The following is a 57,671-nucleotide window of genomic DNA, read 5'->3' on the forward strand; positions in this document are numbered from 1 at the left end:
CACCAGGGCCCAGCGGCCTCCACCCGGGGAACCACGCCCACCCTGCTTCTCCGCGGAACCGGAGCGGAGGCTGGAGGACGTGGTGGTTCGAGCCCCTCCCGCCGCCGCGCGGGGATTGCTCCGGGGCTCCGTGCCCAGCGAAGGCGCCGCGCCAGTCACGCCCGGCGCGGCGCGCGGGCCCGAGCCATCCCGGGGCATCAGCTCCAGCAAGTCCGCGCCACCCTCATCCGGCGACGAGAGCGGGGGCAGGAAGTCCACATTCCCGGGCGCGGTGACGGGAACCGGGGCTTCCGCCTTGGGCGCGGGTCCGCCCGCGGGCTCGCGCTGACGACAGTCGTCGCAGATGCCGAGCGCCTGGTCGAACGCATCCGTCAGCGGCTTGTCGCAGTTGCGGCAGCCCATGGTCGCGGGCTTGGGCGCGGCGACCACGGCGGGCGCCGGTGCGGGCGCGGGAGCCGTGCGCGGCGGAGCCGCCGGAGTCGGAGGCTTCACGGAGACCGGCACCGCGCCGGGCTCCGAGGAGATGCGCGCGACGGGAGCGGGCGGCGCCGCGGGCGCGGGGCCGAGGAAGTCGAGCAGCGGATCTCCTCCCGCCGAGGGAGGCCCTGGCGGCGGCCCCAGCTCCGCGAATGGATCCACCGGGGGCGCCGTGGCGGGAGTCGGCGACGGCAGCGCGCCGAAGTCCGCGAACAGGTCCGCTTCCGGCGCCGCGGCTTTCGCGGGCCGGGCCTGTGGGGCGGGAGGTTGTTCCGCGGGCGGATTGCCGAAGTCGCCGAACAGGTCATCCGCCGGAGGTGGCGCTGACGACGCGGGGGTGGGCGCCGAGGGACGCGGCGGTGCGGCCGGAGCGTCCCCAGAGGGCACGGCCGAAGGATCGCGCCGGACGAGCTGCAAGTTCCGGCAACGAGGACATTGCGCGCGGACACCCTTTGCCGTGATCAGTCGATCATCGATGGCATAGGCGGCCGCGCATTTCTGGCAGACGATGCGCATGAGTCAGTGCCGGAAGTGTCGCACTCCGGTCACCACCATGGCCATCCCATGTTCGTCGGCGGCCGAAATGACCTCCGCATCCCGAACAGAGCCGCCAGGCTGGATGACACAGGTCGCACCCGCCCGGGCCGCCTCGTCCAGGCCGTCCCGGAAGGGGAAGAAGGCATCCGACGCCACGGCGGCCCCCTGGAGGGCCTGCCCGCCGCGCTGCATCGCGATTCGGACCGAATCCACTCGATTCGTCTGTCCGCCGCCCTGGGCCAGCAGCTGGCTCCCAGAGGCGAAGACGATGGCGTTGCTCTTGACGTGCTTGCACACCTTCCAGGCGAAGCGGAGGGCCCGCTCCTCGTCCGGTGTGGGTGCTCGTTTGGACACCACCTTCCAGCTCAGCTCCGGCTCCACCGCGTCCCGGTCCATCAGGAGCAGGCCTCCGGACACGCTCCGGCCATCGAGCTGGGCCCTCGGCCGGACGGTCGGCGAGGCCAGCGACGCCCCCGCCTCCAGGAGCCGCAGGTTCTTCTTCGCCGCGAGCACCTGGAGCGCCGCCTGCGAATACGACGGCGCGATGACCGCCTCCAGGAACGTCTCCGCCATGGCCTGGGCCGTGGCCTCGTCCACCTCGCGGTTGAACGCGACGATGCCCCCGAACGCGGACGTCTCATCCACCGCCCGCGCCGTGCGGTACGCCTTCACCAGCGCGTCATCCACCGCCACGCCACACGGCGTGTTGTGCTTGATGATGACGGCGGCGGGACGCTCGGGGAACTCGAGCACCAGGCCCAGCGCGGCATCCAGGTCCAGGATGTTGTTGTACGAAAGCTCCTTGCCCTGGAGCACCCGCGCGAAGCCCACCGTCGGCTCCGAGGGCGCCGAGTGCTCGCGATAGAAGGCGCCGCGCTGGTGCGGGTTCTCCCCGTAGCGCAGGTCCTGCGCCTTGCGGAACGACAGCGACAGCTCTCCGGGGAAGGGGTCGCCCGCCTCGGCGGACAGCCACGCGGAGATGGAGGCGTCATAGGCCGCCGTGTGCGCGAACGCCTTGCGCATCAGCTTGCGCCGGGTGGTCTCGCCCACCGCCTTGTGCTGCTCCAGCTCCGCGAGCACCGCGGGATAGTCGTCCGGGTCCACGACGACGGCCACGTGCCGGAAGTTCTTCGCGGAGGCGCGCACCATCGCCGGCCCGCCGATATCAATCTGCTCGATGACCTCCGCCTCTTCCGCGCCCGAGGCCACCGTCTGGCGGAATGGATAGAGATTCACGGCGACCAGCGAGATGGGCTCGATGCCGTGAGACTTCATCTCCTCGCGGTCCGCCTCCAGCTCCAGGCGACCGAGGATGCCGCCATGGATGCGCGGGTGGAGCGTCTTCACACGGCCGCCGAGAATCTCCGGACTGTGTGTGTGCTCGGACACCTGCGTGGCGGCGATGCCAGCGCCCTTGAGCGCCTCCAGCGTGCCACCCGTCGACAGCAGGCGGTAGCCCAGGCCAACCAGCCCCTGGGCGAAGGGAACCAGACCTCGCTTATCGGAAACGCTGAGGAGAGCCAGCACGTGTGCGCCTCGGTGTGCGGGAAGCGGCGGTAGTAGCAACCACCCCCTGGGGTGTCAACGCAACACGTCGGCGCTCCGTCGGCGGCGGCGAGCCGCCAGTCACATCGGCTTGCGGGCCGAAACAGGCGGCTCGGCCTCGGTGGCCTCGCGCAGCTTCATCAACCCGCGCGTCTCCACCTGGCGGATGCGCTCGCGGGTGAGGTTCATGATCTCCCCCACCTCCTCGAGCGTGATTCCACCCTTCTCCGCCACGTCCAGGGCGCAGGTGTGCTCGAGCTCCCAGATTTCCTTGTCCGGGAAGTTCAGCTTGATGGACCCCGTCTCCGGATTCACATCCAGATAGAGGTTGTGCTTGCAGGAGACGAACATGCACGGGCGAGGACCGTTGACGCAGTCGGCGCGGGTGCGCGGACGCGTGTCGTCCATCTGCTTGAGCAGGTCCGCCTCTTCCGGGTCCACCTGACCCGTGAGACGTCGACGGCGCAAATCACGCGCCATCTCCTTGCGCGACATCGTCTTGGACCGTCGGCGCTCCTGGCTCAGGTCCTCTTGCGCCTGGTCTCCGCCCTCCTCCACTTGCTTCACTTCCGACATGTCCCCTCCACGTGAGGCCAGTCTAACCGGGTCCACCGGCTCCAGGGCCGGCATCTTATTGCGAACTCATCGTTTCGTCTTCGCGTGCGGTGACTGCGCTGCCCAGCCGGGCCACGTCCCGGACCAGATCCTGCGCTCTTTGCCGCAGCGTTGCCAACTGTGCTTCGAGCGAACGTCGGTGCTCCCCCCCGAAGGCCCGCTCTCCCAACTCGTCCCGCAGCCCGTCGAATAGACCGCCGAGGTCCCGCTCCACCTGGTCGATGTGATTGCTGTGGAACACGAAGGACTTCTTGATGTCCTCGAGGGTGTGCCCCTCCGCCATCATCTTCTTGATGACGTTGATGCGGCGCACTGCCTCCACCGGGTAGAGCCCCAGGCTCCCCTGGTGCTTCCCCTTCCGCCCCACCCGGCGACTCCTCGGTAGCAACCCCGCCTGGACGTACTTGCGGAAGGTCGCCTCCGACAGACGCACGCCCCGCGGACGAAAGATTTCCAGAATGGCGCTCGCGGGGAGTCCTCCCGCGTTCTCGCGCTCAATCCGAGCAATCTCGTCGGGAGCCAGCAGGTCCATCGATTCCATTGAATATAAGCTACTCAGAGGAGGACACTGAGTGCCAGAAATGGGCCTTCGGTGTCAAGGAAGACCGCTACAGGTCCGTTGCGGTGTCGGCCGGTTCACGCTTCGAAAACGGGCGCGCGCGCCACGCGCCAGGCGGCACGGCGCGGCCTCACCACGGGGTGAAGGAAGACCCGGAGCGCTGGCGTGTGGTGGTGCCCGGGGTGTGATGGAACCCGGGTCCGCGCGCACGGCGGAGCCCCAGGGGGCGCCGCGCGGGTGTCAGCGCGGGAGTAGCAGTGAGACGGGGGATGCGCCGAGGTGGCGCGGGGTCAGCGGCCGCGCGGCGGGCGGAACTCGCGCGTCACCGTGGCGCCGGCGGTGATGGTGACGTCGTAGCGCTTCTCTCCCGAGGGATGCTGGAAGAGGAGCTTGTAGGTACCCGGAGCCAGCTTGTACGAGGCGCGGCCCGAGACTTCACCCAGGCGGCGGCCGTCCAGGAACACCGTCGCGTACGGGGTTGCCCGGAGCTGGAGCAGGCCTGTCGCGGCGGCGGCTCGCGGCGCGAGGTCCGATGGAGCGTCGACTGACTTCGGTGCCGTGCCGAGGACGGCCTCCCGCTTCAGCCCATCCACCTCCGCGTCCGAATCGGAGGGCTCCGGCTCGGGGTTCGCGGCGGAGGGAGTGCTGCCCGGGGAGACAGGGCGCGGCTCGGGCTGAGCGGGCGCCGTGTCTTTCGTCTCCTTCACGACACTTCCGACGGAGCCGGCGGCGGGTGCCGAAGGCCGGGCGGTGGCGGGAGCGTCAGTCGGCGTCGATGCGACGGTCGGCGGTGCGTGGGTGGGACTCGGCGTCTCCGCGGACTGGTCGGAGCGGAGCCCATTCATCACCCCGGCGCCCACGATGAGCAGGAATCCGAGGGCCATCGTCGCGCCTACCATGCGACGCGGCCTGAGCCATCCCGAGCGCTTCGGCTGTCCAGGCGAGGACTCGGTGACGGTGGGGACCTCGCTGCCCGAGAGTGACTGAGGGCCGCCCTCTCGCGCGCCGGGCACGTGCGGCCGCGCGCTCGCATCGCGGACATTGGAGGCCATCCCGGCGTCACGGTCCTCGGAGCCGCGCGTCGAGGCTGGAGCTTCCGACGCGGCGGTGAGCCGCATCGACCTGGCGCCGTCTACCGCCTCCACGTCAGGTGACGTTCCCTCTGAATGAGCCGAGGAGCCCACCACCGCGCCGCGCTGCGACGGTTCGTCAGCCCCCTGCCCCGGCTCCTCCCCATGACTCGAGGACCGCGACAACCCGGCAGCGCGCCCTTCCACTTCGGAGGCACCATGCGAGGCATCCGCCTCAGACATCGAGGACCGAGCCAACCCGGCAGCGCGCTCCTCCGCCTCGATGACATTACGCGCGGCATCCCCCCCTGGCATCGACGAGCGCTCGGACTCGGCCTCTCGAGGCGAAGCCCCGGCGGCGCCCTCCCTCGACACGGGCGCCAGGCCACTCGAACGGCTCGGCGTCTTCGTGGGCGCGGCGGGCGTGATGTCGGAACGCGGCCTCTCCTCCGGTGAAGCCACCGCGGGCGTCCCCTCCGGGCGGCTCGGCCGCACGGAGGCCATGGGCGCGGCCAGCGGCGGCAGCGGCGCATTCGCGCGCGGCACGGGGGACGAAGCCACCGCGGGCAACGGCATCATCGGCGTGGCCATGGGCGGCAGCGGCACGGACAGCGCCTCCACGTCCTCCCCCCGACGCGGGAGCACGAAGGTGGACGCATCCACGTCCTCATCCGGTGACGACGGCGGCGCCATCCCCGCGCGCCCCGCCCGCATCACCGCCGTGGGGTCCCTTCGCGGCGGAGGCACCAGGTCCTCTTCATCATCGTCATCGGGGACCGGTGCCCCGTCGACGACGTGCGTGCGCTCCTGCACCGCGGGCATCGCCTGCGTGAGGCTCCCGGGAAACAGGCGCCGCATGAAGGCACCCAGGTCCGTGTCATCCACCGACTTCGCGTGCTTCAGCACGCACTGGGCCAGCGCCCGCTCCAGCTCACCCGCCGTCTGGAACCGCGCGGCGGGGTCGCGCTCCAACGCGCGCATCACCACCGCGTCCAGCTCCGGGGGCACCTCCGGATTGAGCCGGGCCGGCGGCGGAATGACGCTGAACTGTACCGCGCGCAGCACCGCGACTTCGGAGTCCCCGTCGAACAACCGCCCGCCCGTCAGCATCTCCCACAGCACCACGCCCAGGGCGAAGAGGTCCGTGCGCGCGTCCACCGCCTCTCCGCGCGCCTGCTCCGGGGCCATGTACGCGAACTTGCCCTTGAGCACCCCGGGCTGCGTCAGCTTCTTGCCCGCCTTCGCGATGCCGAAGTCCGTCAGCTTCACCGCGCCGTCATACGACAGCAGCACGTTGTGCGGCGTGACGTCCCGGTGCACCAGGTCCAGCGGCTGCCCGTTCACCTTCAGGCGGTGCGCGTAGTGAAGCCCTCGGGCCACCTCCGCGCCCAGGTGCGCCACCAGCACCGGCGGCACCGGGTCCATCAGCTCCTTGGACTTGCGCCGCAGCTCCCACAAGGAGCAGCCACGCACGTACTCCATCGCCAGGTAGTACGTGTTCTCGTGCTTGTCGAAGTCGAAAATCTGCACCACGTTCTCGTGGTTCAGCCGCGAGGCCAGCCGCGCCTCCGCGATGAACATCTCCACGAACTCCGGGTCGCTCGCGAGGAAGGCACGCACCCGCTTGATGACGACTTCCTTCTCGAAACCCTCCACCCCGCGCGCGGTGCACAGGTAGATCTCCGCCATCCCGCCCTCCGCGAGCTTGCGGCGGACGACGTACTTGCCGATCTGCGCACCGGCGACGAGCGTCATGGGCTTCGGGAACATGCGCTATTCGAACTTCACGCTCACCACGTTGAGGTCGATGGCCTTCACCTCGATACGTCGACTGAGCGTCTTCTTGAGGTCGGGATTGAAGAATTTGCAGTCATAGGTCCCGACGCGCAGCTCCACCGCCTCGAAGGGCGTCTCCCCCAGCTTCTTGCCTCCGCACGTCACCTCCGCCCAGGGCCGCACCGCGAAGCGGACCTTCGCCGTGCGAGTCTCCGCGCGAGGCTCCGGCCTCGGAGGACGCGACGGCGGCGGCGTGGGAGCCACCACCCGAGCCTCCGGATTCAGCGTGAAGCGCTCCACCTGCTCCGGCCCCGAGCCCACCGTCACCGTGCGCTCGCTCGACTGGTGCTTCGCGGCCTCCACCCGGACGGCCAGCGCCACGCCCGGCTCGGCCTCCAGCATCACCGGCGCCGCGCCCTGCTGCCGCCCATCCACGAAGACGACGGCCTGCGCGGGCTGCGCCTCCACGCGCAACCGCACCTTCGCCACGGCCACCGGCTCCACGGGCACCTGGACCGGCGCCGTCTTCTCCACCGGAGCCTGCTGCGCCACCGGCACCAGCCGCAGCACGCCCAGCGGCACCGGCCCCGTCGCCTGGACCTCCAGCTCCGTCCTCAGCTCCTGGTAGCCCTCGTGCGACAACACCAGCGAATAGCGCCCCTCGGGCATCCCGGGCAGCGTCACCGGCGTGCGATCCGCCAGCTCCTGCCCGTCGAACATGACTCGCGCCCCGACGGGCACGGACTCCAACCGCGCCGGCGCCTGCACGGCGGACCCCGGCTTCAGCCAGCCCCACAGCAGCACCAGCACCACCAGGCCCAACCCCACCGTGGGAATCCACCACCCCAGTCGGGAAGCCGGGGGCGACGCCTCCGCCTGACGCCCGGCCGCGCCCTTCTTGCGGCCCGGTCGCGACATGCCCAGCGACAACGTGGGCGCGTCCTCCTCCTGCTCCTCCAGTTCCTCGGCTCCCCGAGGCAGGGGCAACGCCAGCCGTGACGGGCGCGGCAGGGGGCCCGCCATCTCCGGCATCGCCAGCGTCGGCGCGTCCTCTTCCACGTGGTGCGTGACGGCGGGCATCGGCCGCGTGACGGCGCGCCCCTCCGGGCCGTGCGACTCCTGCTCCCGCGCTTGCGGGTTCGCCACGCGCGAGGCGGCCCGTCCCTCGGCCGGCTTCGGCTCCGTGGCGATCTTCACGTCCGTCAGCGTCGCCCGTGAGGCGGCGCGGCCGTCCATCGTCGGCGCGTCCTCCTCCACCTGAGGCGGCGCCTGCACCGCGCCCAGTCCCGAGCGCGAGGAGCGCTCCGGCGGCGCCGGGTCCACCTGACGGCGCTGGCCCGTCAGCCGGCCGCTGGGGGACTCCAGTTCGATGCGGCCCGTCTTGCCCGTGCCGCGAGGCCGCAGCGCCGCCGTCTCCCCCTCCTGCGCCCCGGTGGAGCGCGGCAGCGCGGGCCGAAGCCCCGACCGCCGCGAGCTCGCATCCTGGCGCCCGGAGCCCGAAACAGGGTCCGAGTCCTCCGTCAGCAGCTCTCCCGAGCGCGCCTCCGACGCCAGCCGCTCCGCGTAGATCTCCTTCATGTACGCGCCGACGTGGGCCGTCGACGAGGGCAGCCGCCGCTCCGTCAGCCAGTCCTCCAGCGCGAGCTGAAGGTGGGCCGCCTCCTGGTAGCGGTCCGCCGGGTCCTTCGAGAGCGCCTTGAGGACGATGGCATCCAGGTCCTGCGGCACGCGCGGGGACGCCTGCGACGGCGGCACCACCTTGCACTCCGCCACCGCGGACAGCGTCTGGATGTCGCTGGGGCGCTTGAACAGGCGCGTGCTGGTGAGCAGCTCGTACAGCACCACGCCCAGGGCGAAGATGTCCGAGCGCCGGTCCACGCGCTGCCCCGCCGCCTGCTCCGGCGACATGTACGAATACTTCCCCTTCAACACGCCCGAGCGCGTGACGGTGGCCTGGTCCGCCGCCTTGGCGATACCGAAGTCCACCACCTTCACCCCGCCCTCGAACGTGACGAGGATGTTCTGCGGGGACACGTCGCGGTGGACGATGTCCAGCGGCTTGCCCGTCGTCGGGTCCGTGCGCTTGTGCGCGTAGTCCAGGCCCGAGCACGCCTCGATGAGGATGCGACACACCAGCGGCACGGGGATGGGCTGCCCCATGGCCTCCGACTGCTTCCACACCCGCCGCATGTCCTCGCCATGGATGTACTCCATGGCGATGAAGAACGAGTCGTCCTGCGCGCCCAGGTCGAAAATCTGCACGACGTTGGCGTGGTTGAGCCGCGCGGCGATGCGCGCCTCATCCAGGAACATCTTCACGAAGTCGTCGTTCTCCGCGAGGTGCGGAAGGATTCGCTTCACCACCACCAGCTTCTCGAAGCCCTCCGGACCTGGCTGGCGCGCGAGATACAACTGCGCCATCCCGCCCATGGCGAGTCGCTTCAGGAGCTGGTACCTGCCATACGTTTCAATGGTCACGGCGACCCGACCGCACCCCACCCACGGGGGAAAACCCACGGCCCGTGGCCTTCCGGAATCCGGGCGCGGCGAAGCCCCGAGCGTAAGCGCACACGACAGGGGGGTCAAACCCTTGTAGACACGGCGGAACCCGTGCCCCCCTCCGTGGTTACCGCCGGGCGGCGCGGACCTCGCGCGACTCCCGCATCAGCGCCTCCAGTTCGTCCAGGTGGCGCTTGAGCACCGGCATCAGCACCGGGGCCGCATCCACCCTGTCGAACAGGTCCAGGACCCGGTCCACCTTACGCTCGATTTCCTGGGCTCGGGCCGGCGTGATTCGCCGCAGGAGCATGTCCGCTCCCGCCTCCATCAACGCGCGGGCGACGGCATCCCGGGAAGCGAGCGGCTCTTGCTGTCGGCGGCCCTCGCCCTGAATCACCCGCAGGCCCGGGGCGCGCGCCGGGGAAGAGCGAGCCACGCTCGTCGTCTTCGTGTTTTCGGAGTCTGGGGACATCACCGGGTGCCTCCTCGGCGGGCGCGGGTACGACCTCAGGGTACACACCGTGAGGAGCCCTCCAATTTTCTGGTCATCCGCACAGGCGGAGCCAGACCTGTAGCACCCGGGACCGACATGAACGTCGAGGGCCGGATGACCGGCCCTTCGACTGGCGCACACGACGCGCCTGCTCCCCTGCTTCAGCCCGCGTCGCAGGAGCGACGGTAGGAGATGGCCACCTTGGCGCCTGGCGCGGGCACGTGGGTGAAGATGACGCTGTTGGTGGGGGCGTCGTAGCGCCAGCCCGTCGTCACCGGGGCGCCGTCCACCGTCACCGTCACGCTCCCCGGCTCCGGAGCGTCGCTGAGCGGGAAGCGGTCCTGCGCGGAGAAGGCCTTGTTGGCCACCGCGGCCAGGAGCGGCCCGTAGTTGGCCGCGCAGACGTTCATCACCTCGCCACCGGTGCGCGCCGTCGCCTCCGCGTAGCGCGTGCCGGTGCCGCCCGCCGTTCCGCACGCCGTCGCCGTGGGGGCAATGGCGTAGAACGTCGCGCGCTGGGGCTGGTTCTGCCCTTTGCGCTGCTGCGCCCACTGCACGTAGGTATCCACCGCGTCCGGCGAGTGGTCATCCTCGTCGCCCACGAACACGACGACCAGGGCCGCCGAGTCACGCAGGAAGCCCAGGTTGCCGTCCTGCGCCGCCGGCGTGCGGGGATCATCCGCGTTGTTCACCAGCGGCGGAGACAGCGCGCGGCGCATCGCCTCGAAGCCCTGCTCCACCTGGGCGCACTGCCCCACCTGCACGTTCTGCTGGAGCAGCGCCGTCAGGTTGGGCATGCCGTTGGTGAGGATGCGAGGCCGCGCGTTGTCCACGGGGAAGAAGCGCCCCGCCTCGCCGCCCTGCGCGCCGCCGGGGCACGTCGCCGCCACCTGGGTGATTCCCGTCGTGGTGACGGCCACGTGCATGTCCACCTGCTTGGCGCGCGCCGCGTCCACGAACGAGGGGATGGCGGACACCAGGCGCGGGTGCTCCTCCACCATGGACGCCGTGTTGTCCACGACGAAGAGGACGTCCACCTTGCTCACGTCCTGCTGGGTGAAGGTGTCCGTCTTGTCCGTGCGCTTGGAGGACTCGCCGATGAGCGGCACCAAGAGCGGCGCGGGCAAATCACTGGAGCTCACGTAGAGCGGCGACAGGTTCATGCCGTACACCTGCGCGGCGTAGTCCAGGTCCACCGTGAAGGCGTCGCCGGGCTGCAGCGTGAAGGGCATGGGCGCGGGCACTCCGCCCAGGGTGAACTCGCCGTCCGTCGTGCCCGGGCCAATCCACACGTTGGACACCGTCACCGGCATGGTGCACGCGTTGAGGTAGTTCACCTCGCGCGGCTCGGGCGGACAGTCGCGTCGCGCCACGCCCCAGTCCACGTACCAGGGCGACGCCATCAGACACGTCGCCTGCGAGTGGGCCAGGAGCGGCACCAAGATGACGGGATTGACGGGGTCCATCTGCTCCACCTGGAGCATGCCCGTGAAGTCTCCGCCGTCATGAGGCGCCTGGAAGGCCACCTGGAAGCTGAACCAGTCCCCCGGGTAGATGATGACGCCGAAGAGGTCCCCACCCGGCATGCGGAAGCTGCCGCCGCCGTTGTCGCGAAGTTGGATGTTCTTCACCGGGCACAGGTCCGTGCCCTTGTTCTCCAGCTTCACGCCCAGCACCGCGCCCCGGCCCGGAGGCACCGTGCCGAAGTCCAGCGCGAGCGGCGTCACCGTGAGGTCGCAGGGCGCGTGCTCCTGCGCGGTGCCCTGGAAGTCCAGCTCCACCGTGGCGGCCGAGTACGCGTTCGTCGTCAGCACCAGCACGCCCGTCGCCGCGCCCGGACGCATGGGCTCGTAGAAGACGGAGATGTTGACCTCCTGCCCCGGCTGCAGCGTGAGCGGCATGGCCAGCGGGGTGTTGTTGAACTGGAGCGCGCCCGAGGGGTCCGGCTGCCACGCCAGCGACTCCAGCGTGAGCGCCCCCGCGTTGGAGGAGCCACAGTTCTTCACGTTGACGATGACGCGCGTCTTCGAGCCCAGGGGCTGGGTGCCGAAGTCGTAGGTCATCGGCGACACGCACAGCTCCGACGCGCCGCCGAAGCCCCTGAGCTTCACGTCGGTGGTGGGGTGCCGCTTGCTCACCACGTGATAGCGGGCCATGTCGTCCGCGGGGCCCATGTGGCCGGGGCTGTAGCGGAACTGGAAGCCGCGCACCTCGCCGGGCTGGAGCACCAGCGGGAAGCCCGCGTTCGCCTGGGAGAAGGAGGCATCCAGCCCGTCGAGCGTGAGCCGCGTGACGGTCATCGGCTCGGTGCTGATGTTGTGGATGCGAGACTCGCGGAAGGCCTCTCGGTCCACCGGCACCGCCGCGAAGTCCAGCACGGGCGGCTCGGCGATGACGGCCTGCTCCAGCGCCTCCGCGGCCACCTGCACCGTCACATCCGCGCAGCCCCGGCACGGCGTCACCGCCAGCGCCACCTGCTTGCGGCCCACGCGCACGGGGTTGAACGTCAGGGGCAGCTCCGCGCTACCGCCCGGGGCCACGACGACGGGGCCCGCGACGAACTCCGCCCGGTCCGCGCCGACCAGGCGGGGCGTCACCTCCACGGGCAGCTCCGTGGGGTTCTCCAAGGTCAGCACCAGCGTCTTCGTCGAGTCCGCTTCAATCCGCCCGAAGTCGAGCATGCGGGGCGACACCCGAGCCCACGCGTCGATGCCCAGGCCCGCCAGGGGGATGCGCATCAGCGGCTCGATGCGCGTGTCCGAGCGCACGACGAGGAACGCATCCTGGCCGCCCGCCTTCATGGGCGCGAAGCGCACGCGCAGGGCGCACGCGCTGCCAGGCGCCAGGCTGTGTGGCCCCTCGTGCGTGAACTCCGCCCGGTAGGCCCCTTCCGGGCCCTCCACCCAGACCTCGTTCACATCGACAGGGGCCCGGCCCACGTTGCGCAGCGAGATTTCCGTCTCGCGCGCATCGAAGAGGGCGACCTTCTCGAAGTCCATCCCGCCCGGAGTCGCCGTCAGCCGACCGTCCGCGAGGGACGACCGTTCACGATCAGCACACCCCGCGGCAGCCACCAGCCCCAACACCGCGAGGGCCCAAATGCCCCAGCGCCCCGTCATGGCCTCCACCCCTTCCCCACGCCCATCGCCCGGTTCCGCCCCGCAAGCCTCGAACGAGGCACTGGAGCGGATCAGTTGGCCAAGCTAGGCACCCACCCGTGGGCGGGCAACCACCCACGAAGGGCAATCCCGGTGTCAGGGGGGGCCGCCCCGTTCACTTTCAAATCTTCGGGATTCGCAGCGTCTTGCTGATCATGGCACTGCCGCTGGCCGCATACAGCAGCACCAGGGGATGAAGCACCACCGGCCCCACGTCCCACGCCCCACCCAGCAGGGTGTCGCCAATGCGCCCCATCCACGTGGCCGCCGCCAGCACCATCACCAGCGCCAGGCTGGTGGGAATGGGCGTCCCCTCGAAGTACTTCACCTTCCCCGTCGCGTCCGCCAGCTCCGCCGACGTGACGTTGAAGCGCGCCAGCCGGCTGATGCCGCACGCGACGAAGTACAGGAGCACCGCCACGTCCAGCGCCCCCCGCATCCCCACCGCGAAGGCCAGCGCCGCGGGCGCCATGCCGAAGGAGATGACGTCCGCCAGGGAGTCCAGGTCGGCCCCCAGCGGCGACTTCTTGTAGCGCCACCGGGCGATTCTCCCGTCCAGGACATCCATCACCAGCGCCACCGGCATCAACGCGAAGGCCACCCACAGGAAGCCCACACGCCACGTGGCCAGGTACTGCATCGCGGCGAGGATGGTCCCCGCTCCCGCGAAGCCGTTGCCGAGCGTCACGAAGTCGGCGAGCACGAAGGTGCGAATCATCGAGAAGTGGCGGCGCGGGCGGCGGGCACGCGGCTGCTCGGTCGTCATATTCGCGCTCTCCTAGCACAGTGAATCCTCACTGCCCGTCCCTCACTGCGGCGTTTCGTGCCGCGGTGCGTCTGACTCCAGGCTCCCAGGAAAAGTCAAACCTCAGAAAACTTTTGACGTGCGGATCAGCCCCTTCCTACGCTCATTGTCATCCATGCCTCCAAACCATTCCGTGTCCTCTTCGCGGGGGGCGACCTGGAAGTCCGGGCGCTCCCGCTGGCACCTCCCCCTTCTCGCCGGACTGAGCCTCGTCTTCGCCACCGCATGTGGTGAGGATGATGACGGCGGCCCGGTGACGCCACCCGTGGAAGAAGGCCCTCCGAAGTACGAGGCCACCATCCGGCGCACGTCGCACGGAATCCCGCACATCATCGCCAACGACATGGGCAGCCTGTCGTACGGGCAAGGCTACGCGTTCGCGAAGGACCACGTCTGCATCCTGTCGGATCAGATCATCAAGGTCCGCGGTGAGCGCGCGCGCTACCTGGGGCCGGGCCCCGGCAACACCTACGCGGGCAGCGACTTCGGCTACCGCGTCCTCCAGCTCCAGGAGAAGGCCCAGGCGGCCTTCCCCACCCTGCCGGCCGACATCCAGGAGATGTTCAACGGCTACGCGGCGGGCTTCAACAAGTACCTGTCGGAGACGCCCGCGGCGCAGCTCCCCGCGCCCTGCACCAACGCCCCCTGGGTCAAGCCCATCCAGGGCGTGGACCTGCTCGCCTACGACATCAGCGTGGGCCTCGCGGCCAGCAGCTACCAGCTCATCCTCGCCATCGCCGCGGCCACCCCGCCCATCCCCGGCGCGGGCTCCGAGGGCCGCCCCGTCCCGGGCAGCTTCAAGATTGAGCGTCCGGACTTCAGCCAGGTCGGCAGCAACGGCTGGGCCATTGGCGCGGAGCGCTCCGCGTCCGGCCACGGCATGGTGGTGGCCAACCCGCACTTCCCCTGGGAAGGCGAGCTGAAGCTCTGGGAGAGCCAGCTCACCGTGCCCGGCCAGCTCAACGTGTACGGCGTGGGCCTCCTGGGCGTGCCCGCGGTGCTCATCGGCTTCAACGAGAACGTGGCGTGGACGCACACGTTCTCCTCCGGCCAGCGCATGACGCTCTACGGGCTGCAGCTCGTGCCCGGCAACCCCACCCGGTACAAGTACGGCACCGAGGAGCGGGCCATGAGCTCCCGCGACATCACCATCCTGGTGAAGCTGCCGGAGGGCTCGGTGACCAACATCACCCAGCGCTTCTACAGCAGCCACTACGGCCCCATCATCGTCATCCCCGGCACCGCCGAGTGGACCCAGCAGACGGTGCTCAGCTACCGCGACGCCAACCTGGACAACACCCAGCTCGTCACCCAGTTCGTCGGGATGAACCGGGCCAAGAACCTGGAGGAGTTCCAGAACGTCTACGCCAACATCCAGGGCATCCCCTGGGTCAACACCATGGCGGCGGACCGGGCCGGCAACGTCTGGTACACGGACGCGACGCCCACCCCCAACCTCACCCCCACCGCCATCGGCACGTGGCGCGCGGCCTCCGGCGGCCTGGACCCGACGACCACCGCCATCTGGCAGGGCATGGGCCTGGTGCTGCTCGACGGCAGCAACCCGGAGAACGAGTGGCGTGACGCCGCCGGTGCCCGCGGGCCCGGCCTGGTGCCCTTCAGCGGCGTTCCCAAGCTGGCCCGCCGCGACTTCGTCTTCAACGCGAACGACAGCTACTGGCTGGCCAACCCGAACGCGCCGCTCACCGGCTACTCGCCGCTGCATGGCCTGGAGGACGTGGGCCAGTCGCCGCGCACGCGCATGAACGCCGTGCTGCTGATGGAGCAGAACGGCGCGTCCGGCTCGGACAACAAGTTCACCACCGCGGAGCTGGAGAACGCCATCCTCGGCAACCGCGGCATGATGGCGGAGCTCTTGAGGGACCAGGTCGTCGCGCGCTGCACGGGCAAGACGACGGTGCTCTACAACACCACCGTGGTGGACATCCGCGCGGGCTGCGCGGCGCTGGCCGCCTGGGACATGCGCTACGACGTGGGCAGCAAGGGCGCGGCCCTGTGGCGCGAGTTCAGCGGCCACTTCAGCATGGCCGCCCTCTCCAACGGCCCCGGCTCCCCGTCCAGCACCGGCACGCCGTTCGCGGTGCCCTTCGACGTGGCGCAGCCCATCGCCACGCCGCACACGCTGGTCGCCGAGCCCCAGACGGGCTCGGACCCGTCGATGCTCGCCCTGGCCGCGGCGGTGTACCGCCTCCAGGTCGCCGGCATCCCCGTGGACGCGCCGCTGGGTGAGTCGCAGTACACCACCCGCGTGAACGGCCGGAAGATTCCCATCCACGGCGGCGGCGCCTACGACGGCACGGCGAACGTCGTCTCGTGGGGCACGCTCAAGTCCACCACGCCCGACTCCGACTTCAGCGCGGTGCGCGGCACGCCGCTCAACTCCCGCACCAACCTCACCAGCACCGGCTACAACGTCAACAACGGCAGCAGCTTCATCATGGCCATGGAGTTCACCCCCACGGGCATCAATGGCCGCGCGGTGCTGACCTACAGCGAGTCCAGCGACCCCGCGTCGCCGTACTTCTTCGACCAGACGGAGCTGTTCTCCAACAAGCAGTGGCGGCCCATCGTCTTCACCGAGGAGGCCATCGCGGCCACCCAGGTGGAGGAGAAGAAGATCTCCGGCAACTGACGTCCCGCGAGGCTCCTCTCCTCACTTGAGGGGAGCCTCGCCCAGTACCCCTAAAGCCCCTGCTCCGGCGGGGGCTTTTGCTTTGGCGCGGACAGTCGGTGACGCCTGGAGGGGAGGCCTCTGTCCGCCCGGCGATGCCCGCCCTTTGGGGAGGCTTCCGCCGTGACGCGGCGAACCCAGGATGCCCTGGCAGACCGCCCGGCACCGCATGGCAGCACGCGGTGAAACGGCCCCGGGGGCAACGGTCCTGCGAAGGAGCGGCAGTTCGCCATGACGTCACCCGTCTACAAGACCGCCATCATCGACAGGGTCTTCTTCCTGCGCTGGGAGTCCCCACCCAACCGGGAAGACCTCCACGCCGTCTTCCAGCAGATGCGCGAGACGCACGAGCGACTCAAACCGCCCCTGGTGCTGGTGGCGAGCCTGTCCTCGAAGTCCGCGGTGCCCAACAGCGAACAGCGCAACAACCTGTCCGCCTTCCAGACCGACGCGCGCCCGCTCTTCACCCAGATTCACGCCATCGTCGAGGGCAACGACCTGCAGTACAACCTCCAGCGCGTCATCATCGCCGGCATCAACATCGTCACGCGCACCCACGACGAGACGCTCCAGCGCGTGCACCAGCGCGCCGAGCAGGTCGCTCCGCTGCTCTCCGACAGCCTGGGCGTGGATGGCTCGAAGGTCATCGAGGAGGCGCGCAGGCGCGGCGTGGTGTGAGCCTGACAGGCGCGGCGCGTCGGCCCCGAGCCTGACTCACATGGGCTGACGCGCTGGCTGCTTCGTCGGACTGACGGCCGCTCGCACGTAGCGGTGGTCGAAAAGGTCCACGTACAGGTACTCCGGCCAGGACACCATCGCGCGCGCGCCGAGCATCACCCCGCGCATCAGCTCGCTCACCATCATCCCCGCGGCCGTCGTCGCTCCGACGACGCACGTGGGGGCGTGCCCTCGTCCCGCGAAGCACGCGTCCATGGCGTCCTGCAACAGATAACTCCCCAGGTGGGGAATGATGGCCGGCAGGTCCACGCGGCCATCCGGGAGGATGTAGAGCTGCTCGTACAGCGGCGCATCCGGTTGGAAGACATGCAGCGCGGCGCCAAACCCCAGCATCAGCCCCGTCATCGCCGGCACGCCGCGCTCACGACACGCGCGGTGGAGCGCCTGCTTCGCGCCCGCGCCCGCGATGTCGATGACCTCCACCACGAAGTCCACCGGTGGCAGGGCTTCGCCGCCCGCCAGCACGTCGTCCACGTTGGCCTCGGTGATGCCCGCCTCCACCCGCCGCAGCCGCAGCGCCGGGTGGATGTCCAGGCACATCCGCGCCACCACGTCCACCTTGGACTGGCCCAGCGTGCTCTCGAAGCAGCCCACCTGCCGGTTCATGTTGTGGCGCTCGTAGATGTCGAAGTCCGCCAGCGTCAGGCACCCCAGGCCCAGCCGCGCCAGGTCCACCGCGCACTGGCCTCCGGCGCCCCCCACCCCGGCGACGACGACGTGCGTGCGGGCCAGCCGCGCCATCACTTCCGAGCTGATGACGCCCAGGTTGCGCTCGAAACGGGGCTCCACCATGACGCCTCCACTTTCTGCCCGCGGGGCGTCGAGCGGCTCGTCGGACGCGCCGCCCACCGCCCGGCGGGGACACCTGGATGTGGACCCGGCGTTCCGTCCCCGGGAGGCCACCGCGACCCCGGGTGTTCAGCACTCTCCCCTCCCCCCAGGACGTTGTCCAAAGCACGGCACTCCCCACGTCCTCCAGCGCGTGACTCGGTTCGAACGGGCCCGCACCACCGCGCCAGGACCTCTGGCGGCACAGCCGTGATGCCCCTGCTTCAGTCGTGAAGCGGGGTCATCGGCGCCACACCTGGCAGGGCATGTCAGACGGGTGCTTCACAGTGGACAACAAGCGTGGAGTCCAGGGATAGACGACACTCCAAGGGATTCATGTGTTCAATGTCTGGCGCGGATTCTGCTCTGCGGGTGACACAGCGGGGCGGGTCCCAAGGCCAGTCAACACGCGCCTTCCTCCGAACCCTCTCTTCTTCGATTCGAGGTCCCTATGCGTTCGTGGTTCAGCCTGTTTGTTGGCCTGACATTGTTGTCGTTGGGTTGTGGAATTTCCGAGTCGCCTGAGGCCTCGGAGGACTTACGCGACAGCGCGACGGCGGCGCTGGTGTCGGGTGCCTCCGCGCTGGACGGGGTGGCCAGCACGGCCTCCACCCAGCAGGCTTCACGCCAGCATGTGTTTGGCGATGTGGCGCACTACCGCTTCGAGCTGAAGGTAGGTCCTGGGGTGCACGACACCATCACGGTGCACCGGGTGGTGAAGGAGCGCGCGCCGTGGGTGCCCGCCAGGGCGAGCCGGGCGGTGTTCATGGTGCATGGCGATGCGTGGGGCTTCGAGGCGGCGTTCCTCTCCAGCGTCGACTCCGCGTACGTGCCGGTGAACCAGTCCATCGCCGCGTACCTGGCCCAGGAGGGCGTGGACGTGTGGGGCATCGACATGCGGTGGGTCGGGGTGCCGGCGGGCACGACGGACTTCGGTTTCATGGCGGGGTGGAACCTGGGCACGCACGCGAAGGATGTGGGCACGGGCCTCTTGCTGGCGCGGACGCTGCGGCTCGCGGGCGGCAACCTGGGTTCGATGAACCTGCTCTCGTGGAGCCGGGGGACGATGGTGGCCTATGCCTATCTCAACTCGGAGGCGCGGCTGCCCAAGCTCTTGCGGCAGGTGGACGGCTTCATCCCCGTGGACATGGCGGTGCGCCATGCGCCCCAGTTCGCGCAGCAGCAGCAGTGGGCGTGTGAGCGTCACACGGCGCTGAAGGCCCGGCGCGACTCGGGCGTCACGGAGGGCGGCCTCCTGGGCTCCGCGCCCGGCATCACCCTCCAGTACATCGGAATGTTCGCCGCCACTGCGCCGGACGCGCCCTCCCCGCTGCTGCCGGATGACGTCTTCGGCCCGGGCACCGGCCGTCCCTCCAACCGGCGCGCCGCCATCGTCTCCGCGGCGGCCACCTACGCGCTGCTGGCGCCGCTCCAGCCGCTCACCCCGGGCTACCACCTGATGGCCGGCATCCCCGACGCGTCGGGCCTGCCGGGCAGCCTGAAGTACACGTCCGAGCCCTACCTCTATGAGTACGCCCAGCGCGCGGCGCCCTACCAGAGCCTCAACGAGGTGGTGGAGTCGGAGGCGTGGACGTGCGGGCTGAACGTGCCCTACGACGACCACCTCAAGAGCGTGAAGGTGCCGGTGCTGTACGTGGGCGCGGGCGGCGGCGTGGGTGAGTACGGCGTGCACTCCGCGACGCTCCTGGGCAGCACCGACGTCACGTCGCTCGTCGTGCGCGACCTGCCGACGTCGTCGCGCGCGCTCGACTTCGGGCACGCGGACCTGTTCCTGGCGAACACGGCCCGCCAGCGCGTGTGGCAGCCCATCCTCCAATGGGTGCGCGCCCACTAGGGATGGCGGGACTCAGTCCGCCTTCCACAACCCGTGGCGCCGGGCCCTGCGGCCCAGCGTCACGGGGTCCATGCCCAGCGCCACGGCCGCCCGGCGCAGCACGCCGCCGTGGCGCTCCAGGGCCTCGCGGATGAGCTCGCGCTCCACCCGCTCCAGGCGCGCTCGCAAGGAGCCGTCTCCCGCCATCTCGTTGCGCACCGGGGACACCGTCACCAGCGACGGGGGCAGCAGGCGACGCGACACCACCTCTCCCGGACGCGACAGCAGCACGGCTCGCTCCAGCACGTTGCGCAGCTCGCGCACGTTGCCCGGCCAGGGGTAGGCGCGCAGCAGGTCCTCCACGTCCTGGGACATGCCGCTGGCGGTGCGGCGAAGGCCCCGGTTGAACACCTGGAGGAAGTAGCGCGCCAGCTCCGGCACATCCTCGGGCCGCTCCCGCAGCGGGGGGATGTCGATGGTGAAGCTGTTGAGGCGATAGAAGAGGTCCGCGCGGAAGCGTCCGGCGCGCACCTCCTCCCCCAAATCCTTGTTGCTGGCGGCCAGGACGCGCACGTCCACGTGCCGCACCTGGGTGCCGCCCACCGGACGCACGTCGCCGGTCTCCAGGATGCGCAGCAGCTTCGCCTGGAGGTTGGGCGTCGTGTTCTCGATTTCGTCCAGGAAGATGGTGCCTCCGTTGGCCAGGACGAACAGGCCCGGGTGGTCCGCCACCGCGTTGGTGAAGGCGCCCTTCACGTGGCCGAACAGCTCGCTCTCCAGCAGCGTCTCCGTGAGCGCGCCGCAGTCCTGCACCACCAGCGGCAGCTCCTCCCGTCCGCTGTGCCGGTGGAGGATGCGCGCGAGCACCTCCTTGCCCGTGCCCGTCTCGCCCTGGAGCAGCACCGCCACGTGGTGAGGGGCCACCAGGCGCACCATCTCCATCACCCGCTGCATGGCCTCGCTGCGCAGCCCCACGTCCTCTTCGCCCCGCCCGCCCGGCTCCTGCGGCCGGGCCTGTGACAGCGCGCGCTCCCGCAGCAGGTTGCGCTCCAGCTCCAGCGTCATCCGCCACTGCTCGGTGCGCACCCCGCGCTCGCGCCCGGCCTGGAGCACCGCCTGCCGCACGGCCTCTCGCGAGGGCGACTCGCCGAGCGTCCGGAACACGAGGCCCGCGTTGAACAGCGCCACCAGTCGCTCCGGGGCAGCGGGCGCGCAGTAGATGATTCGCGAAGCCAGGTCCGAGGGAGGCACCGCGCCGGACAGCTCCACGTCCGCGCTCGCGGTGGCCAGCCCCTCCACCAGCGCCAGCGCCCGAGCCTCCTCGCGTCCGCAGACCAGGAGCGCGGACGCGTCACCGCGCGCCAGCAGCGCATGGGCCTCCTCCGCGCTGGCCGCGAAGTGCGGCACCGCCTGCCCCTCCAGCGCCGCGCGGATGTCCCTCGCCTCCTCGTCACTGGCGAACGCCACCACCACCTGGAGGCGTGCCATCGACAGGTAGCGCGCCAGCTTCACCCCGTCGGAGCCCTCGAACGAGTGGAAGAAGACGCCGAGCGCCGTCACCGCGCCGCCCGACTCGTGGCGCCAGCGCACGTCCCCTCGCGCGCGGATGTGCTCGTTCGAGTCCGGCAGGGAGAACGACATCTCCACCGACTCGCCCTCGCGCGGCCCTTCCTGCGGGCCCCGCGGCGTGGCGATGAGGCCAATACCCGTCTCGCTGATGTTGACGGCCCAGCACCCCGGAAGGGCGGGCTGCGTCACCACCTTCACGTACAACGGCTTGCGCTCGCTTCGAGGGGCGTAGGCGGACACAGGCCGCGTCATGACTCCGGCACTCTACTGCAGGGATGAAGCCTTGCTGGGAAATTGCGGCGCCAGAAGATTCGCCACCGACCATTCCGGCGCCAGGCACAGGAGAGCACCGGCCCGGAAGCGAGCAAGCGGGTTGAAGTCGACTCAGGCCTCCGGCGCGTCGAGCAGCAGGCCCATGAGGATGCCATCGACATAGGTGCCTTCGTCGACGCGCAGGTGCTCCCGTTGGGTGCCCTCGGTGACGAAGCCCAGGGAGCGATAGAGCGCGAGGGCCTTGGCGTTGTCGGCCCGGACGTGGAGTTCCACGCGGGTGACGGCGCCCCCATCCGGGTCTCGGTGGGTGCGCACCCAGGTGAGCAGGTGGTCCATCAAGGCCCGGCCGACCCCCAGTCCCTGGGCCGAGGGATGCACGCCGATTCCCAGCACGCCCGAGTGGCGCAGCATCTGGAAGCCCTGACGGAGGATGGAGGCCTCGCCCAGGAGCGCGCCGTGCGCGTCCGTCACGACGAGGGGGAACGCGTGGCCGTCCAGCCGGTGCAGCCCCGCGGCCTCCCGCTGGGCCAGGAAGGCCTCCGCGTCCTCGGGCAATTCGTCCAGGCGCTTCACGACGCCGTGCCGGGCCAGGACCTGGGCGCGCTCCAGCGCGAGCAGCGCGGCCCCGTCCTCTCGCGTCGCCTCCCGGACGAGGGCGGAGCGACCGTCACGAAGCAGCAGCGGGACTGGCTGGAAACGCATGGACAGGACCTTCGAGTACGACGGCCGGGCGACCGGGCATGGGGCCTTCACCGTACCTGACTCGCTTCAGCGCCCGGGGCATGATGTGGACACGCCGATGAGGGGGCCGATGCCTTTGACGATGACCGCGACCGCTCGAAGCACCCGGAGCGAGGAGCACGAGCTCGCGCTGCTCTTGAGCGGGCGCTGTCGCCGGTGCGCCGAGCGGATTCCAGGCGGCACCGCGCTGCGCGGTCGGCCGTGTCCCCGGTGCGCCGAGCAGACGCTGCCAAACCCCACGGACCGCGAGGTCATCCACCAGCTCGCCTCCGAGCGGGCCACGGTGAGGTTGGGCATCGCCGTGGCGTTTGTCGCGCTCGCCGCGTTGGTCGCCAGTTGGGTGCCCCTGCTCACGTCGCTGCTGCTGGTGGCCGCGTTGGTGTGGCTGCGCGTGACGCTGGTGACGCCCGCGCTCCAGCTCCTCACGCCCCAGCGGCGGCTGGTCTCCCGGTGGACGTTGCGCCTGGCCGCGGGCTGCTTCGTGGCGCTGTCCGTCCTCGTGCTCGAATTGCTGACGCTGATTCCGGCCTTCGGCGCGCTGGCCAAGGTCGCCATCAGCGCGGGCCAGGTCGCGCTCGCCGGCCTCTTCGCGCGTCGCTACCTCGCGTGGCAGACCGAGCGCGAGGCGCGCGGTGTCTCCGTCGCCTTCTGGGAGATGGGCCTCCTGGTGGGGTGGATGCTGATGCTGCTGACCTTCACCGCCGCGTCGGTGCTGCTGGTGCTGTACGTGCTCCAGTCGCTGGGACTCGCGCAGGGCTTCCTCGCCGCGCCCATGGGAGGGCGCTGAACCATGCTCACGTTCGCCCTCGCCTCCCAGGTCATCGGCCTGAGCGGCGCGTCCGGCACCCGGGCGGGAGGCAGCCTGCTGCTGCTCGCGCTCGCCGCGCACTACCACTACCTGTCGCTGCCACCGGAGCTGATGTGGCTCGCGACGCCCCAGGCGCTCGGGGCCTTCGTCGCGTTGCTCGCGTTCGAGATGTACACCCAGCGCGACAGCGACTTGCGCATGGTGCTGGGCCTGGCGCAGTTCGCGCTGAGCGCGGGCAGCGGCGCCACGGTGGCGCTCGCCTCGCTCGGCGTGGGGACGGAGCAGCTTCCTCCGTGGGCCGTGGGCGCGGTGGGTGCGTTCGTCGCCGTGTCCACGCTGTCGGTGCGGCAGTGGCTTCACACGCGCGTGGACCAGCTCGAGACAGAGGTGCTGCATCCCCGGCGCTGGCTCCTGCGCACCGAGGACTTCGTCGGCCTGGGGCTGGCGGCGGTGGCCATCCTCTGGGCTCCTCTGTCGCTGGCGCTCGTGCTGCTTTTCACCCTCGCATGCGGCGTGGCGGGGCTCGCGGCGTACCGGCTGGAAGCGCGCTCGAGACGCGCGTGTCCCGCCGGGTGTGGTGCGAAGATTCGCGAGGAGGCCTCGCGCTGTCCCAAGTGCCGTGCGGACGTTCCGGTGGCCAGGGCGTTGGACTTGCGACTCGGCGGACGGATGAGGGACTCGCTTCGCGGGGTGCTCGGGTCCGGGAACTCCAGCGCTCCACGCATGGAACCAGGCATCCAGCGCGACGGCGGCAAGGTCCCTTCCCGGCTGGGATGATGGGCGGTACCCGCCGTTCCTGGCATGCTGCGGACGGCTCCCATGTCTTCGACCGCGGACGCGTCTTCTCCTGGCCCGGTGCTCCGGGTCGCCCAGCAGGTTCCTCGCACCGAGGCGGAAGGGCCGGGGCGCCGCTTCGCGCTCTGGCTCCAGGGGTGTCCGCTGCGCTGTCCCGGGTGCTGCAACCCGGAGATGTTCGCGATGGAGCGTGGCACCGTCGTGACGGTGGAAGCCCTCGCGGCCCGGGTGCTCGCGACGCCCGGAATCGAGGGCTTCTCGCTGCTGGGAGGCGAGCCCTTCTCCCAGCCCGGCCCCGCCGCGGACCTCTGTGAGCACCTGCGCGCGGGGGGGCTGAGCACCATGGTCTTCAGCGGCTACACGCTCGCGGAGCTGAGGGCCCAGTCGAACCCGGACGTCGAGCGGTTGCTCGCCAGCCTGGACCTGTTGGTGGATGGGCGTTACGAGAAGGACCTGCCGGAGACGCGCCGGCGGTGGATTGGCTCCAGCAACCAGGTCATGCACTTCCTCACCCCGCGCTACTCGCCCGAGGACCCGACGTTCACCGCGCCAAACACGGCGGAGATGCACCTCGTCGAGGGCCGGCTCATCGTCAACGGCTGGCCCGACCTCGCGGACCGACTCCGTCCATGACGCGCGTCTCGCCCTCCGAGCGCCGGCTGCTCACGCTCGCGCGCGCCGTCATGGGCCTGGGCCAGTACGCGCCCGTGGAGGACCTGCTGCGCGAGCGCCACACCATCGCCGCGCGCTTGAGCCCCGGCGCCCTCGCCTCGCTGCGCGACACGCTGGCCCGGGGCACCGTCCTGGCGTTGGCCCGCTGCGGAGGGGCGCACCGGCGACGTCACCTGTCCTCCGACTCCGGCGAGCCTGGAGAGTCGGGCCCCTCACGGCTCTGGGAGCGACACCGTGCCCCCGAGCTGCGCTTCTCCGCGCTGTGCTTTCACACGTTGCGCTGGCTCGTGGAGCAGCCGCTCGTGGTGCCCGGCCACCGGCCCCTGGACGTGGACGCACCGCCGACGCTCGCCGACGAGCTGTTCCTCTTCCTGTGCTGCCGGCTGGTGGCGGGCACGGCCTGCGCTCCGGCGATTTCCCTTCAGCCCCAGTTCCAGCGCTCCATCCTCTGCAGGCTGGCGTTCCCCGACCTGTTCGTCGCCGCGCCCGGCACCCTCGACGCGGAGCACTTCGCGCCGCTGCTCGCGGGGGGCGGGTGGTTGCTGGAGGCGCTCCAGGATGAGCTGGCGCTCCGGTGGCGACGGTTGGAGGAAGCCAAGGGACGGCTCATCGAGCCCAAGCAACTGGTCGACCTGGGCACCGCGCAGGAGCGAGTGCTGGACGCGTTCCTCGATGCCGTGGATGGCGCGGGCCGCAGGGACCTCGCGGGCTTCGTGCTGGACGCGCTGCGCCCCCTGGTGGACCAGCCCGCGTCGCGGTGGGTGTCGAGCCTGTCTCCTCGCGCGTCGCTGAGTGTGAAGGCCGAGGCACGCCGGGCGGCGGGCGCGAGCCTGCGCGCGCTCGGACGGCTGGCGCGCTGGGACGCCGAGCACCGCGCGGTGCGCTTCTTCGACGACGGCTACGAGGGCGCGCAGTTGCTGCTCTCCGCGTGGGCGTCCTTCGGTGAGCCCGGCTTCCGCCTCGCATCGGACCGCGAGCGGGAGCTGACCACGGACCTGGCGACGCCCGTCGAAACGATTCCGGATACCCTCCCCCTCCCTTCCGCCGAGAGCGCCCCATGAGCCGCGCCTATCGAGTCTCCGTCTCCGAGTCCCTCAACCGCATCGTCCAGGCGGAAGACGGCGTGTGCTCCAAGCTGGAGCTGTTGCCCTTGCTGTCTCGCGAGGAGACGGCGGGCCTGCTCGCCGCGGAATTGGCGAACCGTGGCTTCAAGCAGGAAGGTGACGTGGCGGTGCGCCTCGAGGCCGACGGCGTGCGCGTGGCCGTGGACGTCACGACTGGCGAGGTCAGCGTCACGCTGTCGGACGCGGAGGAGGTGGAGCTGAGAGCGACGGGCGAGGTCCTCTCCCACACCCCGGACGGCTCCGATGCGACGAAGAAGCTGGCGCGAGAGAAGGCCCGCGCGAAGCTGGAGGACCGGACCCAGGACGCCACCGAGTCGCTCCGCGAGGACATCACCCGCAGGCTGGAAGGGCGCTTGAGGGACCTCAAGTCGGAGCTGGACTCCATCGCCAACAAGGTGACGGGCGAGGCCCTCAAGGTGCGCGCGTCGCAGTTGGGCACGGTGGAGGAGATCCACGAGGACGCGGCGACAGGCTCGCTCACCATCAAGGTGCGCGTATGAGCCAGCGCATCCCCGAGGAGTCCCTGCCCACGGAGCTGACGCCCTTCGCGGCGGTGGAGGCCGCCTATCCCGCGGAGCTGGGCCGTTTGTGCGAGGCGCTGCTGCGGGGCCTGCCCGTCATGGTGGAGGCGGACAAGGAGCTGACGCCGTACTTCTACAAGTGCCTGCGAGACAGGCTGAAGAAGGACGGCAAGCAGTTCCTCTACCTGGACGGCCGCGCCGCCGCGGAGCCGCCCCCTGGAATGCCCGCGCCCAGCATGATGGCCACGCTCATCGGCCAGCTCCGCGACGCGGTGCGAGGCGCGGTGCGTGAGCGCATCGTCGTGCTGCCCCACCTCGACCTGCTCACCACCAGCAGCGGTGGCCTCACCTCCGAGGCGCGCGAGGTGATTCCGCTGCTGTATGAAAACCCGGAGATGCTCTGGGTGGGCTTCAAGGACCCGTCCTTCCCCCTGCCGCGCGTCATCGAGAACCTGTTCCCCCACAAGGAGAGCATCCTCGGCGTGAGTCGCGAGCGGCTGCGCTACCTCGTCACCCAGCGCGAGTGCCGCAAGTTCGGCCGGGGCCTCCAGCCGTACTCGCTCTACAAGCACGTGTCCGGAGTGAATGCCGTGAGGCTGCGACGGCTGCTCGGGGCCATCACCGGCGAGGACTATCCCAGCGACGCGCGCCCCGCCTTCGCGCAGCTCCGCTCGGCCACGCTGAGCGGCTCGCTCAATGTGCCGGAGATTGACCTGCACACGGAGATTGGCGGCTACGCGAAGGTGAAGGAGCGACTCCAGCGCGAGATTCTCGACGTGCTCGCGCACAAGGAGACGCTGACGGACGCGGAGGCGGTGAAGCGCGTGGAGGGCCTTCTGCCCCGGGGAATGATCTTCTGGGGCCCACCGGGCACCGGCAAGACGCTGTTCGCCAAGGCGATGGCGTCGTCACTGGGCGCGGCCGTGATTGTGGTGAGCGGCCCGGAGCTGAAGAGCCGCTGGGTGGGCGAGAGCGAGGAGAACCTCCGCCAGATTTTCGTGCGGGCCCGACAGGCCGCGCCCAGCATCATCATCTTCGACGAGCTGGACTCCTTCGCGGCGGCGCGCGGCACGTACACTGGCTCCGGCGTGGAGCACTCCATGGTGAACCAGCTCCTCACGGAGATGGACGGCTTCCGCAAGGAGGAGCTCGTCTTCGTGGTGGGCACCACCAACTTCGTGGAGTCGCTGGACGCCGCGCTGCTGCGCCCGGGCCGTTTCGAGTTCCAGCTCTGCATCCCCTACCCCAACAGCGCGGACCGCCGGGCCATCCTGTCCATCTACAACCAGAAGCTGGCCCTGGGCATGACGGAGCGCGCGCTCGACTACGCAGTGAAGCGCACCGGAGACCGCGTCGAGGGCACGGGCACGCGCTTCTCCGGCGACCACATCCAGGCGCTGTGTCGGGCCCTGGCGCGACGCAGGCTGCGCGAGGGAACGCAGGCGCCCACCGAGGCGGTGGACGTGGAGAAGGCCCTCACGGACTTCCTGGACCGGCCGGAGCTCACCTCCGCCGAGGAGAAGGTCGTGGCCACGCACGAGGCCGGCCACGCCGTGTGCGCGCTGTTCTGTCCCAGCGCTCCCGCCATCGACCGCATCAGCATTCGCGGAGACCTGGCGGGGATGCTCGGCTTCGTGCAGTACGCGGACCCGGCGCATCGCTACGTCGTCACGCGGAGCCAGTTGCTTGACAGCATCTGCATGCTCTTCGGCGGACGCGAGGCGGAGGCGTTGCTCCTGAACGACCTGTCCATCGGCAGCGCGCACGACCTGGAGCGCGCCACGGAGATTGCTCGCGAGCTGGTGGAGATGCTTGGCATGGGCGGCGATGGAATGCCCGTGCGGCGCTTCGACGCCCCCGGACGGGACTCTGAGCGGCATGCGCTCTCCGATGGCATGCGCACAGCGATGGAGGTCGCGGTGCATACGCTGCTGGAGGAACAGCGTGCGCGGGCTCGCGACATCCTCCAACGCGAGAAGGCCCGCCTGGTCGCGTTGCGGGACTTGCTGCTGGAGCGCAAGGTGCTGGACCGCGAGGCATTCGTCCACCTGGCGCCCACGGTGGCGCCGCAGAAGGAGCCGGCCCATGGCTAGTCTCATCCTCCGCCTCCTGGTGAATCCCCAGACGGGTCGCAAGGACGTCGTCATCCAGTATGAGAGCGACTCCGACGCGCTGCCCATGGAGCACGAGGAGGAGCACCGCCGCCTCGTGGATCAGCTCATCGCCGGGGGCGCGCTCAAGGCCTCGGAGGTGGGCCGCATCATCGTCCAGCGCGACACCCCGTCCGGCCAGGTCGCCGAGCCCGAGTCCACGTCCGAGAGCACCGCCGAGAAGGTGAGCCAGAAGGCCTGATGTCCACGCTCGTGTTTCCCACCGAGGAAGCGCTCCACCTCGCGCTGACCTCCCGCCTCGTCCCTCCGGAAGTCCAGGCCACGCCGGCCCGCTACCGTCGGTCCGCCGAAGGTGTGCTCCACGTCACCTCCCAGGCCCCCTTGTCGAAGGCCGTGCTCGCGGAGCTGGCCACGTTCGGCATCAAGACCGATGCGAAGGCGCCTCGCCCGGAGGACTCCGTGTCGTGCTGGGCGGAGCTGCTGACCTCGCGCCGGGTGCCCGTCGAGAACGCGCCCCAGGGGCCAGTGTTGTTCATGCCCGTGGATGGTGACGGGCTGCTGTCGCTCGCGGGTGAGCTGCTGCGCCTGGGGTGTGACCGGCAGGAGGTCTGCTTCGCCGAGGAGAAGCAGGGACGGCGAGCCCTGTTGCGCGCGTCCGCTCCGCCCTACTTCACGCTCACCGGTGCGATGGACCGCGTGGGCGGCCTGCTCGCCTTCGTGCCCGCGGTGCCGGGGCAGCACTCCGTATGGGTGGAGCTGGGCCACGCGCATCCGCTCGCGCGCACGCTCGTCCCCGCGCCTGGCACCGTGCTGCTCATTCCCGGAGAGGGCCCGTGGCTGACGGCGCCGGATGGCCCGTGGACGGACCTGTATCAGCTCACGGACCTGCGGCTCCCCGAGCCCGCGGAGGACTGGACATCCACGGCCGCGCCGGGGCGACTCTCCGTCCACTTGAAGCTCACGCGTGCCGCTCGCACGGAGGCCGCGAGCCTCTGGGTGCTGCGCGAGAATGCCGTCGCGCAGGTGGAGTCACTGGTCCACACATTGCCGGAAGCGCTGCTCGCGCAGCTTCGCTTCGCGGTGACGGGCCCCGCCGACGCGCCGTGCATCATCCTCCGCGCGCGCCACGGACGAGAGCGCCCGCCGGAGCTGGGCCTGTCCGCCATGGCCTATGCGCCGCTGCCCCAGCTCTCCGACCTCTACCTGCCCTGTGACGGGCTGCTGGAGCCTCCCGTGCGCAGAGACCGGCTGCGCGCGCTGCTGGCGCCCGTGCCGGACACCGTCACCTGGTTGCATCCCACGGGCGCTGGCGGCTTCCGCGCGGAGCGAATCCCGGAGCAGGCCTTCCAGCCGCTCGAATCCTGGGTGGACTACGTGGTGGACACCGCCGCCTCGGCCCTGGAGCCGTGGGTGAAGGGGGCCACGTTCGACTTCGGCGCCCTCGAAGCCACCGAGGGAGAATGGATGCCCGGCGCGGAGAACCCCGCGCCCACCGAGGAGAGCGAGGACCCGGACACCGCGTCGACCCGGAGCAGCCGTCGCACGCGGAGGGGACAGAAGCCCACGCCACCAGAGCCCGTCGAGCCCGAGCTGTCAGAGACGGCGAAGCGCTCGGGGTCCCGAGGCTCGGGCACCAGCCTGGAGCCGCTCACTCCCGCGCAGCTCAGCGCCGCCGAGGAAGCCCTCGCGCGCGCGGAGAAGTCCTTCCTCGAGTTGGAGGCGCCCGCCAGTTCCCCCGAGCGACAGGCGCTCTGGGTGCGCATGGCCGAGCTGAATGGCCAGGTGGGACGGGGACGCGACGCGGCGCTGTGCTGGACGCGTGCGCTCTGGAACGCCTCGGGAGAGGCGGCCACCGAACTGGCAGTGCGTTGGGCGGAGGCGGAGTCTCGCGCCGGTGTCTCCCAGGCCGAATTGCTGGCCCGTGCGACGCCCTCCGAGGACGACGTGCGCGGCCTCGCGAGCGGGCTCGTCCTGGGGGCGCTGACGTCGCCACGGACGCCCCCGAAGGATGTGCCCTCACTCCAGCGCTGGTTGGACCGCCATGACGCCGCGCTCGACGTGCGCACGCTGTGGCTCTCGCGCGCCGCGCTGGACACGCTCGTGGGGGGCGACTCATTGAGCCTCGCGAGGACGGGAGACCGACTGCTGGAGATGCTCCAGCGGGGACTCTCCCTCTCGCGCGATGTCCCGCGCTTCCTGCGCGGTGGCGCGGATGCCTCGGCGCTGCCAAAGCTGGCGTCACAGCTCGATGCGCTGAGAGACCGCTTCGAGCGCACGACGCGGCGGCGCTCCTCCGTCGAAGCCCCCGCGGAGCTGACGCAGGCCTATGTCCGCCTCGTCTTCGCCTGTGGCCTCGCGCGACTGGGACAGTCGGACCGGGCGCGGGAGCTGGTGGCCTCCGCCACGGCGGCGCTCGACCCCAAGGAGCCCATTCACGGCTTCCTGTCGCGGGCCTATGGCGCGCGCGTGGCACAAGCGCTGGAGGGCGAGCCGCTGGAGAGCCCGCTGCCGGCGGACATCTCCGCGGAGCTCAACGCGCTGGCCACCTTCCAGCGGTACAAGGTGGACCGGCTGCGCCAGGCTTCGGCGCTGCTGGAACCCAGCGAGCGACTGGACCCGGCCCGGGCCTTCGGGCGCGGGACACGGGACTTGCGAGGCGAGGAGTTCGCGGCGCTGCGAGACATCCGCGACGCGGCGACGGTGACACACGAAGTCGTCCAACTGGTGAGGCGCGCCACGGGAGCCCGCGTGCAGGCGCCCGAGCGACTGCGCCTCATCGGCGGATTGCTGGAGACATTGCCTCGACTGGCCCCCGCGAGGGCGCTGCCGCTGATGGATGACCTGGTCTCCGCGATGGAGGGGCTCCCGGGCGAGTCCCAGGCCCGGCTCCTGGGTGACGCGCTCACGCTGGCGGCGCTGTTCGGCCATGCGGACCGCGCGACGTCGCTGGCGGGGCGGCTGCGGCTGGTGTTGTCCGGCCTGGCTCCGGAGTCTCCCGCGTGGGGAGAAGGCATCCTGGAGGCCAGCCTGCGCGGCCTGCGTCGCGTGGGCCTGTCTCGCGAGACGGGCGAACTGGTGGAGGCGACGCGCGGGTTGCTCAAGCGGGCCAAGGCGCCCTTGGCGGCGCGGCTGGGAGTGGCGTCGGGAATGGCGATGCTCGGGCACGTGGACGAAGCGCTGCCGGTGTTCAACATGGCCTTCGACGCGCTGGCCGCCGCGAAGGGCTCGCCCCAGGAGCGGATGGCCCTGACGCGGAGCCTGGCGAGAGCGCTGGCGCACACGCCGACGAACATCGCGTTGCCGGGACTGGCGAGGCTGTCCGAGGGGCTCGCCACGGTGACGGACAGCTTCAATACCAACAGCCACTTCTGTCTGTCCGTGGTGGAGCTGGCGGACTCACTGGTGCTGGGCCACATTGAAGTGGCACAGGGCTCCAGCGAGCGGGCACGAAGCTGGTTGGACGAGGATGAGTTCCTGGTGCGGCGACGCATCCATCAGGAGTTGGAGGACCGTACATGAGCAGTGTTCCCCGACGGGAGGAGCCCGTCGCCGACCCCATCTCCGCGCTGACGTTCGACGCGCTGTCACGCGAGGCGCAGGGGCTGCGCGAGCGGCTCAACCGGTTCCGACAGGGGCTAGGGCGACACTTCGTGGGCAAGCAGACGCTGGTGGACCTGATGACGGTGGCCGCGGTGGCGCAGGAGCCGCTGCTGCTCGTGGGTCCTCCGGGCACGGCGAAGTCGGACCTGGTGCTCAAGTTCCGCGAGGCGCTGCGCATCCCCAACGAGGACTACTTCGAATATCTGCTCACGCGCTTCACCGAGCCGTCGGAAGTCCTCGGCCCCATCGACATCAACCTCCTGCGCCAGGGCCGCTACATCCGCCGCGAGGGCGGCAAGCTGCCCACCGCGAAGCTGGTGTTCCTGGACGAGGTGTTCAAGGCCAGCTCGGCCATCCTCAACGCGCTGTTGACGGTCATCAACGAGCGCAAGTTCTACCAGGACGGCGCGCCGCAGCCGGTGAAGCTCAAGGTGCTCTTCGCCGCGACGAACGAGCTGCCCGAGCACGCGGAGCTGGGCGCCCTCAAGGACCGCTTCTGTTTGAAGGCCGCGTGCCGCCCGGTGCAGGACCGCTACTTCCTGGAGCTGCTCGACTCCGGCCTGGAGTCGCAGACACACCGCGAGATGAACCAGAAGCCGTGGGCGGAGGGGCACGCGACGCTGGAGGACATCCTGAAGGCGCACCGCTACCTGACGCTGATGATGGGGCGCAAGGAGATGGGACCGGACGGGCGCGAGCTGAAGGACCGGGACTTGTTCTTCCGCGACGAGCTGCTGCGAGAGTTCCGCCGTGTGGTGCAGACGCTGACGCGCGAGGACGGCGTGTTCATCAGCGACCGCAAGCTGGTGAAGCTCTACCGGCTGCTGCGCACGCGCGCCTGGATCTTCCACGGCGGCGCGGTGGAGCGACAGGACCTCCAGCTCCTCTCCTATCTGGGAGAGACGCGGGAGGAGATTGATTTGCTGGAGGAGAAGGTGCCCCGGTTGCTCGGCCTGACGTGACGCGCGTCCGAAAGTGATACAGGAAGGACGCATGGCAGCAGCGGAGCCGCGAGGCCCCCAGGACATGGAGCGCTGGTTGTGCGCCGGGCTCGCCCTGGCGCGACAGGAAGGCCTCGACGCGGAGGCCCTCGCCACGAGCGTGCCCTGGCTCCTGGCCACGCTCGCGGAGACACCCACGCTGCCTCCTCCCGCGCTGGTGGCGGACCTGGGACGGCTCGTCTGTGGCCTCCCCCTGGCCTCCTCCCTGCCCGTCCCCGACACCCTGCCCCGCCTGCGCGCCGCGGTCCGCGCGTATGACGACCATGTCCTCGCGCGGCTCGCCGCCGAGCCTCACCTCGAACCCGTCTCCGCCGCGCTCGCCCGCCTGCCCGAGCCGCTGCGGCCCCGAGGCGTGGCCTTCCTCGTGGCCCGCCTCCTCTCCCGCCTGGGCTTCACCGCCGGCACCTCCGTGAGCCCCGCCGTGGCGCGGCGAGTCCTCGAACGTCCACCTGGGGAACTGTTGTCATCTGGATACATCTCGCTGCGTGAGCCCGGCCCCGCGCTGGAGCAACTGGCCCAGGGCTACGAGGCCCTGAGCACCGGGGCCCGGCGCGCGAGTGCCCTGCTGGGCGGCGCGGAGGCCTTCACGCTGGAGAACCTGGAGCACCTCCAGGGCAAGGCACAGCGGCTCGCGTTGGAGCAGGCGGTGGAAGCCGCCGAGGCCCTCTCTCGCGCCCTCCCGCCCCGCCTCCGCGCGCGCTCCGTGTCTACCGGCCCCGCGCCCACCTCGATGGAGGACGACGCCTCTTTTCCGCAGGGTGGGTTCTCCTCCGTCTCCAACGTGGGCAGCCTGGAGAACCTGGTCACCTCCGAGCTGGTCTACATGGAGGACGAACCCACGCTGGACTTGTTCGACGTGCGCTACGTCGAGGGCGAGCTGCTCTACTACACCCGCGACGAGAGCCTCGCGGTGCGACGCCGCCGCGTGGTGACGTTCGTCCTTCCGCCGAGCCTCGCGGACGCGCGTGTGAAGGACCCGGGCGTTCGCTGGCAGCGCGCCGTGCTGGCCCTGGGACTGGTGCTGTGCCTGGTGCGCCGGCTGTCCACGTGGCTTGGAGACCAGGACCTGCGCTTCCACGTTGCCTTCCCCTGGCAGGGCGAGGGGCCCCACCCGCTGGAGGCCGAGCGCGGCCTGTGTGAGCTGCTGCTGCGCGAGTGGCTCGCCCGAGGCACCGTGGAGATTCTCACCCCACGAGACTTCGACGAGGTGCTGGAGGGCGCGGCGGCGCAATCGAAGCGGGCCCGGGTGGACGTGCTGCTGCTCGACGCGGCCCGTCAAGCGCGACTCGACACACAAAAGTTGCCGGCCCGGGTGGGGCTGCATCACCTGGACTTGAGCGAGTCGAACCCGAGCCTCGAAGTCGTGGGCCCGGGGACTGCGTCACGGGGGCCAGGAATCCAGGAAGCCGACTCCGGGCAGAGTCCCCGAGAGACACCTTGGGAGGCCTGGACGGGCGCGACGCTTGAGCTTGCGCGAGGGCTTCTCTAGCGTCCGGTCCGGGAAGCGCCACGCTGGGCGCAGGAGAGGACGGGCCATGCCGCGGTATGAGTTCAAGGAAGGCAGCTCCAACAAGTTCTGGGAGATCAAGCTCGAGGGAAAGTCCTTCACGACGCACTGGGGGCGCATCGACACCGACGGCCAGGAGAAGACGCAGTCCTTCGACTCCGCCGAAGCGGCCCAGAAGGAGTACGACAAGCTCGTCCGCGAGAAGGAGAAGAAGGGCTACGAGCTGGTGGGGGACGGTGAAGGGGGCGAGGACGGGGACGACGAGGCGCCGAGCGTCGAGGGCAAGTCCAACCCGGAGCTTGAAGCCGCCATCTTGAAGGACCCGGACAACGCGGACGCGTACCTCGTCTACGGCGACTGGCTCCAGAGCCTGGGCGACCCGCGCGGCGAGCTCGTCGCCTTCCAGAATGCGTTGTCGAAGGCCGAAGGCACCGAGGCCTCCAACCTCAAGCGGCAGATCAACGCGCACATCAAGAAGCACAAGGCGCTGCTGCTCGGCTCACTGGCGAAGGCGTGGTCCGAGGACGAGCTCAAGGTGGAGTGGCACCTGGGCTTCATCCGCGACGCGCGGCTGGGCAAGAAGGACTACGACTCCGAGCTGGAGGTCGCCGAGACGCTGGCGAAGCTGCTCGCGCACCCGTCGGCGCGGTTCCTCCAATCGCTCACCATCGGCATGGTGGATATGGAGGGCGAGAACTATTACGACGAGCCCATCAAGGCCATCGTCAAGATGAAGAGCCTGCCGACGCTGCGCAGCCTGTTCCTCGGCGACTTCGAGTACCCGGACGAGACGGAGATCTCCTGGTCGTATATCAACGACGTCTCCGGGCTCTACAAGGTGCTGCCCAACCTGCGCTCGCTGCGGCTGCGCGGTGGGTCCGCGGACCTGGGCAAGATTGACCTGCCGGAGCTGCGTGAGTTCACGATGGAGACGGGCGGCCTGCCGCTGGGCGCGGTGAAGTCCATCGCCGCGGCGAAGTGGCCGAAGCTGGAGAAGCTGGAGGTCTGGTTCGGCTCGGAGAACTACGGCGCGGAGGGCGGTCTGGAGGACATCCAGCCCATCCTCGACGGCAAGGGTCTGGCGAACGTCAAGGTGCTGGGCCTGTGCAACTCGGAGTTCACGGACGAGCTGGCGAAGGTGCTGCCCACGGCCAAGATTCTCCCCCAGCTCGAGAAGCTGGACCTGTCCAGGGGCTGTCTGTCTGACACGGGCGCGCAGACGCTCGCGGACAACGCGGCGGCCTTCAAGCACCTCAAGCACCTGGACGTGACGGAGAACACGCTCACCAAGGCCGGCGAGAAGCTGGTGGCGAAGCTGGCCGCGACGGTGGCGGCGGGCAGCCAGCGTGACTACGACGAGGAATACCGTTACGCGGCGGTGGGCGAGTAGCGCCGCATGACGGCGGCGGCTGACTTCATCCTCATCGGCAACGCTGAGAACCGGCGCGTCACCCTGTTTCAGGACGCGCTGGCCCGCCAGGGCCTTCCGCCCGCGAGGGTGGTGCCCTGGCGGGAGCTGGTGAAGCGCCCTGCCCTCCTCGCGGAGCTGCCCGACACGGACGCCCTCGTCCGCATCGACTCCGCGGGTGAGAGCTGGGAGGTGGAGAAGGCGCTGCTGAAGCGCGGGTATGAAGCCGCGCGGGAGTACGGCGGGCAGGTGCTCGCACCGGACATCGTGGATGCGCTCGTCGAGGACCACGGGCGCATTCTCGCGCCGCGACAGGGACACCTGGGGTTCCTACGGGTCCTCTCCGAATTGGAGGCGGTGTTCCGGGAGCGGCCCCGCTGGAGGGTGTTGCAGTCCACCGCGAGCATCGCGGACCTGTTCGACAAGCGCATCACCTCGCGGAGGTACGCGGCGCTCGGCGTGCCCGTGCCGGAGCCCCTGGACGGGGTGACGGACGTGGAGTCGCTGCGCGAGCGGATGGACGAGGAGGACTGGCGCGAAGTCTTCGTGAAGGTGTCGTGCGGTTCGTCGGCGTCGTGTCTGGCCATCTTCCGCAGACAGCGTGGGCGTGAGTCGCTGGTCACCACCATCGAGCAGGCGCCGACGGGTTGGTACAACTCACTGAAGGTGCGCCGAGTCACCGAGCCAGAGCGCGTGGAGGAGGTGCTGGACTTCCTGCTGCGCGAGGGCTCGCAGGTGGAGCGCTCGATTCCCAAGGCACGGCTGGACGGCGACTACTTCGACTGTCGGGTGCTCGCGGTGCGCGGAGAGCCCGCCTTCATGGTGGTGCGCCAGAGCCGGGGCCCCATCACCAACCTGCACCTGGGCGGCTGGCGCGGGGAGCCGGCGGAGTTGCAGGCAGCGGTGCCGCGCAACGAATGGAAGGCGGCGATGGAGAGCTGCCGCGTGGTGGCGCGCGCCCATGACTGTCTTCACGTGGGCATCGACCTGATGTTCGAGGAGTACTTCTCCGGACACCGCGTGGTGGAGGCGAATGCCTTTGGAGACTTGCTTCCCAGCCTGCGCCGCGACGGCCTTTCTGTTTACGAGTGGGAGATCCGCGAGGCACTCAGGACTGGCTGAATACGCTGTGACGTAGAAAATTATTCGAACCACGAAATACGAGACTAACAAGAAACTTGCTTCGCGGACTCCCGACAAACAGGAAGACGTTCCATCCTTGCTCTGGAGTCTTCCTTGATGTCGTTCCGCCTTCTCCTCGCCGCCGTCGTCCTGACGGTGTTGGTCCCCGTCCACGCGGGCGCGCAGACCCAGCTCGTCGTGTTTGGCGACAGCCTCAGTGACTACGGCAACAATGGCATCGCCACCAGCAGCCCGACCTCCAATCCCAGGAGTCAGATTACGGGTGTCTGGGTAAAGCAACTGGCGAACCAGCTCGCCCTTCCGCTCGTGGCCTCCGATGACGGCGGGACGAACTACGCCCGGGGTGGCGCCGTCACCAGCGGCATGACGACGCAGGTCCGGAGCTATCTCACCGCGCATCCCACCGCGTCGGCCACCGCCCTCTATGTTCTCTGGGGCGGCGGCAATGACATCAACTACCGGGCCCAGGCGAACCCCTTCGACGCCACGGGCCTCAGGAACACGGCCGCCACGGCCGTCTCCAACATCGAGTCCCAGATTCGCCTGCTCGCGCGGGCCGGCGCGAAGTACGTGCTCTGGGTCAACATGCCGCCGCTGCACAAGACGCCCGCCGCGCTGTCCATTCCGGGCGGACTGGGCACCGCCGTGCTCCAGCCGCCCTCGCAGCACTTCAACACGCTGTGGGCCCAGTCCCTCGCCCGGCTCCGGACGGAGTTCCCGGGCCTCACGCTCGGCGGCATGGATGTGTATGCCCTCTTCCTGGACATCACCTCGCGCCCGTCCGCGTATGGGCTGACCAACGTGACGTCCACGGCCAAGGGCAAGGCGGTCAACCCGGACACGTATCTGTTCTGGGATGAAATCCACCCCACCAGCTACGCCCACGGAATCCTGGCTGACCGCGCCTATGACCTCGTCGAGGACGCGACATCCATCCTGGAGGAAGACGCCCCGTGGGCCGAGCCCGAGTACTGATGACCAGATTTCCGCGCTCCGCGATGACCGCCAACACGCTCGGCGGGACATCGAAGCCCATGACCGGCACGACGAGCTGCCCGTCGGCGCCCACCCATCGGTGGCCGATGACCTTGAAGCCGCGAACGCCCGCGATATGTGTAAGGATTCTTGCGCGTCGGACCTTCGGCAGCAGCACACGGAAATCTCACGAGATTTCACGTCCCGACTTCCGGCGAAGAGCGAGTAATCGGTCGCCTACTCCGAACCGAAGACCTGCGCGAGATAGTGCTTCGAGAACGCCGTCCAGTCAGGACTGTCGAAGAATGCTGCCTCGACCCAGTGGTGTATGAAACGCATGGCAAAGCCGCGCTGCAAATAGTCCTCGACGCCCACGGGCAGCGGCCGGATCTCTCCGACTCCGTCGAGTGGCACGAAATGCAGCCGGTCGAGGACCCGGCCCGATTCCATTTCGAGGCAGACCGCGAACTCGCCCTCGCAGTAATCGAAGGGCGCGAGGCGGTCGAGCAACTCACGCGCCTCCGGAAAGGAGCCGTACGGGTCGAGTAGTTCCGCTCCACGTCGGCCGTCGATGCCGTCGACGCATGTGGAAACAGGGAGGACGTTCGCCTCTCCCCCAACGATGTCGATCTCGCGGTCGAGGTACTCGATTGCGGCGCCTTGTTGCAAACGCCATCGGATCTGCATGGAATCAGCCCGCCCGTAGAAGCGCTCGATTGCCGCGGGCAGTGTCAGAGTCTGTCGTACGCGGGCGAGGTCGGCGCCATTGTGGCCATACGACAGCACGCACCGACCAGCTTTCGCCACCGAGGAAGCCGCGAGGGGCGCGATGCAAGCATGGTATCGGTCCGAGACCGGATTATCGCTCATCGCTGGATGATACGCGAGGAGACGCGTTTGTCGCGCGGCGCCACCCAACGGCGCCATTCCGTTCACCGCGACGAGCCTGTGTCAGGGCGCCGTTTCGACATCGGCGCTCTAGCGAGGCTCAGTCGCAGCCCGTGGCGTCGCGAGAGGGCACCCAGTTGCAATCGAAGGTGTGCACCTCTCCCGTGGCACGACCGCGCCCAGGCGCCGAGTTGAGCATCGTGTTCCAGAACCGCGAGAGCGCCGAGTTGAGTGAGTGGGTGGGACCTGTCGGCGGGTCATTGCTGTAGAGCTGCGCCCCGTGCACGTTCGGTTCGACGGAGCCATTGGCACGGAGCACGACAGGGTCACTCGGCGCGTAGAGCCACTTCATGCGCGACGAGGCGTTCCTGCCGGTGACTCCCATGGCCCGGTTCATGGTCTGCACCCACTCGGTACGCGCCGCGCGCTCCGCCGGGGTATTCGTCGTGGAGAGATACGGCAGCCCGGCGTTCGACATGTAGAGCTGGTCCTGGCGGTTCTGCCAGACGAGCGTGGGCAGGTCGAAGCCCCCTTCCGACACGGGCGCGGTGATGATGTCGTAGAGCACCGGACCGCTGATGCACTCGTGCGGAGGATGCACGAGGTCCCCCGGCGTCCGCGCGGCCACACAGGACGGTGTGAGCGAAGACTTCCAGATGCTCGTCAGCTCCTCGAACGCCTCCAGCCCCGAGCCAATCCCAAGCACGGGATAGTCCGGGTGATTCCAGTCGAGCGGCAGGTACCCGGCACCCGGGAAGACAAGCAGCCGCCCCGCCTTCGCGGCCTTGGGCAGGTGCCTCACCACGCGATGCGTGTTGTTGAACGCACCAAAGCCTCCCGCCGAGCCTCCCCGCCACAGCACTCGCAGGGCCTTGTTGTCATCCAGGCCATATCGCTCGACGAGCACGGCGAGCATCGCCTCCACGTTGTGCGCCCCCGTGAAGCGCCAATCCCGCCGCGTCCCCTTGTAGGTGATGTCGGGCGCATCCAGGGCCGTGCCCGTCCACAAGTCACTGGAGCAGTAGTGGCCGAGCACATCGATGGCGCCACTGAAGTCATCAGGGCTCGCGGGAGCGCTCTCCCGCAGCGCCCTGTCCGCGGGCAGGTTCACCGACGACACCAGGTCGATGCCCCGATTGCCGCAGCCCCCCAGCGGACTCTCGCTGTCGAACGCGCAGAAGCCCCCGCCTTCGAGGCGCAGCACCCACTGCGTCGGCAGGGCTCCACCTGGGGGCACCGGAGGGAAGGTGACCTCCAGGACGAACTCGTCGCCCAGATTGCACCGGGCATCCGTCCAGCGGGCATCTCGAAGCGCCGGGCGCACCGTCTCCGTCAGCCGGCGCGCGGGATTGCCAGCACGAGTGCACGCGGTGACGTTGTAGCCATTGCCCGAGGGCCGACAGGTGGCCGTCCCTCCAGCCCAGGCGGACGCCAGCGAGGAGCAGGATACCGAGGCTCCAGGCACACACGCCGTCGCCACGGCTTCGAGCGACGGGTCCGTGACGCCCGCCTCGGAGAGGGGCACGTGGCGAGGTTCCGCCTCACCACAGGCGGAACAGGTCAGGACAACGGGGAGCAGCAAGAGAAGAGAGCGCATTCCCTTTCAACCCGCGACACCCGAGAAAGTCGCGGAGGTCCCGACTCTACTTCCGAGGCTGGAGCCCGCCACCAGGGACGGACTCCAGCCAGGAAGCATGGAACTCAGCCAGCGGGCGGCGTATCCGACACGCGCTGGCGTCGGCTGAACACCCGTTGGACGACGACGAAGAACAGCGGCACGAAGAAGATGCCCAGCAGCGTGCCGACAATCATGCCCCCGAGCACGCCGGTGCCAATGGCCCGCTGCGCGCCCGAGCCCGCGCCGGACGCAATCGCCAACGGCGTCACGCCGAAGCCGAACGCCAGCGACGTCATCAGGATGGGCCGCAGACGCGAGCGCACCGCCGTCAGCGTCGCCTCAATCAACTCCATCCCCTTGTCCAGGTTCTCCTTCGCGAACTCGACGATGAGGATGGCGTTCTTGCTGGAGAGTCCCACCGTCGTCAGCATGGCGACCTGGAAGTACACGTCGCGGTCCATTCCCCGCAGCGCGCTTCCCAGCACCGTCCCCAGGATTCCCAGCGGCGCCACGAGCAGCACGGCCGTGGGAATCGTCCAGCTCTCATACATCGCCGCCAGGCACAGGAAGACCAGCAGCAGCGAGAGCGTGTAGAGCAACGGCGTCTGAGCACCCGCCGCGCGCTCCTGGTACGACTGCCCCGCCCACTCCAGGCCGAAGCCGGGAGGCAACTGGGAGACGAGCCGTTCGACCTCGGCCATCGCCACGCCGGAGCTCACGCCCGGAGCGGCCTCGCCGTTGATCTCCATCGCCGACACGCCGTTGAAGCGCTCCAGTCGCGGAGAGCCGGAGCCCCAGCGCGAGCTGGCGAAGGAGGTGAAGGGAACCATCTCGCCCTTCATGTTGCGCACCGACCAGCGGTTGAAGTCCTCGGGCACCATGCGGAACGGCGCGTCGGACTGGACGAACACCCGCTTGACGCGACCCCGGTCGATGAAGTCGTCGATGTACTGACCACCCCATGCCACCGAGAGCGTGTTGTTGATTTCAGCCGTCGCCAGCCCCAGCGCGGAGGCCTTCGCGACATCCACGTCGATGCGGAACTGCGGCGTGTCGTCCTGCCCGTTGGGACGCACGTTCGCAAGCAACCCGTTCTGCGCCGCCGCGCCCAGGAACTGATTGCGCGCGGCCGTCAGCGCCTCGTGGCCCTGACCTGCGTTGTCCTTGAGGTAGAAGACGAAGCCCGCCGAGTTGCCCAGCTCCGACACCGCGGGCGGCGGGAAGGCGAACGCGAGCGCATCCTGGATCTGCGACAGCGCCCCCATGCCCTTGCCCGCCACCGCGTTGACGCCAAGCTCGGGCGACTTCCGCTGGGACCAGTCCTTGAGGTTGATGAACGCGATGCCGGAGTTCTGGCCGCTGCCGCCAAAGCTGAAGCCCTGCACGCTGAACAGCGCGGCGACCGCGTCCTTCTGGTCCTCGAGGAAGTGCCGCTCCACCTGCTCAATCACCTTCATGGTGCGCTCCTGCGTCGCGCCCACGGGCGTCTGCACCAGCGCGAACAGGAAGCCCTGGTCCTCGGAGGGAAGGAAGGAGCTGGGCAGCCGCAGGAACAGCGCCACCATCACCGCCACCATCACCACGAAGGCCAGCATGAAGCGCCTGGTCCGGGAGAGGATTCCACGCACCACCCGCTGGTACCCCGCGTTGCCCTTGTCGAAGCCGCGATTGAACGCGCCGAAGAACCCCGTCTCCTTCACGTGGTGTCCCTTGGCAATCGGCTTGAGCAGCGTCGCGCAGAGCGCCGGGGTGAGGACGATGGCCACCAGCACGGAGAGCACCATGGACGTCACGATGGTCACCGAGAACTGCCGGTAGATGACGCCCGTGGCCCCTCCGAGGAACGCCATGGGAATGAAGACCGCGGAGAGCACGACGCCAATGCCCACCAGCGCGCTGGTGATCTGGTCCATCGACTTGCGGGTGGCCTCCACGGGAGACAACCCCTCCTCGCTCATCAGTCGCTCGACGTTCTCGACGACGACGATGGCGTCATCGACGAGCAGGCCAATCGCGAGCACCATCGCGAACATCGTCAACATGTTCGCCGAATAGCCCAGCGCCGTGAGCACGCCGATGGTCCCCAACAGGACGACGGGCACGGCAATCGTCGGAATCAGCGTCGCGCGGAAGTTCTGGAGGAACAGGTACATCACCAGGAACACCAGGAGGATGGCCTCGAGCAGCGTCGAGATGACCCCCATGATGGCCACGCGCACGAACGGGGTGGTGTCGAACGGAATCACCGCCTTCATGCCCTTGGGCAGCGTCGGCTCCAGGTCCTTCAGGGCCGCGGCGACACCCTGCGCCGTGTCCAGCGCGTTGGCGCCGGCGGCCAGCGACACGGCGATGCCGGTGGCGGGCTTGCCGTTGTAGCGACTGATGATGCTGTAGTTCTCCGACCCCAGCTCCACCCGGGCCACGTCTCCGAGCCGGAGCACGGAGCCGTCGGCGTTGCCTCGCACGATGATGTCGCGGAACTGCTCTGGCGTCTGGAGCCGGTCCTGCGCCGTCACCGTGGCGTTCAACTGCTGGCCCGGCACCGACGGCGTCCCACCGAGCTGCCCCACCACGACCTGCTGGTTCTGGGCCCGGATGGCGCCGATGACGTCGTTCGGAGTCAGCGCGTAGGTGTCCAGCTTGTTCGGGTCCAGCCAGATGCGCATCGCGTACATCGTGCCGAACACCTGGGTGTTGCCCACGCCGGGGACGCGCGCGATGGGGTCCACCAGGTTCGTGGCGACGAAGTCCTGGATGTCGTCGCCGCCCATGCTGCCGTCCTCGGAGACGAAGGCAATCACCTGCAGGAAGCCCGAGGCGGCCTTGCTCACCGCGATGCCCTGCTGCTGCACCGTCTGCGGCAACAGCGGAATCGCGAGCTGCAGCTTGTTCTGCACCTGCACCTGCGCGATGTCCGGGTCGGTGCCGTTCTTGAACGTCAGGGTGACGGTCGCCGTGCCGTTCGACTCGCTGGTCGCCGACATGTAGAGCAACCCATCGAGTCCCTTCAGGCTCTGCTCGATGACCTGCGTGACGGAGTCCTCGATGGCCTTCGCGGAGGCACCGGGATAGATGGCCGCCACCGTCACGGTGGGAGGCGCGATGACGGGGTACTGCGCGATGGGGAGCTGGGTGATGGAGAGCGCGCCCGCCATCATGATGATGATCGCCAGGACCCAGGCGAAGATCGGACGGTCAATGAAGAATCGTGCCATGTGAAGGTCCCGTCACTCCTGCGTCTTCGCGGGAACCAGGGGCTCTGATTCCCCTGGCTTCGCGACCGCCGGTGGAGCTTCCGTCGCCTGGACGGGCATCCCCGGCTGGATTTTCTGGAGGCCTTCGACAATCACCCGGTCACCCTCGACCAGACCGCTGTCGACGAGCCACCGGTCGCCCACCGTCCTGCTGGCCTGGACGACGCGAGGCTCGACCTTGCCGTCCTTGCCCACCACCAGCGCGGAGGCGTTGCCCTTCGCGTCCCTGGCGATGCCCTGCTGGGGAACGAGGATGCCCTGCTGGCGCAGCCCGTTGCCGACGAGCGCGCGCACGTACATGCCGGGCAGCAATGACTGGTCGGGGTTGGGCACCGTCACGCGCAGCGCGAAGCTGCCGGTGCCCGGGTCCACCGTCACGTCGGAGAAGGTCAGCGAACCGGGATGCTCGTAGCGGCTGCCGTCCTCCAGGAGGAGCGTCACCGGCGTGCTGTCGGTGTTCTTGAGCGTCCCGGCATTCAGCTCCTTGCGCAGCCGCAGCAGCTCGCTGCTGGACTGGGTCAGGTCGACGTAGAGCGGGTCCAGTTGTTGAACCACGGCGAGCGCCGTCGGCTGGTTGGCGGTGACGAGCGCGCCCTGGGTGATGGACGACTTGCCGATGCGCCCGGAGATGGGTGAGGTGATGCGGGCGTAGCCCAGCGTCACGCTCGCCCGCTGCAACGCGGCCTGCGCGGCCTTGACGTCCGCCTCCGCCTGTCCCAGCGAGGCCACGGCCTTCTCGTTGTCCGACGGGGTGACGGCCTCGAGCCGCAGCAGTTCGGCCGAGCGCCTGGCCGTCAGGGCGGCCGAGGTCAAGGTCGCCTGGGCACGCTCCAGCGCGGCCTTCGCGCTGCCGTAGTCCGCGCGGTAGGTCGCGTCGTCAAGCTCGTAGAGCGGCTGCCCTTGCTTGACTACACCACCCTCCGTGAAGAGCCGGCGCTGGACCAGGCCGTTGACCTGGGGGCGGACCTCCGCCACGAGAAAGGCGCTGGTGCGGCCCGGCAGCTCCCGGGTGAGGAGCACGGATTCCGCCTTCAGCGCGACGACGGTGACTTGCGACGGCCCGTAGGCCTCTTGCGGAGGGGCGGCTTTCTGGCAGGCGGCCAGAAGCGCGGCGCCGGACGACAAACCAACGAGCGCCAGCCGAAGCGAGCGCGAGCGAGACCACATGACAACCTCGGGAGCGGGGATGAAAACAGGGCGCCAGACCTCGGCGCGGCCCTTCCTCTACCGAATGCACGAGTTCCCGCCACCAAAACCGCATGCACATCGGAGTGGAACCTCTTGGCGGAAAATCGCTGGACACTTACGAAAGTGCCCCCGGTAGTCTGACAGGCGCGGGTTTTCCCGATTGGACCTTGAGCGCTGCTCCTTGAAATGGTTCGGCTCCAGCTCAAGGAGTCGTGATGCCGCGCAGCGCGTCCCCCACTCGTCGGAAGCAACCTCGCCAGCAGCGGGCACAGGCCACGTGCGACGCCATCCTCACGGCCACCGCCCGCATCCTCATTCGTGATGGCTACGAGACCACGAGCACCAACCGGATTGCCCAGGAGGCCGGGGTCAGCATCGGCTCGCTCTACCAGTACTACCCGAACAAGGAGGGGTTGGTGTTCGCGGTGTTGGAGCACCACGGCGCCCAGTGGCTCGCGGGGTTCGAGGCGGCGCTGCACGACTCCGCCTCCGCGTCGCTGAACGTGGCGGTCCGCGCCATCATCCAGAAGATCCTCACGCTCAAGCGGCTCCATCCCCAGTTGGATCCGCTCCGGTATGCCCTGCTGCCCGTGCTGCGTCCGTTGGGATACGTGGACACGTTCGAGCAACAGCTCTTCCGGCTGGTGCGGGCGTTCCTCGCGGCGCGCCTGGAGGACATCCGGCCGCGCGAGCTGGACATGGCGGTCTTCATCATCGTCCACACGTTGGAGGCGCTCTGCCACGCCGCGGGGGTGGACCGCCCCGACTACCTCACGAACGAGCCGTTCCCGGAGGAGCTGTGCGCGCTCGTGCTCGGCTATCTGCGCCCCGAGCCCGTGGCCTTGCGCCCTCCGCCCCACCGGTCCGCCGCGCCTCGACGGAAATATGAGCAGTAGCCCCGGGGAGCGCGCGACGAAGGCCCCTTTCCCCTCGGTGGCGAGAATGTGAGCCCCCATGCGAGTTGAGCCGGGGTGCAATCAAATACATCCTGATTGCACCTCCAGCGCCTGTCTCGACGGCTCTCCATTCATGAATCTCCATCCCGATGACCAGCGGCGAGCAGCCGCGCACCACGCGTCCGCGCTCGGAGCCTTTCCCTCCCTGACGCCGTCCCAGCTCGAAGCCATCCGGCACCGGGCCCGGGACTTCCTGGAGCAGTTCCGCGCCCACCCCGTGTTGCATGACACAGTCAACGTCCTGCTGCTGCTGGGCCTGTTCGCGGCGGATGTGCTGTCACTGACGCTGCTGCCCTCCGTGTTGCCCTGGACGCTGTCGACACCGGGCAACACCGTGCTCGCGGGGCTGGTGTCCGGCGCGGCGCATGGCTTCCTCGTGTGCGGCATCGTCACCTTCAGCGTGCACGAAGGCGCCGCGCACGACCTCATCATCATCGGCGAGGGACGGCTGGCGCGCACGCTGCGAGTCCTCGCGAACAATGCCTGCCGGCTCTTCCTCGCGGACCCGCTCCACTACAGGGAGGCCCATGCGAGCCATCACCGGAGCCTGGGGACAGAGGACGACGGCTCCTTCACCCACTTCGTCCGCTTCCGCCGGCTCCTGGGAAGCCTGCTCCCACTGGCGCCCATGCTCAGCCACTCCGACTACTTCCCCTGGCGCCCCCAGGAGCACACGCGCAGCCGCAGGCTCTCCGTCGCCCTGACCAACGTGTACCTGGTGCTCTGCGCGGTGCTGGCGACGTGGCTCCATGGGTGGCTCTTCACGGGCGTGGCGCTGTTCCTCGTCGGCAGTTGGCTCAGCTTCGTGTTGGACAGGCTGCGCGAGAGCACCGAGCACCTCTTCATGCCCTTGGACCGGGTGAATGGAACGAGGGAGCTGGGCCTGGGCTTCTGGGGACTGCTCCTCGGCGGCGGGCCGTGGGGACAACCCTGTCATCTGTCGCATCATCTGGCGCCCGCGCTGCCCTGGTACCAGCAGCTCCGGCTGCACTTCTTCCTGCGCCGTGTGTTGAGCCCGGAGCAGCGGAGCCACTTCTTCCCGCGGCCCGTCATCGGCATCCCCTCGTTGCTCTGGCGACTGGCCACCGCGACACCTCCCGCCCCGACGCGGGACTGAAAGGCCTGACGCCATGAACTCCCCTTCTCCACGCGGCGACGCGTCCGCGAGTGGTGCGTCCTTCGACGCCATCTTCATCGGCTCGGGCATCGGCTGCCTGGGCGCCGCGGCGGTGCTCGCCCGGCACGGAATGAAGGTGCTCGTGCTGGAGCAGCACTCCATCGCCGGAGGGATGACCCACACCTTCCGACGCAAGGGCTATGAGTGGGACGTCGGCGTGCACTGTCTGGGCAAGGTGCATGACCCGAACGCGCAACTGCGCCAGGTCTTCGACTTCGTCACCGACGGCGCGCTCGGCTGGGCGCGCATGGCGCCTGTGTATGACAGGCTCGTCTTCAGCGACCGGAGCTATGACTTCATCGCTGGGGCAGAGGCGTTCCAGGAGGAGCTGGGCCGCGCCTTTCCGTCCGAGCGCAAGGCCATCGCCACATACCTGGGCCTGTTGCGCGGAGTGGAGCGGGCCTCGCAGCGCTACTTCATCCAGCACGTCCTTCCCCGCTGGATGACACCGCTCACGTATCCCGTGCTCGGCTGGCCCTTCCGGCGCCATTCGAATCGCACGACGGGGGACGTGTTGCGCTCGCTCACGTCGGACTCGCGACTGCTGGGGGTGCTCACGGGACAGTGGGGCAACTACGCGCTGCCACCCGGAGAGAGCAGCTTCGCCATGCATGCCCTCATGGCCGAGTACTACCTGGAAGGCGGCTGCTATCCCGTGGGAGGCGCCGGGAGCATCCTGGACACCATTGCCCCGGTCATCACCCGCGCCGGAGGACAGCTTCGCGTCCGCGCCGAAGTGAAGGAGATTCTGGTGCGCGACGGCCGCGCCCTGGGCGTTCGCCTGACGAGCGGAGAAGACCTCCTGGCCCGGCATGTCATCAGCGGCGCGGGCGCGGCTCGGACGCTGGGCGTGCTGCTACCGGAACGCTGGCGTCCTTCTGAAGCCGTGCGGGCCCTCCAGCGCATTCCCCAGTCCATCGGACACCTGGGCCTGTATCTCGGCCTCCGAGGCTCGCCCGCGGAGGTGGGCCTGCCCGCCACCAACGTGTGGGTCCATGCCGGGTATGACCATGACGCGAACCTGCGCGCGTTCAGGAACGACGCCTCGTCCCCGCTGCCCGTCGTCTACCTGAGCTCCTCGTCCGCGAGAGACCCCGCGTGGACGCAACGACATCCAGGGCGCTCCACGCTCACCGCCGTGTGCCCGGCTCCCTACTCCTGGTTCGAGCGCTGGGAGGGCACGCGCTGGCACCGACGAGGGCCCGAGTATGAGGCTCTCAAGGCCCAGCTCACCGAGCGGCTGCTCTCCGTCGTCTTCGACCAGTTCCCCCAGCTCCGTGGACGGGTGGAGCACCAGGAGCTGTCCACACCGCTCAGCACGGCGCACTTCGCTCATCGGCCTCGTGGTTCCATCTACGGGCTGGAGCACAGCCCGGAGCGCTTCCGCCAACCCTGGCTGCGCTCGCGACTTCCCATCCGCGACCTGCTCCTCGTGGGACAGGACGCTGTCTCCGTGGGCGTCGGCGCGTCCCTGATGTCCGGCGTCCTGGCCGCCTCCGTCATCCTGCGGCGCAACGTCCTCGGCGACATCGAGCGCCAGTCATCCGCCTACCGCCGCGCGGCCTGACAGCCGCGAGGCACTCCCGCCCTCTCTCCATTTCCGACGGCGCCCGAGAACCGGGCGACCGCTGTACCGGCGCATGCCTGGACGCTCCTGGCTCGCGCGAAAGGCCCCACCATGAAGCCCTCACTGCGATTGCTCCAGACCCTCCTGCGCGGACCGACTCGAGGACGACTGGCCCCCCTGGAGGAGAGCGTCACGCACTGGCGCGTCCTGCCCACGGACCTGGACCTCTTCGGCCACATGAACAACAGCCGCTATCTGGCGATGATGGATCTCGGCCGCGTCGACCTGCTCGTGCGCGCGGGGCTCTTGTCGGACCTGCTCCAGCACCGCTGGGTCGTCCCTGTCGGCGAGACATCGCTCCAGTTCAGAGGCTCGCTGCGCCTGTTCGAGAAGTACGCACTGGGCACCCGCCTGGCCGCCTGGGACGACCATTGGCTCTACTTCCAGCAGGAGTTCCGGAGGCCATCGGAGCCCGAGCGCCCCGTGGCCACGGGCTATGTGCGCGCCGTCTTCCGCGACGCGAAGGGCTCCGTCCCACCGGCCCGCATCATCCAGAGCGTGTTGGGACATGAGGCGCGAAGCCCGGAGCCCGACGAGGAGCTGCGCCGCCGCTTCGACCTGCGAGGCGCGCGGGCCGACACCGCCGCGGCTTCCACGCGCGAGCCGCTGGCCATCGTCGGCATCGGCTGCCGTCTTCCTGGCGGCATCGAAGACACAGACGGCTTCTGGACGGTGTTGATGGAAGGGCGCGAGTGCATCGTCGATATCCCCGAGGAGCGATGGGATGCGAAGAAGTTCCACGATGCCTCTGGCAAGGCGCCCGGCCGGACCTACGTGCAGAGAGCGGGGCTGCTCCAGCAGGACCTCCGCGAGTTCGAGCCGGGCTTCTTCGGCATCACCCCGCGCGAGGCCAACGCCCTGGACCCGCAGCAGCGCTTGATGCTGGAGGTCTCCTGGGAAGCGCTCGAGGACGCGGGCGTGCCACCGAGCACCCTCGCGGGCAGCCGCACCGGCGTCTTCGTCGGTGGCTTCATGATGGACAACCTCATCCTGCACGCGAGCCCGGACAACCGGGAGCGGCTCGACAGCCACTCGGCGACGGCGAGCACGCTGACGATGCTCTCCAACCGGCTGTCCTACTTCTATGACCTGCGAGGCCCCAGCGTCTCCATGGACACGGCCTGCTCGTCCTCGCTCGTCGCGCTGCATCTGGCGTGTCAGAGCATCTGGGCGAAGGAGAGCGACGCGGCGCTCGTCGGTGGCGTCAACGTCCTCCTCCTCCCGGAGACCCAGGTCACCATGTCCAAGGGGCGCTTCCTCTCTCCCCGAGGCCGCTGCCACGCATTCAGCGACCAGGCCGACGGCTACGTGCGCGCCGAGGGCGCCGCGATGCTGGTCATCAAACCCCTGTCATCCGCGCTGCGCGATGGCAATCCCATCCACTCGCTCATCCTCGGCACCGCCGTGAATCAAGACGGGCGAACGCCGGGCATCACCGTGCCCAATGCTGAAGCGCAGGTGGCCGTGATGCGCGAGGCGTACGCGAAGGCAGGCGTCGACCCGCACAGCGTCGCGTATGTCGAAGCCCATGGCACGGGCACGCCGGTAGGTGACCCCATCGAAGCGCGGGCCATCGGCACGGTGACAGGCGTGGGACGCGGTGACGGCGAGCGCTGCCGGATGGGCTCGGTGAAGACGAACCTGGGGCACCTGGAAGCGGCGGCGGGTGTGGCGGGCGTCATCAAGGCGGCCCTCGTCCTCAAGCACGGCACCGTGCCGCCGCACCTGCATCTGGAGAAGGTGAACCCCCAGATTCCGCTCGACGCGCTCGGCCTGCACATCCCCACGCGTCCGGAGTCGTTGCCGCGCGGGACGGAGCCTCGCATCGCGGGAGTGAACTCCTTCGGCTACGGAGGCACCAACGCTCACGTCGTCCTGGCCGAGCCACCTCCGCGAGTGGCCACCCTGACTCCCCGACGCCCGGAAGGACGCCCCCTGCTGCTGCCCCTGGGCGCGAAGTCACCCGAAGCCCTGTCCGCGCTCGCGGGTCGCTACGCCACCTGGTTGGAGACAGGACGAGGAACGCCGGAGCAACTCTGCCGCGACGCGGCCGTGCACCGCTCCCATCCTCGTCATCGACTGGCCCTCCGCGGCACGAGTCGCGAAACCATGGCGACCTCACTGCGCGCCTTCTCGAAGGGTCAGCGCGATGTCCCCGGCCTGGACTTCCTCGCGGAGCCTCCCGAGCGCCACAAGGTCCTCTTCGTCTACACAGGGATGGGTCCGCAGTGGTGGGCCATGGGACGACAGCTCCTGGCCACCGAGCGCGTCTTCCGCGACGCAGTGGAGGAGTGCGACGTCCTCTTTCGCGAGCTGGCGGGGAGGTCCATCGCCGAGGAGTTGGCGCGGGACGAGGCGTCTTCGCGCATCACCCGCACGGAGGTGGCACAGCCCGCCAACGCGGTGTTGCAGGTGGCGCTCACGCGGCTGTGGGCCTCGTGGGGAGTCGTCCCCGACGCCGTGGTGGGGCACAGCATCGGCGAGGTCGGCGCGGCGTGGGCATCAGGGGCCCTGGATTTGCGAGACGCGCTGCTCACCGCCTTCCATCGGAGCAGGCTCCAGCAACGGCTCGCGGGGCATGGCGCCATGCTGGCGGTGGGACTCGGGCCGGACGAGGCGCTCGAATGGGTCCAGCGTCACGGCCCTGGCATCGCCGTCGCGGCCATCAACAGTGAGCGCTCCGTCACCCTCGCGGGCGAACGTGCCCCGCTGGAGCGCGTGGCCTCCGAGCTGGCCGCGGCTCAACGCTTCCACCGCTTCCTGCAGGTCGAGGTGCCGTATCACAGCCCGCTCATGGACCCGCTCCAGGGAGAGCTGCTCACCGCCCTGAAACCCCTGCGGCCCCGCGCGCCGGGCATTCCCATCTACTCGACGGTGTCCGGCCGACGCATGGAGCCGGGCGAGCGTCACGACGCCACCTACTGGTGGAACAATGTCCGAGGCTCGGTGCGCTTCGCGCAGGCGCTTCGTCAAGCCGTGGAGGACGGGCATGGAGCGTTCGTGGAGGTGGGCCCGCACCCGGTGCTGGCCTCGTCCATCCGCGACGTCCTGAGCGCGTCCAAGGCGCGCGGCGAGGTCATCGCATCGCTCGTGCGTGAGGCGCCCGAGCAGGAGACGATGGCCGCCGCGCTCGGACGACTCCATGTCCTGGGGGCGGAGCTCTCATGGCCGGGGTATTTCGGAGCGGGCGCCTACTCAGGAGCGCCGCGCACGCCCTGGCAACGCAAGACCTACTGGGAAGAGAGCCCACGCTCCGCACGTCGACGGCGCGCCTTCGTGGGGCATCCCTTGCTGATGGACTCCGAGCCGGGCCCCGCCCCCACGTGGACGGCGGAGTTGAACCTCGCGGCGTTGCCCTATCTCGCGGACCATCGGGTGGCTGGCAGCCTCCTCTTTCCTGGCGCGGGACATGTGGAACTGGCGCTGGCGGCGAGGCACGCGCTCACGGGGGATGCGCGCTGCTGCATCGAAGAACTGGAGCTCACGTCGGCGATGTTGCTCCGCGAGGACTCGAGCCCTCGTGTACGGCTGAGCTTCTCGTCCGAGACGTCGTCCTTCCACGTCCAGCGACAAGAGGAAGAGCAACAGCCGGTGGTCTGCGCCCGAGGCAAGCTGGTCTCGACCGGGCGCGCGACCCGCACCGTGGACGTGGCGGCGCTTCAGGCGCGAATGTCGGACCTGACGGACGCCGACACGCTCTATGCCGCGCTTGAGCGCAGGGGATTGAGCTACGGCCCTGCCTTCCGCGCGGTGACGACGCTGCACCGTGCATCAGGAGAGGTGCTCGCGCGACTGTCTCTCCCCTCCTCCGTGGACGAGCGGGGCTACCACCTGCATCCCGTGTTGCTCGATGCGGCGTTCCACAGCCTCATCGCGGCGGCGACGGAAGAGGCGAAGCACGACATCGTGCCCACGGGCATCGAGCGCATCCAGGTACTCGGCCTCCCGGGGCGGGAGCTGTTCGCCCATGGGCGACTCCTCTCCGTGAGCGGATCCACCCTGCGCGGGGACATCACGCTGATGACCGAAGATGGCACCGTCCTGGCCGAAATCACCGGCTTCACGTGCCGCTTGTTGCCTCGGGTTGCCTCGGACGATGCGGCACTGCTGGAGCGCTCCGTGTACCTGCGTCAGTGGGAGCGAATCGAGCCCGCGGAGCCAGCTGCGCGGGAAGAGGTGACCTGGGTGGTGCTGGGTGGCTCGGCGCCAGAGGCAGGTGCGCGTGGCTGGCACCACGTCACTGACGCCATCTCATTGGACACGATGCTTGGAGGGCTGCCCGAGCAGGAGCGCGTGCGGCTCGTCGACCTGCGCTGGCTCGACTCGGCTCCCGAGAGCGAGACACCCGTGTTTCGGGGAACGGATGCCGCGGAGGCGCTCCTGCGGGGAGTCCAAGCGCTGCGTCCCGGTCGAATCGAGCGCTACTACCTGATCACCACTCGTGCCGAGCTGGTGTCCGCTTCGGTCGAGGGCACGCCAGGTGCGAAGCCGTTGCCGGGTGCGTCAGACGCGACGGTCCTCGGGAACACGGCTCCGACTTTCGCCGTGGAACAGCCAGACCTGCCTTCGCTGGAACATGCGCCGCTGCTCGGGCTGGCCCGGACCGTCATGACGGAGCGCCCTGACCTCCGCTTCACGTGGGTGGACCTCGACGCGGCTCCGACGAGCGTCGAGGCTTTGCTGGTCCGCCTGCGTGGACTCGGCGTGGAGCAGGAGGTCGCCGAGCGCGAGGGGCTGTTCCATGCCTCGCGCCTCGTGCGTGGCACCCTCACCTCAGCGCAATCCCTCGCGGAGGGCCCACCACTGATGCCAGTCCCCGAGGGAATGGGCTACGAGTTGGTGCTCGGAGAGGAAGGACGACTCGACACGCTCGGCTTCGTGCCACGCGCGCGCCATGCTCCCGGCGTCGGTGAAGTCGAAATCGAGGTCGAGACCACCGCCCTGGGCTTCAAGGACATCATGAAGGCCCTGGGCCTGCTCTCCGCGCGCGTGAAGCAGAACACCTATATCGGCGACGCCATCGGCATGGAGGGAGCCGGGCGCATCAGCGCCGTGGGCGCGGGAGTGACGGACTTCGCGGTGGGAGACCGCGTCTACGGTGTCGCCCCGGGCTTCGTGGCCTCCCACGTGGTCCTGCCCGCCGGGCACGTGGTGAAGCTCCCCGCACACCTGACCTTCGAGGAGGGTGCCAACCTCATCGTCTTCATGACCGTGTACCACGCGCTGGTGCGGGTGGCGCGGCTGCGCCGGGGCGAGCGAATCCTCATCCATGGAGCCACGGGAGGCATCGGGCTCGCGGCCATCGAGGTCGCCCGCTGGTGCGGCGCGGACATCATCGCCACGGCCGGAAGTGACGAGAAGCGTCAGTACCTGCGCGAGCACGGCCTCACCCACGTGAGCAACTCCCGCGACGTGAGCTTCGCGGATGACGTGCACGCCTGGACAGGAGTGCGTGGCGTGGACGTGGTGCTGAACTTCATGCCCGGTGAGGTCATGACGCGGAGCCTCGGCTGTCTGGCTCCGTTCGGACGATTCATCGAGCTGGGCAAGGCCAGCTTCGAGCAGGACGAACTGCTCCGCCTGCGTCCGTTCAACGAAAATTTGATGTACGCGGCGGTCGACTTCGACCGACTCCTGGAGAGTCGTCCCGAAGAAGTGCGCGAGCTGTATCAGGAGGTGCTGCGGCGCTTCGAGGAAGGGAGCTTCCACCCCCTGCCCTCCCGCTCCTGGCCCGCGAGTCAGGTGGAGGAGGCCTTCAGGACCATGGCGAGAGGCAAGCACATCGGCAAGGTGTGCATCTCCCTGAAGGACCCGGCGCTGCGCGTCCTTCCGCCCGCGCGGCGCGAGCGACTCTTCGCCGACGGCACGTATCTCGTCACGGGTGGCCTTGGAGGGTTTGGACTGGAAGTCGCGCGCTGGCTCGTGGAGCAAGGCGCGCGGCATCTGGTCCTGGTGAGTCGGAGAGGCGCATCGTCCGAGGAGGCACGTGAGGCTCTCGCGGCCTGGAGCACTCGCGGTGTCACCGTCCTCGCGGTGTCTGCGGACGTGGCCCGGTACGAGGACCTGGAGCAGGTCTTCACGCGCCTGCGCGCCGAACTCCCTCCGCTCCGAGGCGCCTTCCATTGCGCTGTCGCCCTGGACGACAAGCCGCTGGAGCGCCTGGACCGGGCCTCACTGGACAGGGTGATGGCCGCGAAGGCCCAAGGAGCCTGGAACCTGCATCTGTTGACTCGCGCGTCGCCGCTCGACCACCTGATTCTCTTCTCCTCCATCTCCTCGCTCATCGGCAACGCGGGGCAAGGCAGCTACGTCGCGGCCAACGCGTTCCTGGACCAGCTCGCGGTGTACCGGCGACAGCAGGGCCTGCCGGCGACGGCACTCCAGTGGGGGGCCCTGGGAGAAGCGGGGCTCGTCGCGCGCAACGCGAACGTGGCGCAGCACCTGGAACACCTGGGGCTGCGCGGCCTGTCCACCCGTGCCGCGCTCCAGGCACTCGGGCGCGTCCTGGACGCCCCTCCCGTGCAACTGGCCATCGCGGACGTGGACTGGAATCGCCTGGGCGCGGCGCTCGTGCCTTGGAGTGGGGCTCGGCGTCTCGTCGGACTGCTGAAGACCGCGGAGCAGGCCCCCAGCAACGAGCCTGGCGCCCTCGCGGGCATGGACGAGGACACCCGACGCGGGCTCGTCACCCAAACCCTCACTCGAATCGTGGCGAGGGTCATGCGCACCCAGGAAGGCTCACTCAATCCCACCCAGCCCCTCCGTGAGCTGGGAATGGACTCCATCATGGCCCTGGAAATCGTCACGGCGGTGGAGCGCGAGCTGGGCGTGAAGCTGTCCACGATGGAGGTGGTGAGCGGCCCGTCCCTGCGCGAACTGTCCACGCGCCTGTCCATGAGCGCGGTTCCGGAAAACCAGACAGCCTCCGGTCCACATTCACACACAATGCATCTGTAACACCCCACGCTACAAGCGCTCTGTCCAAACACGCCACCACACTATTCCTGTAGCGCTCCACGCCACAGACGTCCCATCCAGACATCGCGATACCAAGGGGAAGCCCGCGAGTCCCCTCAAACCCAGTCTTTCCTTCACAGGCAATCCTCATACACTTCAGGCGCGACTTGCGTGACGACCTGTCACGCCTGCTCGCGCGGGGGTGCCAATGGACAGGGATATCCGTCGTAGGCCGGGCGCGGTGTCTTTCGTGCTCTGTCTGACTGGGATGTTGACTCTCTTCACAGGCTGCACGGACAAGACGACAGCAGAGGACCGCTCCGAACCGGCGCGGAAGGACAAAGCAAACCCAGGCGAACCCGCCGAGGACCCGGAGGCCGAACTCCAGCGGCTGGACGATCTGCCCGAGGCAGAGACAAGGAAGGTCACCAACACCTTCATCCAGCGGACGAAATCGCCCACCGACCTGGAGGAGAACCTGGCGATTCATACGCGCCTGCCACCCCCCGCCAATGAAAGCCTCAAGGACAGCTTGATTCGGGTGATGGGAACGCGGGAGAGCCCCGTGGTCCTCTTCCGTTCGGATGTCCTGGAAGAGATGGGGGTCATTTCCAAATCGCCGGGTCCTGAGTTCTTCACCTCGCTGTCGCTGTTTGATGAGGAGCATGAGCTCGCGCGGCGCTTCGAAAACGAGGAGCTTCTCGCCAAGGGCGTTTTTGGAGACACGACCGAGGACACCGTCGTGTTCGAGGGGCTGTCGCCCACGAAGCGAATCAAGGGAGAGCTGTTCGAACAGGAGGTCTTCCGCCAGGGCGCAACCGTGGCCGGCGCGCTGTGCGCCCGGACGCCGAGGTCCTCCTGGGCGGCGTGGGAGAAGTCCCTGCTCATCACCGCCGAGGAGGTCGTCGCGGATCCATTCCGCACCTGGAACGCCTGCACGCAGTGGGGCACTCCCGGTGGGGCATGGACGTTCGCCCATCTGATGAGACAGATGGCGGCCAACTCGAGCATGTCGCCGGAGCAGTTCACCCTGCGCTGGCTGGAGACCTGGCTCAACGAGCAGGTCATCAACGGCGACAAGGTGGCGGCCCGCACCTTCATCTTCCCCAGGGTCATTCAGCCCTGGGCCACCGCCAGTGGCGCTTCCGCGACCCTGGTGACGGATGCCACCGGACGCATGCGCGTCGTGTTGAGCGGAGCGCTTGACCTGGACATGGCGCCCCTTGCGCTGCGTGCCATCGTCAACAGGACGGACATGGGCCGCACGACGAAGGGAAAGTCCGGCTATGGCGGTACCACCACCGCCGAGCCAGTGGACGCTGGAGAGCTGCGGTTCGTCTTCGCCGTTCAGATGGGCCTCGGTGAGACCTGGTGCTCCGAGTCGGAGTTCACCGTCATCATCGAGTACGGCGTGCCCATCAATGGCTGCGGCCCGGTGGTGGCGTGGGCCCGGAACTGGCTGGACCTCAGCACGTTCGCGTCATTCGACTACAACTATCTCAACGCGTTGGAGAAGCTGACGAGGCGAGTGGTCACGGCGAACGCAGCGCCCAAGAAGGGCAACCGGAGCGCGCTCAACCAACTGCGCACCAACGAGGTCTCCCTCCAGCCTCGGTATGGCGGGTGGGAGCTGCGGGAGTTCACCCTCTCGGTGGAGAAGCCGGCGAGCAACTCCGACACCCCGGCGAATGGGCCGCTGCGTCCCCACACGGTGGCCCAGAGCCCCGATGACGACGTCTATGACTCGAACAGCAGTCTGGAAGTCGACGACTACGTGCGCAATGTGGTGCTGCCCACCGTGCCCTTCGGCTCGGGGCCCGCTCCCGGCCAGTGCACGTCGAACTACACCGTGCCCTACCGTTACCTGGGCCAGGACTTCCGGGGTGGCAACTCGCTGGTGCCTCCCGACTTCTGGCGCGCCGTGAGCATCAACCCCGCGGACACTCGGGAGGTTTGCGCGCGGCATGATTTCTCGCTCAACACCTGCCAGGGCTGCCACAGCAAGGACACGGCGACCAGCTTCACCCACGTGAAGCCCACTGGTGGGATTCCCGCCGCGCTCTCCAGGTTCCTCACGGGCGGCGGGCCCGGCTTCTTCCTCTCCGTCCGCGACACGCAGTTCCCTGGCAGCG

Annotated in this window: 37 protein-coding genes (1 of these 37 running past the window's edge); 21 read left to right on the top strand and 16 right to left on the bottom strand. The window is 69.3% G+C overall.

Annotated features, from left to right (window positions below):
- The 9 genes from HUW62_RS03600 to pssA all read right to left on the bottom strand — a co-directional run.
- Positions 1-993 (bottom strand): zinc-ribbon domain-containing protein (locus HUW62_RS03600; protein ID WP_176433559.1); only part of this gene is annotated, 993 nt, incomplete at its 3' end.
- A gap of 3 nt (positions 994-996) precedes the next feature.
- Positions 997-2,541 (bottom strand): bifunctional phosphoribosylaminoimidazolecarboxamide formyltransferase/IMP cyclohydrolase, encoded by a 1,545-nt coding sequence (gene purH / locus HUW62_RS03605; protein WP_176433560.1) that lies wholly within the window; start codon positions 2,539-2,541, stop codon positions 997-999.
- A 99-nt stretch (positions 2,542-2,640) separates the two neighbouring features.
- Positions 2,641-3,135 (bottom strand): sigma factor-like helix-turn-helix DNA-binding protein, encoded by a 495-nt coding sequence (locus tag HUW62_RS03610; protein ID WP_163865664.1) that lies wholly within the window; start codon positions 3,133-3,135, stop codon positions 2,641-2,643.
- A gap of 55 nt (positions 3,136-3,190) precedes the next feature.
- Positions 3,191-3,715, bottom strand: coding sequence for a MerR family transcriptional regulator (locus HUW62_RS03615; RefSeq protein ID WP_163865665.1), 525 nt, complete (start codon positions 3,713-3,715; stop codon positions 3,191-3,193).
- A 308-nt stretch (positions 3,716-4,023) separates the two neighbouring features.
- Entirely contained in the window at positions 4,024-6,573 is a 2,550-nt protein-coding gene (locus tag HUW62_RS03620) for a serine/threonine-protein kinase (protein ID WP_255203210.1), read from the bottom strand.
- A gap of 3 nt (positions 6,574-6,576) precedes the next feature.
- Positions 6,577-9,057, bottom strand: coding sequence for a protein kinase (locus HUW62_RS03625; RefSeq protein ID WP_368670331.1), 2,481 nt, complete (start codon positions 9,055-9,057; stop codon positions 6,577-6,579).
- 148 nt (positions 9,058-9,205) lie between these two features.
- Complete coding sequence (locus tag HUW62_RS03630) at positions 9,206-9,550, bottom strand: hypothetical protein (RefSeq protein ID WP_217911100.1); 345 nt, start codon at positions 9,548-9,550, stop codon at positions 9,206-9,208.
- Positions 9,551-9,732: 182 nt separating this feature from the next.
- On the bottom strand, positions 9,733-12,690 hold the full coding sequence (locus HUW62_RS03635; RefSeq protein WP_163865667.1) for a choice-of-anchor D domain-containing protein: 2,958 nt from the start codon (positions 12,688-12,690) through the stop codon (positions 9,733-9,735).
- A gap of 160 nt (positions 12,691-12,850) precedes the next feature.
- Positions 12,851-13,495, bottom strand: a complete 645-nt coding sequence (gene pssA / locus HUW62_RS03640; protein WP_141643788.1) for a CDP-diacylglycerol--serine O-phosphatidyltransferase — start codon at positions 13,493-13,495, stop codon at positions 12,851-12,853.
- Positions 13,496-13,787: 292 nt separating this feature from the next.
- Here pssA and HUW62_RS03645 point away from each other — a divergent pair, with 292 nt between their 5' ends.
- Positions 13,788-16,187 (top strand): penicillin acylase family protein, encoded by a 2,400-nt coding sequence (locus HUW62_RS03645; protein WP_368670332.1) that lies wholly within the window; start codon positions 13,788-13,790, stop codon positions 16,185-16,187.
- 270 nt (positions 16,188-16,457) lie between these two features.
- The gene (locus HUW62_RS03650; RefSeq protein ID WP_163865669.1) at positions 16,458-16,904 is read left to right on the top strand and encodes a DofA protein; all 447 of its coding nucleotides are present in this window, start codon (positions 16,458-16,460) and stop codon (positions 16,902-16,904) included.
- Between the two features lie 36 nt (positions 16,905-16,940).
- Here the strand turns inward: HUW62_RS03650 and HUW62_RS03655 are convergent, their stop codons facing one another.
- The gene (locus HUW62_RS03655) at positions 16,941-17,756 is read right to left on the bottom strand and encodes a ThiF family adenylyltransferase (protein WP_176433563.1); all 816 of its coding nucleotides are present in this window, start codon (positions 17,754-17,756) and stop codon (positions 16,941-16,943) included.
- 487 nt (positions 17,757-18,243) lie between these two features.
- Here HUW62_RS03655 and HUW62_RS03660 point away from each other — a divergent pair, with 487 nt between their 5' ends.
- Positions 18,244-19,647, top strand: coding sequence for a hypothetical protein (locus HUW62_RS03660; RefSeq protein ID WP_163865671.1), 1,404 nt, complete (start codon positions 18,244-18,246; stop codon positions 19,645-19,647).
- 12 nt (positions 19,648-19,659) lie between these two features.
- Here HUW62_RS03660 and HUW62_RS03665 read toward each other — a convergent pair whose 3' ends face one another.
- A complete protein-coding gene (locus tag HUW62_RS03665; protein ID WP_176433564.1) occupies positions 19,660-21,447 on the bottom strand; it encodes a sigma 54-interacting transcriptional regulator in 1,788 nt (595 codons plus the stop codon).
- 132 nt (positions 21,448-21,579) lie between these two features.
- Complete coding sequence (locus tag HUW62_RS03670; protein ID WP_163865672.1) at positions 21,580-22,170, bottom strand: GNAT family N-acetyltransferase; 591 nt, start codon at positions 22,168-22,170, stop codon at positions 21,580-21,582.
- 109 nt (positions 22,171-22,279) lie between these two features.
- Here HUW62_RS03670 and HUW62_RS03675 point away from each other — a divergent pair, with 109 nt between their 5' ends.
- From HUW62_RS03675 to HUW62_RS03735, 13 genes are all read left to right on the top strand, one after another.
- Entirely contained in the window at positions 22,280-22,996 is a 717-nt protein-coding gene (locus HUW62_RS03675; RefSeq protein WP_176433565.1) for a hypothetical protein, read from the top strand.
- 3 nt (positions 22,997-22,999) lie between these two features.
- Positions 23,000-23,794 carry a DUF4126 domain-containing protein gene (locus HUW62_RS03680; protein ID WP_163865674.1) on the top strand — a complete coding sequence of 265 codons (795 nt, stop codon included), beginning with the start codon at positions 23,000-23,002 and terminating at the stop codon, positions 23,792-23,794.
- Between the two features lie 42 nt (positions 23,795-23,836).
- Positions 23,837-24,445 (top strand): 4Fe-4S single cluster domain-containing protein, encoded by a 609-nt coding sequence (locus HUW62_RS03685; protein ID WP_176433566.1) that lies wholly within the window; start codon positions 23,837-23,839, stop codon positions 24,443-24,445.
- Entirely contained in the window at positions 24,442-25,545 is a 1,104-nt protein-coding gene (locus HUW62_RS03690) for a hypothetical protein (RefSeq protein ID WP_176433567.1), read from the top strand. The genes HUW62_RS03685 and HUW62_RS03690 overlap by 4 nt, the downstream gene beginning before the upstream one ends.
- On the top strand, positions 25,542-26,108 hold the full coding sequence (locus HUW62_RS03695; RefSeq protein WP_163865677.1) for a hypothetical protein: 567 nt from the start codon (positions 25,542-25,544) through the stop codon (positions 26,106-26,108). Before HUW62_RS03690 ends, HUW62_RS03695 begins: the two co-directional genes overlap by 4 nt.
- On the top strand, positions 26,105-28,222 hold the full coding sequence (locus HUW62_RS03700) for an AAA family ATPase (RefSeq protein ID WP_176433568.1): 2,118 nt from the start codon (positions 26,105-26,107) through the stop codon (positions 28,220-28,222). Before HUW62_RS03695 ends, HUW62_RS03700 begins: the two co-directional genes overlap by 4 nt.
- Entirely contained in the window at positions 28,215-28,481 is a 267-nt protein-coding gene (locus tag HUW62_RS03705) for a hypothetical protein (protein WP_163865679.1), read from the top strand. The genes HUW62_RS03700 and HUW62_RS03705 overlap by 8 nt, the downstream gene beginning before the upstream one ends.
- Positions 28,481-31,759, top strand: coding sequence for a hypothetical protein (locus HUW62_RS03710; protein ID WP_176433569.1), 3,279 nt, complete (start codon positions 28,481-28,483; stop codon positions 31,757-31,759). Before HUW62_RS03705 ends, HUW62_RS03710 begins: the two co-directional genes overlap by 1 nt.
- Positions 31,756-32,802, top strand: coding sequence for an AAA family ATPase (locus tag HUW62_RS03715; protein ID WP_163865681.1), 1,047 nt, complete (start codon positions 31,756-31,758; stop codon positions 32,800-32,802). Before HUW62_RS03710 ends, HUW62_RS03715 begins: the two co-directional genes overlap by 4 nt.
- Before the next feature lie 31 nt (positions 32,803-32,833).
- On the top strand, positions 32,834-34,330 hold the full coding sequence (locus HUW62_RS03720; protein WP_176433570.1) for a hypothetical protein: 1,497 nt from the start codon (positions 32,834-32,836) through the stop codon (positions 34,328-34,330).
- Positions 34,331-34,376: 46 nt separating this feature from the next.
- Entirely contained in the window at positions 34,377-35,738 is a 1,362-nt protein-coding gene (locus tag HUW62_RS03725; protein ID WP_176433571.1) for a WGR domain-containing protein, read from the top strand.
- Positions 35,739-35,744: 6 nt separating this feature from the next.
- Positions 35,745-36,878 carry an STM4014 family protein gene (locus HUW62_RS03730; RefSeq protein WP_176433572.1) on the top strand — a complete coding sequence of 378 codons (1,134 nt, stop codon included), beginning with the start codon at positions 35,745-35,747 and terminating at the stop codon, positions 36,876-36,878.
- Positions 36,879-36,995: 117 nt separating this feature from the next.
- Entirely contained in the window at positions 36,996-37,874 is an 879-nt protein-coding gene (locus tag HUW62_RS03735) for an SGNH/GDSL hydrolase family protein (protein ID WP_176433573.1), read from the top strand.
- A 237-nt stretch (positions 37,875-38,111) separates the two neighbouring features.
- Here the strand turns inward: HUW62_RS03735 and HUW62_RS03740 are convergent, their stop codons facing one another.
- The 4 genes from HUW62_RS03740 to HUW62_RS03755 form a co-directional block, all read right to left on the bottom strand.
- A complete protein-coding gene (locus tag HUW62_RS03740) occupies positions 38,112-38,660 on the bottom strand; it encodes a hypothetical protein (protein WP_217911101.1) in 549 nt (182 codons plus the stop codon).
- 202 nt (positions 38,661-38,862) lie between these two features.
- Positions 38,863-40,287, bottom strand: coding sequence for a pectin acetylesterase-family hydrolase (locus tag HUW62_RS03745; RefSeq protein WP_176433574.1), 1,425 nt, complete (start codon positions 40,285-40,287; stop codon positions 38,863-38,865).
- A 176-nt stretch (positions 40,288-40,463) separates the two neighbouring features.
- On the bottom strand, positions 40,464-43,595 hold the full coding sequence (locus HUW62_RS03750) for an efflux RND transporter permease subunit (RefSeq protein ID WP_176433575.1): 3,132 nt from the start codon (positions 43,593-43,595) through the stop codon (positions 40,464-40,466).
- A gap of 12 nt (positions 43,596-43,607) precedes the next feature.
- Positions 43,608-44,801, bottom strand: coding sequence for an efflux RND transporter periplasmic adaptor subunit (locus HUW62_RS03755; protein WP_176433576.1), 1,194 nt, complete (start codon positions 44,799-44,801; stop codon positions 43,608-43,610).
- Between the two features lie 236 nt (positions 44,802-45,037).
- Between HUW62_RS03755 and HUW62_RS03760 the strand changes: the two genes are divergently transcribed.
- The 5 genes from HUW62_RS03760 to HUW62_RS03780 all read left to right on the top strand — a co-directional run.
- Positions 45,038-45,718, top strand: a complete 681-nt coding sequence (locus HUW62_RS03760; RefSeq protein ID WP_163865690.1) for a TetR/AcrR family transcriptional regulator — start codon at positions 45,038-45,040, stop codon at positions 45,716-45,718.
- A 133-nt stretch (positions 45,719-45,851) separates the two neighbouring features.
- Positions 45,852-46,895: a fatty acid desaturase gene (locus HUW62_RS03765; RefSeq protein WP_163865691.1), complete on the top strand. Its 1,044-nt coding sequence runs from the start codon at positions 45,852-45,854 to the stop codon at positions 46,893-46,895.
- A gap of 13 nt (positions 46,896-46,908) precedes the next feature.
- On the top strand, positions 46,909-48,522 hold the full coding sequence (locus tag HUW62_RS03770) for an NAD(P)/FAD-dependent oxidoreductase (RefSeq protein WP_176433577.1): 1,614 nt from the start codon (positions 46,909-46,911) through the stop codon (positions 48,520-48,522).
- Positions 48,523-48,633: 111 nt separating this feature from the next.
- The gene (locus tag HUW62_RS03775; protein WP_176433578.1) at positions 48,634-55,539 is read left to right on the top strand and encodes a type I polyketide synthase; all 6,906 of its coding nucleotides are present in this window, start codon (positions 48,634-48,636) and stop codon (positions 55,537-55,539) included.
- A gap of 268 nt (positions 55,540-55,807) precedes the next feature.
- On the top strand, positions 55,808-57,671 hold the 5' portion of the coding sequence (locus HUW62_RS03780; protein WP_163865694.1) for a hypothetical protein. Its footprint extends 305 nt past the window's final position; the window shows 1,864 of its 2,169 coding nt (coding positions 1-1,864); its start codon is at positions 55,808-55,810; its stop codon lies off the right edge, out of view.

This window comes from Myxococcus sp. AM011, from assembly GCF_013372595.1.
Classification (GTDB): Bacteria; Myxococcota; Myxococcia; order Myxococcales; family Myxococcaceae; genus Myxococcus; species Myxococcus eversor.

What these genes read in the sequence shown, in the direction of transcription:
- HUW62_RS03610 (WP_163865664.1), bottom strand. Translation starts at nt 3,135, where the DNA reads ATGTCGGAAGTGAAGCAAGTGGAGGAGGGCGGAGACCAGGCGCAAGAG.
- HUW62_RS03615 (WP_163865665.1), bottom strand. Translation starts at nt 3,715, where the DNA reads ATGGAATCGATGGACCTGCTGGCTCCCGACGAGATTGCTCGGATTGAG.
- HUW62_RS03620 (WP_255203210.1), bottom strand. Translation starts at nt 6,573, where the DNA reads ATGTTCCCGAAGCCCATGACGCTCGTCGCCGGTGCGCAGATCGGCAAG.
- HUW62_RS03630 (WP_217911100.1), bottom strand. Translation starts at nt 9,550, where the DNA reads ATGTCCCCAGACTCCGAAAACACGAAGACGACGAGCGTGGCTCGCTCT.
- HUW62_RS03635 (WP_163865667.1), bottom strand. Translation starts at nt 12,690, where the DNA reads ATGACGGGGCGCTGGGGCATTTGGGCCCTCGCGGTGTTGGGGCTGGTG.
- pssA (WP_141643788.1), bottom strand. Translation starts at nt 13,495, where the DNA reads ATGACGACCGAGCAGCCGCGTGCCCGCCGCCCGCGCCGCCACTTCTCG.
- HUW62_RS03650 (WP_163865669.1), top strand. Translation starts at nt 16,458, where the DNA reads ATGACGTCACCCGTCTACAAGACCGCCATCATCGACAGGGTCTTCTTC.
- HUW62_RS03655 (WP_176433563.1), bottom strand. Translation starts at nt 17,756, where the DNA reads ATGGTGGAGCCCCGTTTCGAGCGCAACCTGGGCGTCATCAGCTCGGAA.
- HUW62_RS03660 (WP_163865671.1), top strand. Translation starts at nt 18,244, where the DNA reads ATGCGTTCGTGGTTCAGCCTGTTTGTTGGCCTGACATTGTTGTCGTTG.
- HUW62_RS03665 (WP_176433564.1), bottom strand. Translation starts at nt 21,447, where the DNA reads ATGACGCGGCCTGTGTCCGCCTACGCCCCTCGAAGCGAGCGCAAGCCG.
- HUW62_RS03670 (WP_163865672.1), bottom strand. Translation starts at nt 22,170, where the DNA reads ATGCGTTTCCAGCCAGTCCCGCTGCTGCTTCGTGACGGTCGCTCCGCC.
- HUW62_RS03675 (WP_176433565.1), top strand. Translation starts at nt 22,280, where the DNA reads ATGCCTTTGACGATGACCGCGACCGCTCGAAGCACCCGGAGCGAGGAG.
- HUW62_RS03680 (WP_163865674.1), top strand. Translation starts at nt 23,000, where the DNA reads ATGCTCACGTTCGCCCTCGCCTCCCAGGTCATCGGCCTGAGCGGCGCG.
- HUW62_RS03685 (WP_176433566.1), top strand. Translation starts at nt 23,837, where the DNA reads ATGTCTTCGACCGCGGACGCGTCTTCTCCTGGCCCGGTGCTCCGGGTC.
- HUW62_RS03690 (WP_176433567.1), top strand. Translation starts at nt 24,442, where the DNA reads ATGACGCGCGTCTCGCCCTCCGAGCGCCGGCTGCTCACGCTCGCGCGC.
- HUW62_RS03695 (WP_163865677.1), top strand. Translation starts at nt 25,542, where the DNA reads ATGAGCCGCGCCTATCGAGTCTCCGTCTCCGAGTCCCTCAACCGCATC.
- HUW62_RS03700 (WP_176433568.1), top strand. Translation starts at nt 26,105, where the DNA reads ATGAGCCAGCGCATCCCCGAGGAGTCCCTGCCCACGGAGCTGACGCCC.
- HUW62_RS03705 (WP_163865679.1), top strand. Translation starts at nt 28,215, where the DNA reads ATGGCTAGTCTCATCCTCCGCCTCCTGGTGAATCCCCAGACGGGTCGC.
- HUW62_RS03710 (WP_176433569.1), top strand. Translation starts at nt 28,481, where the DNA reads ATGTCCACGCTCGTGTTTCCCACCGAGGAAGCGCTCCACCTCGCGCTG.
- HUW62_RS03715 (WP_163865681.1), top strand. Translation starts at nt 31,756, where the DNA reads ATGAGCAGTGTTCCCCGACGGGAGGAGCCCGTCGCCGACCCCATCTCC.
- HUW62_RS03720 (WP_176433570.1), top strand. Translation starts at nt 32,834, where the DNA reads ATGGCAGCAGCGGAGCCGCGAGGCCCCCAGGACATGGAGCGCTGGTTG.
- HUW62_RS03725 (WP_176433571.1), top strand. Translation starts at nt 34,377, where the DNA reads ATGCCGCGGTATGAGTTCAAGGAAGGCAGCTCCAACAAGTTCTGGGAG.
- HUW62_RS03730 (WP_176433572.1), top strand. Translation starts at nt 35,745, where the DNA reads ATGACGGCGGCGGCTGACTTCATCCTCATCGGCAACGCTGAGAACCGG.
- HUW62_RS03735 (WP_176433573.1), top strand. Translation starts at nt 36,996, where the DNA reads ATGTCGTTCCGCCTTCTCCTCGCCGCCGTCGTCCTGACGGTGTTGGTC.
- HUW62_RS03750 (WP_176433575.1), bottom strand. Translation starts at nt 43,595, where the DNA reads ATGGCACGATTCTTCATTGACCGTCCGATCTTCGCCTGGGTCCTGGCG.
- HUW62_RS03755 (WP_176433576.1), bottom strand. Translation starts at nt 44,801, where the DNA reads ATGTGGTCTCGCTCGCGCTCGCTTCGGCTGGCGCTCGTTGGTTTGTCG.
- HUW62_RS03760 (WP_163865690.1), top strand. Translation starts at nt 45,038, where the DNA reads ATGCCGCGCAGCGCGTCCCCCACTCGTCGGAAGCAACCTCGCCAGCAG.
- HUW62_RS03765 (WP_163865691.1), top strand. Translation starts at nt 45,852, where the DNA reads ATGAATCTCCATCCCGATGACCAGCGGCGAGCAGCCGCGCACCACGCG.
- HUW62_RS03770 (WP_176433577.1), top strand. Translation starts at nt 46,909, where the DNA reads ATGAACTCCCCTTCTCCACGCGGCGACGCGTCCGCGAGTGGTGCGTCC.
- HUW62_RS03775 (WP_176433578.1), top strand. Translation starts at nt 48,634, where the DNA reads ATGAAGCCCTCACTGCGATTGCTCCAGACCCTCCTGCGCGGACCGACT.